Source organism: Cyanobium sp. T1G-Tous (assembly GCF_024345455.1).
Taxonomy (GTDB): Bacteria; Cyanobacteriota; Cyanobacteriia; order PCC-6307; family Cyanobiaceae; genus Cyanobium_A.
On sequence record NZ_JAGQBD010000024.1, the window covers coordinates 1 to 42,598 of the forward strand.

Sequence of the window (42,598 nt, forward strand, 5' to 3'; positions counted from 1 at the left end):
GCAGGGGATCATCAGCACACCGAACCAGCCCACATAGAGGCGGTTGTTGGTGGAGGTGACCCAGTCGCAAAACTGGTTCCACGCAGAAGCGCCTTGGCGCTGCTGAATAGTGGTTGTCATGAGAACGGTTTGGGGAAGGGCTTAGCTGACTCAGCCGAGAGGCTTTGCAGGAAAGCAGTAAGTAGATGCGGGGCGGGAAACCGCTCGCTCATCTGAACTTAACACCTGTTCACACTTGCCGGCCAACTCGGCGGTGCAATTGGACGACAGCAGGGCTGATGACACCGATAAGCCTGGCTAATCACGAACTGTCCGGTGGTCAATGCAAGGGTCCATCGCCCCAATCGACCATCGACATCCCCAAGCTGGTTCTGCTGCTGGCTGGTGATCCTGGGGCCTTCACCCCTCTGGGCACCCTGGCCCTGGCAGGCACGATGGCCACGGCGGCCTATCAGCACATCTTCACGGCTGGCCTGAACATCTCCTTGCTGGAACTGGTGGTGCTCCACCTGGGAGGAAGCCTTGCCCTGCTCTTCAACGGGCTGGGTCGCTTTTCCTTCGATGCAGGCACGGGGAATGAGCTCATCTCCGGACTGGATCAAGGCGGTGGCGCCCCTGAAACGGATCAACCCGGTGGCTTATGGGCCCTCACTCCGGCAGCCATCTCAGCGAAGGCCTTCCGCCAGGTTGATTGAGCGGCAAGAGAAGGGCTGCCGCCCATGGATTCGCAGCCCTCAGCCGCGACAGCGCCCAAACCAGTCACATTGCGTTACAGTTCTCTTAACAATCCGCAACAGTCATGACTGAGTCCACGCCCCGCTTCGGTTTCGTTGCCTTCGCTGAAACCTGGAATGGCCGTCTGGCCATGCTCGGCTTCGTGATCGGCCTTGGCACCGAGCTGCTCACCGGCCAGAGCATCCTCGGCCAACTGGGCTTGGGCTGATCTCATGAGCACCGATTACACCGCTGCCATTGCAACCGTCATCGCACTTGTCGTTGTGCTCGGTGGCATGACGACGTACGTCCTCAGCCGCCCTAGTGACCTGACCCCAAGGACTCGATGATCGCAGCCCTCACCGTGGCGCTTTTTGGTGCCTGGTTGATCAGCGCCCTATTGCTGCAGCCAAATATCGCCGATTGATGCAAGCGCGCTTCCGCTTCGTTTGACACCACCCAAGACATCTCCATGACCAACACTCCCGCCAGCGAACAGCTGCTCAACAACAGCCCCGAACAGCTGACCCTCGTGGCCCAGCTCAAGCGAGCTGAACTGTTTAACGGCCGTGCCGCCATGCTCGGCATAGTCATAGGCATCGTGGTGGAAGGCCTCACGGGCTTTGGTATCGCCCACCAAATTGGTCTCGGTGCTTTAGTTGATGGCTATGCCGCCTGCCGCACCCAGTTTTTACCGTTCTGTTTCTAATCCAACTTTACAGCTGCATAACTGAAGTTCCTTTAGCCTTGCACTATCGTTTCTAAGCAATATTTTACTTGCCCAACAGTTGATTGCAGATTAGCCATTTCTAGCCCCAAGTTAATGCGGTTACCATGCCCAAGCCAACCAAGGGCGACTTAGAAAGATTAAGCCGTGGTAAATCGACTCGATCAAGGATAGGAAGTCGTCAAATACCTCATAGGCTAACGCAAAAGGAGCGCATTCTTTTTGAAGCAGCGCAACGTCAAGGATTTTTGAAAGTTCCTGTGGCGGGCATTCGTCCAAATGTTCTTAATGTTTATAAATTGTGGTGTGACGCCGAAGGCAAAGATTGTATTGTCATAAATAGCAGCAAATCACAGGGTTAAGATTATTCATTAGAATTGCATGCCAACTTCGCGGGCCATGCCTGATTTGCTGGTGCGCGATGTCGATGACGACCTAGTCCAGGCTCCCAAGAAGTGGGCTGATGCCAATGGCCGCAGCCCGATACAAGAACTCGCTTTTTCTAGCGGCGTTCACCATCGGTGCGCTGCGCCGAAGGGTTGAGTTGGTATGTAAGCGGGGGGATCAACCGCAAGCTCAACTGCTGGAGCAGCGAGCAATCAAAAGCCTGTCTCGATCGCATGGACCTCTGGGAAGAGGACTCTTTGCAAGTAAGCCCCCAGCAAGGGCTAAACCCCCCTTGAGCCAGAAGTTGCAAGCATCAGCCCTGGGCTACGGCCTGAGGCTTTTTGATGCAGGCCATCCACCCAGGTGCGCTGATGCCCTGACCCGTGGCTAAGACAAAGGCAACTGCCTACGAACCCATGGGCCTGTTGTACGTCCTGCTTGTCGACACAGAAGACGGCACCACCACCGTCCAAATGGAAGCCAACAGCAAAGAAGAGGCGCTGGAGAGCGGCCAGGAGCTCTATCCCGGTTGCCGACTGGCGCTCGTGAATCCAGTCCCGGGTGAGCAAAAGGGCTAACCGCAAGCCTCAGACAACCATCACCCCCGAGCAGCGCCCGAGGGTGATAGATCAGTGAACATTCCAATAGCAGTGAAAAAGAAGCTGCTGACGTTGGCACCTGGGGCCATGCATTCCAGGTGTGGGGCGGATGGTCCTCCTGAGGGCACCTGCGGCGGTGCGGCTGGAGTGTCGATCAGTCAGGCGCACAAGGTGAGCTGCACTGGGGAATGCTGCTCTCTTGCCCGGCTGAACGACCCGCCCACATTTAGATAAAGACTGTTGGAGCAGGGGCGTGGCGTCAGCGTGCTTCTTGAACCTGGCGGGGTGGCGTGTCGTCCATGTTGGGCGCCTCCTGGGTTGATGAGCACAGCATCGCTGCGCTCGCGGCTCAGCACAATCAGCTTTTAAACGCATTGCTTCTGGCTGCAGATCGGAGCAAGGTGAGAATGCTTTGTGGCCTGCAGCAGTTCAGGCCCTGCGCAGTGGTGGCGGCGTCCACTGCGGCTCGCAGACCTGCCAGCCGGCTCTGCGCTTCTGGGCCCAGAGCTTGATCGCCTCATTTCGCATCAGCTCCCTGCGGTGTTTCAGCAGCGGTGGCTCCCCGCTGGGCATCACCTCTCCAAAAGTCACCTCCAGGCTCTGGCTCCAGCGGTCGTAGCGGCATGGCTGGAAATGGAGCACCTGACGGCCATCGCTTAGCCAGCCCTCCTGGGGGGAGAGCGGTGGCCGCTACCGGTGACAGAGCTGGAGTGCATGGGCGGTTCAGGCCACCTCCGGCGCCCAGCCCTGCTTACTCACCATTTCTTCGGTCCAGCCCTGGCAGCGGCTGCTGAGGTGCTCGCCGTGGGCGAGCAGCCCCTGGTGCAGCTGGCAGGTCATGCAGACCTTGCGGCAGCGGGTCTCGAGCAGCACCACCTCATCGAGGTAGGGCCACGCCTCGATAGGGGTTTTTAAGTCTTGCGGCTAGAGCCGCGGGGCGGGGCTTCGGGGAACCCATGAACAGCTCCAGATGCGCACACCCGTACTAGCGCGGTTCCGGCGGGTGGCCGATGCCCAGGCCTGGGCAGAAGAGCGTCTGGGCCCTGCGCCCAAGAAGCCCACCTGGGCTGAGTTGGAGCTGTCTCCGCAGGAGGGCTGGATCAGCGATGGCCGTCAGGTGCTCCATTTCAACCCGGTTCGCTACAGCCGCTACTCCCAGGCCCTGGAGCTCACCACCGGCGAACTGATCCCCGGCCAGGCGCCGCTGCTCAAGTACCGCAAGGAGATCAGACGAGATGAGGCGATCAAGCTCTGGGCCAAGAAGCTCAGATCCGGCTGGCAGGTCTGCACGCCGCAGTGGACGCCGCCGCAGCCCCTGGGCTCAGGGAATTGACCATGAGGAAGCGATCGGCTACCTCACTTTTAAAAATCGCTTGATCAGGGCGACCCACGCTCAAAGCAGGGCCTGCACGCTGGCCACCTTGTCCTCCAGGGTCTGCTCCTTATCGGTGCGGGTATTGATCTTGACGGTGGTGTAGATGCGAGGGCAGCCCATGGCGTGTACCGCCTCGTGGCAGGCCTCGATGGCGGCGAACACCGGCTCCCACTCCCCCTCGATCGCCGTGCCGTTGGGATGCAGCTGGATCTTGAGGCCCGCCTCACTGAGCACCTTCTCGCAGGCGGCGATGTAGGGGGCCAGGTGCACGCCCACCCCGATCGGCACCACACATAGATCCACGATCACCTTCATGGTCAGTCCCGGCACATTGCACCCATCGTGGAGGCACCTGCAAAGGAGCTGCCGTGTCTGTTTTGCCGCTGCTGGTGATTGTTCATGCCCTGGCTGCCACGGTATGGACCGGTGGGCATTTGGTGCTGGATCTGGGGTGCTACCCAGGGCCTTGCAGGCACAGAGCGCGGCCCAGGTCCGCGCCTTCGAGGAGGTCTTCGAGCCACTGGGGCTCACGGCCCTGGTCATTCAGGTGCTCACCGGCCTGGGGATGGGCTGGATCTATCTCCCCGGCTTCCAGGGGCTGTTCAGCCCGGCCAACCCGATCGGCATGTTGTGGCAATCGACACCGGTCTTCACCGAGGCAATGGGAGTTCATGAAGGGCGCTTCATGGCAGTTGCTTCATTCCAGATCCACCAGCTCGAACTCCACTGCCAGGCGCACCACTTCCTGAATGCGCTCGGTGACTTCAAACGCGCGCTCCTGCGCAGTGGCGCCGTCCAGGCTTTCGCACAGGTGCTGAACCGGCTGGTGGCCAGCCCCCTAAGAGTTCAGACAAGGGGCTAAGGGTGAGCGGACCGTTAGGCGCAGGTAGCACCCGGCTGAATAGGCGGGATCAGGCTGTTTGAACAAGGCTCGATCTGATTGAAGTTGGCAAACTCAAGCTGTGGAGGCATGTCGTCTTGGGCGATCATCATGTCGACGAAACGATGGTCGAAGTGAACTTGGGCGAGCGGATAGTGATGATGCGCATGGATCGGCCTCTCCAGGATTTCGTCGATACCGGAAAATGAAATCACGATCTCGGCATTAGCTGCCTGGAGCGAGTTGGCTGTTGCCCCAAGCAAAGGACTTTGCGGATCGATCGGATGCATCGCCGTCCAAGTCAACAGGAACAGCGGCGAGTGGTCGCGCAGCAGGTTGAGCGGCAGTAGTCGACGCATCCGCTGGCCTTCTGCGGAGCGCTCATCGATCGCTAGATAGGCCCGCAACTGGGCCTCGATGATGGCCTTACGGCGCTCATTGGCCAACCGGAACATCAACGTGGGCAGGCCGTTGTAAGTGTGGACCGTGGCCTCTTGAGAGAACAGGATCCGCGCCGTGGAGCGGGAAAACCGGCTGAAGACCAGACCCGTGACCAACGCGGTAACGAACAACCCCAGCAAGGACTCGGCGGTGACGAGCAGATTGCTGTACAGGCTTGTTGGAAACAGTGCCCCATAGCCGATCGAGCCCAGGGTATGGACGCTGAAGAAAAAGGCCTCCGCAAAGCTGGTGGTGGGTCCATCCACCCTGGCGATTCCCTGGGGATCGAGAACATAAAGACCGGCGAACAGCAAGTTGAGGAGCAGGTAGCCGGTGGCAACCAAGCCGAAGAACACGGGCCAAGGAACGGCCAGCAAAAGGTGATTGGGGTACCGCCAGTGCCGGATCCAGTTCGCCGGATTCACGGCCGAAAAGATGCCGCCGTGCTTCTGGAGCCGCTCCTGCCCGGGCCTTGAAGGCTCTCCCTGAAGCGGTCCCCGCGGTGGCTGGACCATGACAGGCATCCATATCTATACGCAGAACAATTTAACCCCTTTATGCATTTAGCCGCATTATGGTTGTGGTGAACAGGTCCCCTGCCCATGACTCCCCTCAAAGGCGGCGGCCAACGCCACCACAAGGTTCTGATCGTGGGCGGTGGCTCCGGCGGCCTCACCGTCGCCAGCCAGTTGCTGCGGGCCCGGCCGGAGCTGGATGTGGCGATCCTGGAGCCCTCCTCCGTTCACGAGTACCAGTCGGGCTGGATCCTGGCCGGCGCCGGCCTGCTCCCCTACGGGGAAACCCACCGCCCTGAGTCCGCCGTGATCCCGGCGGGTGCCGTCTGGATCCAGGACCGAGCGACTGCTTTCGAGCCCGAAGCCCACCGGGTGATCACCGCAGCCGGTGAATCCATCAGCTACGACGTGCTGGTGGTGGCCATGGGCCTCCAGCTCAATTGGAGCGCCATCAAGGGCCTGCCGGAGGGCCTCGGCTACCACGGCATCGTCAGCAATTATTCCCACGCCCACATCGCCACCAACTGGGAGACGATCCGCGGCTTCCAGGGGGGAACCGCCCTGTTCACCCATCCGGCCACGCCGATCAAGTGCGGCGGTGCCCCCCAGAAGGTGATGTACCTGGCGGACGACATTTTTCAGGCCACCAGCGGCGTGGGGGTGAACACGCACGTGATCTTCTGCAGCGCCCTGGCGCAGCTCTATCCGGTCAAGGCTTACAACGCCACCGTCGAGCGCGTCGCGGCGCGGCGGGGGATCGAAACCCGGCTGCTCCGCAACCTGATCGAGGTGCGCCCCGAGGAGCAGGTGGCGGTGTTCGACGTGCGGCAGGAAGGCCGGGATCCCTTCCAGGAGGAGATCCGCTTCGACCTGCTGCATGTGGTGCCAGCGATGGCGGCGCCGGACGTGGTAGCCCAGAGCCCCCTGGCGATCGAAGGGCCGGGCGGCTGGGTGGAGGTGAACAAGGACACCTGCCAGCACAAGCGCTTTGCCGATGTGTTCGCCCTCGGCGATGTGAGCTCCCTGCCCACTTCGAAAAGCCTGGCCGCCATCCGGGGTCAGGCGCCGGTGCTGGTGGCCAACCTGCTGGCGCAGATCGATGGACGCCCGCTTGCGGCCAACTACGACGGCTACACCGCCTGCCCGCTGATCACCAGCTTCCACAGCGTGGTGATGGCCGAGTTCGACTACGACCTGCAGCCAGTGAGCTCTTTCCTGGTGGATCCCACCCAGGAGCGTTGGAGCATGTTTCTGGTGGAAACACGGGTGTTCCCGTGGGTCTACTGGCACCGGGTGCTGAAGGGCCGCCTGCATGAAAGCCGCTTCCTCAAGCCGTTCAAGCCGCTGGTGCGTGCGTTGGGGCTGGCTTTCAAGCAGCCGTGATCACACCGCCTGCAGTTGGCTGAGCTGCTGCTCCAACCGCTGTTTGAGCCGACGTTGCACCAGGTTGCAGAGGTCCTCCACCAGGGGGTCGGCCACCGCATAGATCAGCCGTGTGCCATCCCGCTCACAGCTCACCAGACCCTCCCGCTGCAGCTGGCCCAGCTGGCGGCTGATGTGGGACTGACTGAACCCGGTGGCCTCGATCAAGGAGGCCACATCCATGGCGCCTCCATGCTTGAGCTGACAGAGCAACTGCAGGCGGGCGGGCTCGCTCAGCAACCGGAAGAAGCCACTGAGTTCATCGAGGAGCTGGGGACTGGGCAGGGACTGGGTCTGTGGCCGGGTCCGGCGCATGGACGTGCTTATGTCGATACACGCATTATGCACGAAGTGCGCAAGGCGTGGGCCTGGGGCGCGCAGCGACCCGGGCAACCGAGATCGCTTTAATGCCCATAATGCGGCTATGCTCATACATGTTCGTGATCGATCACCCGTGGCCGTCGCTCCCGCACCCTCCCTTTTCCTCGCCGCCGCGGCCGGCGGTGGCTCCCTGCTCTTCCGCCAGCTGTTCGACGCCGACACCGGCACCTTCACGTATCTGCTGGCTGATGTGCCCAGCCGCAAGGGGGTGATCATCGACTCGGTCTACGAGCAGCACGGCCGCGATCTCTCCTTGATTCGCGAGCTGGGAATCGAACTGGTGGCGTCGATCGACACCCACGCCCACGCCGACCACGTGACCGGGAGCTGGCTGATGCACGAGGCCACCGGCTGTGAGATCGGGCTGGCCGCCGTCGTCCGCGCCGAAAACGTCAGCCTGCCCCTCTCCCACGGGGATCGAGTCGCCTTCGGCGGTCGCTCCTTAGAAGTGCGCAGTACCCCAGGCCACACCGACGGTTGCATCAGCTTCGTGCTCGATGACCAGTCAATGGCGTTCACCGGAGATGCCCTGTTGGTGCGGGGCTGCGGCCGCTGTGATTTCCAGCAGGGCAATGCCCACAGCCTCTGGACCTCGATCACGGAGCAATTGCTGACGCTGCCGGAGTCGTGCCTGCTCTACCCAGCCCACGACTACACCGGTCGCGCCGTCACCTCCGTGGCGGAAGAAAAGGCCTTCAACTCAAGGCTGGGCGGCAACGCCACCGAGCGGGATTTCGTGGGTCACATGGAGAACATGAAACTTCCCCACCCCCACAAGATCGCCGAGGCGCTTCCCGGCAACCTGCGCTCCGGCAAGCCCCGCGACACAGCCACCGCTCCCGCCTGGGCGCCCCTGGCGCGCAGCTATGCCGGCCTACCTGAACTCACCCCAGGCTGGGTGGCCGCTCACCTGGGGGACCTCACCGTGCTCGACGTGCGCTCCACAGAGGAATTCAACGGACCCGATGGACGAGTGGCCGGCAGCCTGCTGATCCCCCTGCCGGAGCTCGAGAGCCGCTCCAGTGAGATTCCCGTCGACCGGCCGCTGGTGGTGGTCTGCCATTCGGGCAGCCGCTCGGCCCTAGCCACCCAGCAGCTGCTCAAGGCCGGCCGCCAGCAGGTCGCCAACCTCCACGGCGGCCTGAGCCGCTGGGCTGCTGAGGGCTACCCACTCGAAGGTGCCAGCCAGGCCTGAGGTTTCCAGTTCCGATCGTCTAGCCCCTGCCGCCCTTCCTCAGATCTTCACTCACCTAACCATGACAACCACAGCCTCGAAGTCTGCCCCTACCCGTATCAGCGCCGACGATTTGGCCGACCAGCTGGCTGCCCGCGAAGTCACCGTGATCGATGTACGCGAGCCGATGGAATACGCCTCCGGCCACATCACCGGCAGCCTCAACGTGCCGCTGGCGGGCATCACCCAGGCCGATCTGCCCCGCGGACCCTTGGTGCTGGTCTGTCAGAGCGGTAACCGCAGTGCCAGGGCCTTGAGCCAACTTCTCCAGCAGGGCCACCCCCACCCGGTGGCCGACCTGATGGGTGGTCTGCCCGCCTGGCAGCAGGCCGGTTTTTACGTGCGCAAGCTCAAGGGGGCACCCCTTCCCCTGATGCGTCAGGTGCAGATCGCGGCCGGCAGCCTGGTGCTGCTGGGGGTGATTCTGAGTCAGACGGTGGCCCCAGGCTGGATCTGGCTGAGTGGCTTCGTGGGGGCTGGCCTCACCTTCGCGGGCATCAGTGGCTTTTGCGGCATGGCCCGGCTGCTGGCCGCCATGCCCTGGAACCAGGTGTCGATCGGATCACAGGGGGAATGATCACCTCACTCACAGTGCTGCTGCTCTCGGGTGGTGCCTTGATCGGCTTCCTGCTGGCGGTGCTGGGGGCTGGAGGCTCAATCCTGCTGCTTCCACTGCTGGTCAGTGGCGCAGCCCTGCCCACCAAGGTCGCCGTACCGCTCTCACTGCTGGTCGTCACCCTGCTGGCCCTCGGCAATGTCGGTCCCTACATCCGCCGGCGGCAGGTGGCGGTCCGACCCGCCCTGGTGCTGGGGTTGCCGGCACTCGCCGGCAGCTGGATAGGCGGCTCGGTGGTGAAGGCCGGTCTCATCCCGGAGCCGGCGCAGCTTGGGATACTCGCGGCAGCGGCACTGCTGGCCTCCTGGCTGCTGCTCCGCCCGAGTGCTCAGGCCCAACCCTCCGGCGACAGAAGATCAGCAGGTTCGCCCGTGGCTCTGGCTGGCCAAGGCGTGCTGGTGGGTCTGCTCACAGGCATCGCCGGGGTCGGCGGTGGCTTCGCGATCGTGCCGGCCCTCGTGCTGCTGGCTGGCCTGCCTATGCAGCTTGCCAGCGGCACCAGCCTGGTGCTGATCAGCCTCAACTCTCTGGTGGCTTTTGCCGCCCTGGGCCACTGGCCAGCAGCCCATCTGCCGCTGATGTTGCCGTTGATCGGCGGTGGCGCCATTGGCGCGATCATCGGACAGCGACTTGCGCCTCACCTGCCAGAACTGAGGCTGCGCCAGGGGTTCTCAGCACTGCTGATCGGTTCGGCCCTACTCACCGGCTTCGAGGCCTGGGAGCGCCATCACCGTCCGCTGGCCGCTCTGCGGGCTGCCGCCAGTCGCCAGGTCGCTCCCTTTCCATCGGGGTCAGTTCGACCTTTCTCTTCCCCAATGCCGGCCCACCATGAGTGAACGCAACTTTCAGTTTCGGCTGCGCAGCAGCCACCCTGCACCAGATCGGGCCACTCAGGATCTGGTAGTGGAATTCCTAGGCGACTCCGGCGAGTGGGAAACCCAGCAGCTCAGCCTCACGATGCCGGGCTTCCGCCTCTACTTAATCTCGCTACTCCTCTGCCAGCACTTTTACCTGGTGGCGAATGCCAGAGAGAAAGCCATTCCGCTCCAACAAGTGGAGGCCGACTTCATCGTCAACACCAGCAGCGACTGGATCGTGGCAAGCGTGAATGGAGACTTCCGCATCCGCCTAGATGGGGCTGCCTCTGCACAGGAACGGGGAGTCGCCGATGCTGACGCGATCGCTTAATTACAGGAGCGCATGAAGCTCTGCCCCATCTCCCGCACCCTGCCCGATGGGGTGCGCAAGCGCATCGAACTCACCTCCCTGGGCTGAGTCATGAGCGAATCCTTCGATCTGATCGTTCTCGGTGCTGGCTCCAGCGGCATCAGCCCCACCAAAGCCGATATTCCATTCACAAAAGCCGACTGCCATGTACAGCCACGTCCTGATTCCGGTCGATGGCAGTGAGTTGTCGGAAGGGGCGCTGCAGGCCGCCATCGCTCTAGCCAAGAGGCTGGACGCACGGCTGACCGTGTTCTATGCGCTGCCCACGGCCGGCGCCTATGCCTACGCCACCGTGCCAACGTTCGTGGATAAGGCTGAGATCAATGCGAAGACCCTCCTGGAGGTTCACCAGCTGATCGCAGATAGCGCCGCCACCTATCTGAAGGGCCTCGTGGCTCGTCTCCAACAGGCCGGCGATCCCCCTGGCTCGATCCAGGTGGCGGTGGAGTGCGTCGAGTGCGACGAGCCGCACCGCGCGATCCTCGACGCAGCACAGCGTCTGGGCTGTGATCTGATCGTGATGGCATCCCACGGTCGTCGCGGGCTCGGGGCGTTGCTGCTGGGCAGTGAAACGCAGAAGGTGCTCACGCACAGCACACTGCCGGTGCTGGTGTGGCGGCCCCCTGCAGTGAGCCCTGCCTCGTGACTCCTACCGGGCCAGCAGCATTCTGAGGCCGATCAGCACCGTCGCCCCACCGAAGATCCGCCCCAGCAGCAGGTACGGCAACTGGGTGGCGACCCGTGCCCCAAGCAGGCTGCCGAGCAGGAACCCGAGGCAGATGAAGGCGGCGATGCGGATGTCCACATCGCCCTGCTTCCAGTAGGTCCAGGCGCCGAGGATGCCGATCGGCGGCACCAGCAGGGCCAGCGTGGTGCCCTGGGCGGCATGCTGCGACAACCCGAATACAAACACCAGCGCCGGCACGATGATCACGCCGCCGCCGATGCCGATCAGGCCGCTCAGGGTGCCGGCTGTGATCCCCAGCAGGACATAGAGGATGACGGTGTTTATGGCGTTGTCCGCAGGGAGAAAACGGCAGCTTCCTAACCGGATCAGGAGCCAGGCGCCACGACGAGGTTTCGGCGCTTTATGGAAGTCGCAGGGAACTGAGCCGGTGGGGGCGGTGCAGTTCGGCAGGAACGCGCCCACACCCTTTGAAAACGCTCTCAGCACGCTGCTTGCCACCAGCAGGACAATCACCACCAGCACTGAGAGGCCGGCGATCAACGGAATCAGGATGACTGTCCACCTGGCGCGGTCAGCACTCGGCCGGGGCGAGCGCAGAGCCCCTGGTCCAGGGGGTTGGCCCTTCCGATGTGTGCTCCGCAAGCCCGGTGGAGTCCTGGTCAGGCCAGATCGTGCAGGGTCAGGGTTTGCTCGGGGTTGAGATCGATGCGCAGCTGTCCTGCGCGGCTGGTCAGCGTGAGCTGTAAGGGAAGGGCGTCGCTGGGCCGTGGGGTGAGGGCGTCAAGGTCGAACTGGGCGGAACCCGCGGGTATGGGCGTGCCATCGGGAGGCACGATTTCCTCGCTCCTGTTACCCAGGGTCCAGCGCTGTCCCATGGCGTCGCTGACCTGCAGAGCGTCGGTGTGGTCGAGGACGAGGTCGGCCTCGAGGGCATTGAGGCGCAGCCGCCAGCCGGAGGGGTGCTCGGGAAAGGGTTGCTCGAAAACCGAGGCCTGGAAGCGGTGGCCGGCCTCATCGCTCAGCGGCCAGCTCTCGACTGCCGCTGCCGGGGCGACCAGCACCAGGGAGGCCAGCAGCACAGCCAGAAGGCCAGCCAGCCCCTGGCGCCAGCGACGTCCCAACAACTCGAGACAGATCGTCATATTCATGTTTTCTTAGCTTTTATGTCGATAAGATCATAACAAGATTCGGGTTCCTTCCCCCCGTCCACTCCGCCCATGGCCGTCGTCCATTGCCCTGCCCGGTCAGGTCGCGGCTCTCCCTCACGCGCTGCCTGCTGATGCTTGCCACTCTTGATGTCGTGACCCTGTCACGGCTGCAGTTCGCTCTGACGGCGATCTTTCACATGCTCTGGCCGGTGCTCTCCACCGGCCTGGCGATCTATCTGGTGGTGCTGGAAGCCATCTGGCTGCGCACACGCAACCCCCTTTATTACCGCCAGGCCAACTTCTGGGCGAAACTCTATGTGCTCAATTTCGGCATCGGAGTGGCCTCCGGGCTGCCGATGGAGTTCCAGTTCGGCACCAACTGGGCTCCACTTTCTGAGTTCGCCGGTGATTTCTTCGGGTCGGTGCTGGGCTTTGAAGGAGCGATGGCTTTCATGTTGGAGGCCGGCTTCCTCGGGATCATGTTATTCGGCTGGAACAAGGTGCCGCCGGTGATCCACTTCCTCTCCACCGTGATGGTGGCCTTCGGCGCCAACCTCTCAGTGTTCTGGATCCTCAGCGCCAACTCCTGGCTGCAGACTCCGTCGGGCGGCACTTTTTCCGATGGTCATTTCCACGTGCAGAACTACTTCGCCGCCATCAACAACCCCTTCATGGTGAGGAGCGTGATTCATATGGCCCTGGCCACGGTGGAAACCTCCATGCTGGTGGTGGCGGCGATCAGTGCCTGGTCGCTGATGCGCCAGAAGGCACCGGAGTTCTTCCTGTTCTCCTTCAAGCTGGCGCTGGTAATCCTGCTGGCGGTGGCGCCGCTACAGATCCTGGCCGGACACGAAAGCGCCGTGCAGGTGGCCGAGCATCAGCCCACCAAGCTGGCCGCGATCGAGGCCCTCTGGGACGACCAGGCCGCTGGCAGCTCCCCTGCCTGGACCGTGCTGGCTTCCCCCGATGAAGCCAGCGGCAGCAATCGCTGGAGCCTGTCGGTTCCTGGCGCCTTCAGCTGGATCCTGGAGACGCGGCCGCAGCTCAGCCAACCGCTGCGCGGGCTCAACAGCTGGCCCGCCGACCAGCGTCCCCACATGGTGGGTCTGCTCTTCTATGCCTTCCGGGTGATGGTGGCGATCGGCCTGGCTGCTGCGGCCCTGATGGCCCTCACCCTGCTGCTCTGGTGGCGAGGGGGCCTCAGCGCCGCCAGCTTCGCCCAGTGGCACTGGTTCAGCTGGGCCTGGATCCTTTCGGCCCCGGCCGGCTACCTGGCGATTGAGTCCGGCTGGGTGGTGCGTTGCGTGGGCCGCCAGCCCTGGACGGTCTACGGCCAGCTGCGGACCGCCGATGCCGCTTCGGTTCTGCCGGTGGGCGAGGTTCTCGCCAGCTTGAGTGTATTCGCTGTGCTTTACACGGTGTTGCTGGTCTTCGCGCTGTATTTCGGCTCCCGGATCATCGCCAAGGGACCGAATCTCACCCTTGAGCCGCCTGGCCTTGCCGCCCCCGTGATTCTTCCCGACCGATCGGGGAATGTTTGAACATGGAGTTCCTCGAATGGTTCATGCCCACGGTCTGGTTTGTGATCCTGGCCCTATTCCTGCTGCTCTATGTGATCCTCGATGGTTTTGATCTGGGGGTGGGCATCCTCTCTCTCACCTCCCCCAGCGAATCCCAGCGCACGATCCTGATGACGAGCCTCGGCAATGTGTGGGATGCCAACGAAACCTGGCTCGTCCTGATGGGCGGCGCCCTGTTCGGAGCTTTCCCCCTGGCCTACGGCACCATCCTCAAGGCTCTCTACGGCCCCATCTACCTGATGATCCTGGGGCTGATCCTGCGGGCCGTCGCCTTCGAGTTTCGTGAGAACGCCACCAACAAGCGGCCCTGGAACCTGATGTTCGGCATCGGCAGCTTGCTGGCCGCTGGCTCCCAGGGCATCTGTCTGGGCACGGTGCTTTCTGGCATCCCCACCGATGCCGCAGGCCACTTCACAGGCTCCGCCTGGATCTGGGTCAACCCCAGCAGCCTGGTGGTGGCGCTCACGCTCATCCAGGGCTACGTGCTGATCGGCTCCACCTACTTGATCCTCAAAACCAGTGGTGAGCTGCAGCGGTTGCACGTGCGCACGGCCCGCCTAGCGGCTGCCACCACCCTGGGCGGGGCCCTGCTGATCACCTTCACAGCACCGTTCGCGTCGGAAACGCTGCGGCAGCGGCTGTTTGATCCCGCGTTCCTGCCCTTCTTCGTGGTGTTGCCGCTGCTGGGCGTCGCCCTGATCGTTCAGCTGTTCCGCAGCCTGGCGGTGCAGCAGGAAGTATGGCCCTTTGTTTATACCGTGATGCTGTTCATCCTCAGCTTTGCCGGCCTGGGTCTGATGGTGTTTCCGGCGGTGATTCCGCCATCGGTCACAATCTTTCAGGCGTCGTCGTCGGTGAGCTCGTTGGTGTTCATGCTCACGTTCATCGGCGTGCTCATTCCTATCATGCTCTTTTACAACATCTATAATTATATTGCCTTTCGAGGAAAGGTAAGTGCTGAATGAAGTAAGCCAGTTGCCTTCCAGCACGATCAACGAACCTAGAGTATCGATTAACCATCTATGTATAACTTACGATCGCTCTTGCTGACAGTTGCACTCAGTCTCTGCCTGCTGTTCTTTGCGCCCCAGGGCGCCTCTGCGGCTACCGCGATCGTCCCTCCGGTTGTCAAGGCTGCTGCAGGCGAGGCGACTGCCATTGACTCCGCAGTGGAGCAGTACCTCTCCAAGCTGCCGAGCGATTTTCGCGCGATCCGATCGGTGCCAGCCCTCAAGAGCTTGCTCGCCAGCGGCAACGTGTTGCTGATTGACGTGAGGACCCCTGCTGAGTACCGGGCGGGACACATTGCCGGAGCCATCAACAGACCGTTGAACGATCTCGGTCGCCACGTGGCTGAGATTTCCCCAGAGCAGGAGGTGGTGTTGTATTGCTCCAGCGGCTTTCGCTCTGCCATGGGAGTGATGGCGCTGCAGCTGGAGGGCCGCCACCAGGTGAAGGGCTTTGCACCCAGCATCGAAAGCTGGAAGGCGGCCGGTGAACCAGTGGTGACTACAGAAGGCGCTTAGGCCTGGCGAACATAGGCGGGGTGCTGATTGTGGGCAGCGAATTCGGTAGCGCTCACGCCGCGCGATCCTGGCTGCAACGCATCGATCCATCCGCAAAGAACCACCAAGATCCAAGGCCTTTGCTTCCTTTCTTCCCACACTGAAGGAACAAGCCTCCAGGCCGATGAATGCGTCGATCAACCATGCCCTGCGGCTGATCACCCTCTGGATCGCCTGGCTACTGGCGATGCTCTTCCATGTGGACTTGGGCCTGATGCCCCTGTTCCACGGCCAGTCGCCGGAGATCCACAGCCAGGTGCAAGAGGGGGCGCTGCCCCTGCTGTTCGGGGCGATGCTCGGCTACTTCCTGCTGCCACTGATCGCGATCGTGCTGATCGCCTATGCCGCCACCGCGGTCGGTCCGGCCACACGCTGGCGGCCCTGGCGGCGGATCCACTTCTGGTTCAGCGTCGTCTATTCGCTCACCAACTTTCCCCATCTCATCGCCGACATCCTGGTGCCCGATGCCCGCCTCGATCAGATCGTGCTGATGGTGGCCCTCACGGTTTTCGGGTTGCTGATCAACGTGGAGGCCTGGCGCTGGTGGCGGCAGACCCCATGACTAGGTCAGCTTGACGAGGAAACGATGCGCAGGCCTCGTAAAGGCTGGCGGCTGCCGCCGGTGCTCGCCATGCTGCTGGGGCTGCTGCTGGCGCTGGCTCCGCTCCTGGCCACTGCCCAGCCCGGCGTGGGGGGAGCAGAACTTCAGGTGTTCATGCGTGAGGGCTGTCCCCATTGCGCCGCCGCCAAGGCCTTCCTCCCCGAACTGCAAAAACTGCGACCAGGGATCCAGGTGCGGCTGCGGCCGCTCGAATCCGATCCCGCCGCGATCGACGACCTGCTGCGCTACTCCCGGCAGGCCGGCATTCAGGCTCCGGGGGTGCCCACGTTCGTCCTTGATGGCCAGGTGCTGGTGGGGTTCGATGGCGCCGAGGGCCGAGGGAAGGAACTCCTCGCTCTGATCGATCGACGTGAGCGTGCCTCCACCAACGTGAACCTCGGCCGCTTCGGCAGCATCAGCGCCTCTGCGCTCGGCCTGCCGATCTTCACCCTGGCCATGGGGCTGCTGGATGGCTTCAACCCCTGCGCGATGTGGGTGCTGCTGTTTCTGCTCTCACTGCTGGTGCACTGGCAGGACCGGCGGCGCATGGCCTTGGTGGCCGGCACCTTTGTGTTCGTCAGCGGGGTCGTCTATTACGCCTTCATGGCGGCCTGGCTGAACGTCTTCCTGCTGCTGGGATTCACTGCCTGGCTGCGGCTCCTGCTTGGATCCCTGGCCCTGGTGCTGGGGGTGGTGAATCTGAGCGAGTTCTGGCGCAAGGGTCCGGACTTCACCCTCTCGATCCCCGCCAGTGCCAAGCCGGGTCTCTATGCGCGTATGCGCGGGGTCATGCAGAGCCGGTCCCTGCCGGCGGCGCTGGCCGCAGTGGCAGCCCTGGCGGTAGTGGTGAACGCGGTGGAACTGCTCTGCACCGCGGGGCTGCCGGCGGTCTACACAGCCGTGCTCAGCAACAGAACCTTGGCCTGGCCGCCCATTACGGCTACCTGGGGCTCTACATCGTGGGCTACATCGCCGACGACGCCCTGATGGTGGGGATCGCCGTGCTGGCGCTGAGCAGCAACCGACTCACCGAAGGCACGGGCCGGTGGCTGAAGCTGATCAGTGGAGTGGTGATGGTGGCCCTGGCCCTGCTGTTGCTGCTGCGGCCCGGCTGGCTGTTCTGAGCAGGATCACTCAGCGGCGCGTCCAGGTACCAATGTCGACGACGGAATCGAAATCAGAGGTGTGACGATAAACAACCTGAATCTGGTTGGGACTGATTATCTTGCCATCCGCAAAACCATCCTCATCAACAATGGACACGCTGGAATTGTCATGCCCAAGCGTGCCAACGAACTTCTCCGTTGCGTACTTGGATTTGAAGACTCCGTGGAAAACCCGACCCTGTTGCTTGGTGATTTGAGCGACGGCATTGAGATCACTGAAATCACCATGATGGTGGGTCTTGCATCTCGATGCTTCGACTTTGCAGAGTACGGCCCCCTTCCCTTCAACTGTCCAGGTGCCGATCATGTTTGGAATGACAGGCGCGGCCAGAGCAACAGAGAAGGCTCCTGCGCTGACAAGAGTCGCCACGCTGGCCATGGCCAGCCGTGCCGCGAGCGATTTGGCGATGGAATTCGCGATCGTAGTATAATTCATTAGTCTTTAAGAGAACGCCTCGTCTATATCCTAGTCACAGAAGACAACCGTGAGTCAAACGCGCAAATTATTGTCATGTCGGCATGCGAGGCTCTTCCTTGCGAGTCTGCGAATCGGAACGATAGATCTGTGCGTGACGTTGTCAGGCAACGGCAGAGTATGTACTGCCGAGTTTGTCCAAACGGCAAGAGAGAAAGCCCAATCCAACTGAATGATGGCCGCACGATGGGGAGATTGTCTGCGCAACGCTCAACAAGGAGAGCCAGGGCTACCGCCAGTCGAGACCGGGCAGAAAGGGAACGATCGCCGGGGTGGAGGTCATGTAATCGGCATAGCCGCTGTGCATGGAACACAGGCGCTGCTCCTCCCGTCGTGCCTTGAGGCTGAGCACGGTCGCCAGCACCAGCAGCAGGCCCAGGTGCAGCAGGCTGCCGAGGGCCAGAGTCACCCCCAGGGAGCAGAGCAGCAGCGACTGGTAGAGGGGATGGCGGCAACGGCCGTAGGCCCCCACGGTGACCAGCGGCGCTCCGGGCATCGGTTCCGGCAGCGGACTGAGACTGTCCCCGAGGTTCAAGGCCCCCTGGGCGCCGAGGAGCAGGCCGATCAGGACAGTGAGCCCGCCGATCAGGCGCAGCGCCAGGGGCCAGTGAATCCCCAGATCCGAGGGCGGAGGCGTTGGCGGCAGCCAGTGGGCGGCGATCAGGATCATCTGCGCCAGCACCCACCACTCGCCGTGGCGGTTGTCCCTCAGCCCCTCCCAGGAGAAGCCCCACTTCTGCAGACGTTCGCTCAGTTGGCTCAGCATGATTCGATCTCGTCAGGTGAAGGGGGTGGGCCTGGCTGGCGCAGCTGGGCTTCCACCAGCTCCGGATCACTGCCCCAGGGCGGGCCGCCTGGCTGGCGGTGGCACCAGAACAGCCCCAGCAGCCAGCCGCCCGGCGTGAGCAGTCGGCACGCGGTGGCGATGTAGTCCTCCCGCAGGCCGGGATCGATGGCGCAGAAGCAGGTGTGCTCCACGATCCCGCTGAGGCCGCCGGGAGTCAGGCCCGCCGCCTCCAGGGCCTGCCGGTCGAACAGGTCGGCCTGCAGCCACTGCAGGGTGTCCCGCGCCTCGCCATGGAGCCTGCGGGCCTCGCGCAAAGCCGCGCCACTGAAATCCAGACCGATGGTCGAGAAGCCGAGCTCTTCCAGCAGGGCAACCTCATGGCCGCGTCCGCAGCCAGGCACCAGCACCCTGCCCGGTGCCTGGGGCGCCAGCGGATGGCTGCGCAGGAGCTGGGCCAGCGGTGGGGCGGGCTGCTCCAGCTCCCAGCCGTCTGCGCCTTCCTGGTAGCGCTTGTCCCAGTGGCTCGCATCGGCGCTGAGGGCCTGTCTGGAAGGGCTCATGCCTCCAGCTTGTCCTGTTCAATCACGACATGTGTTGAGCCGCATGGAGGCATTGCCGTACCACGGCTGTGCAAAGCGGTTGAGCACAATCGGGGGCATGGACCTGCATGCCGACCTAACCCAGCGGGCGTTACTCGATACCAACGCCCTGGCCTGGAGTGCGTCCCCGATGGCGGGGGTGGAGCGGCGGATGCTGGATCGCCGCGGCGGCGAGGTGGCCCGAGCCACCTCGATTGTGCGCTATGCCCCGGGGAGTCGCTTTGAACGCCACGTCCATGGTGGCGGCGAGGAACTCCTGGTGCTGGAGGGCACCTTTTCCGATGAGCACGGCTATTACACCGCCGGCACCTACCTGCGCAATCCCGTGGGCTCAAGCCATACCCCGTTCAGCGACGGGGGCTGCACGATCCTGGTGAAGCTGCAGCAGATGCACCCGGCCGATCAGCAGCGGCTGGTGGTCGACACGACCAACGCCGCCTGGGTGCCGGGCTTGGTGCCAGGACTGCAGGTGCTGCCGCTGCATGCCTGGGGCTCGGAGCACGTAGCCCTGGTGCGCTGGGCTCCTGGCACGGTGTTTCAGCCCCATGGCCATCCGGGTGGCGAGGAGATCCTGGTGCTCGCTGGCGTGTTCCAGGACGGCCAGGGCAGCTATCCGGCCGGCAGCTGGCTGCGCAATCCGCCCGGCAGCGTGCACCGGCCCTGGAGTGAGGCGGGCTGCAGCATCTGGGTCAAGACCGGCCACCTACCGGCAACGCTGGGGCCCGATGGCTCAGAAGCGTGAATCCGGAGTCTCCAGGAAGGCTGGTTCTTCAGGGCTCGTTTCCAGGGAAAGCAAGGCCTTTGCGGTGTCGGAAGCGGTCATAACGAGCGATTAAGTAGACGCATCAAAGGCTTGGCACTGTGCCCCGGATGGCATGAGCCCGCCCTGTCAGGCTGATCGAGCCGCTGCCGGATGGCTGCAGGCGGGCTTGCAGCAGCTCACGGAAGCGGGTGCGTTCCTCTTCGCTCATAGCCTCGAGAGCCTGACCGGCGCTCGGCCCCCCGAGGACGGTGTTCCAGAGGTCGTCGAAGTCGGTGTAAGTGCGTTCTACCGTGATCACTCTGGTGTAGATGTCGCCTAGGCCGGCGGTGACCCAGAGATCGCTCAGCGCTTCAATGCGGGAGGAGCTAACACTGGGCGGCATGGGAATGGCCCTGCCGACAGCGCCCATGGTTTCATTCACGCTCTGATACGGGAAGCCCCCACCCTCCATATCCCAGGCATAGGCGGCCACGGTTCCACCGGGGGCCACGACCCGTGCCATTTCGGCGACACCCTGCACCGGTTCCGGTACGAAGAAGATCACCAACGGCATGACCGCAAGATCGAACGCCTCGTCTGGGAACGGCAGGGCCATGGCGTCGGCGTTTACAAAGTCCACGCACTGCAGCAGTGGATGCTGCCGGGCATAGGCGAGTTGCGCCTCCGACGGGTCGATGCCAACGAGCGCGAGCGGTTTGTTCTGCTCGGCGACCAGTTGCGTGAAGGCACCATTGCCACAGCCCACATCCAGCCAGCGCTGGCCCTCGTTCGGGGCGATCCAGTCGAGAAACTCCTTGCCGGCGAGGCGACTCCAGACCCCCATGAAGCGGTCATAGCCGGCCCCATCGGTGAAGCGGATCGGTTCACTGGTCATGGCCATCGGGTGCCAAGGGGTTCAAGGCTGCGGTTCGCTCACGCTGGCACTTCGAGGTCGCGGCCGGTGCCTCACCTTCCCAAGGCCAGGTTGACAGCGATCGGTTGGGTGGGTGCGTCTGGTCCAGCTGGGTGTCCTGGCCTGAGAGCAGCGAATTACAGCAAGGCTCGGAGCCTTGGCCCCGAGCATTTGCCTGCTCAGCCGTGGTGTCTTCCCGAGGGTGTGCGGTGTTCAACGCAAGGCTTCGTCCTGGCTGTCATTTCAGCCAAGGCCGCGCATTCGGGTGGTTTGCCCCAGTTCGCTGGCGACCAACGTGCCAGCGCCGGCATCACGAATGGATTGAGGCGTTTCTGATGTCGCACCGATAGGTGCGCTCTGCAAATCAGCACCAGCAGCTGGTGGCCTGAACCTCAGCGCTGCTCTAGTCAGCGCAGCAGCAAAACTGGAGTGACGCCAATGGGCGAGGTGATGACCCACAACGCACCTTGAAGTGCAGCTCTGATTGCTAAAAGAAGGCAGTCGGGGGGGGGGGGGGCACACTGAAGCAGGTGCCCAGGCTTCCCTTGCCCGGGCTCCGGACCGAGATGGGTCATCAAGATCGACGATCGGTACCGCATCAGCAGCGCCAGGACGCCCTGATACCGCTGGAGCGGCGCGCCGACACCGACACTCGCTCCTGTTCAGCACAAATACTCATTGTCAGCCGAGCTAACTCGGAATGAGTATGAGTTAGGCAATCACCAGTTAGCCATGACGGTCATCACCCATGTGCCCCAGGTCACCTTCAAGACCCGCGTTCGCGACGAGTCGGTTCCCGGTTCAAACCCGTACCGCTGGCAGGACCTGACCAGCGACGACATTTTTAAGGGACGCAAAGTGGTCTTGTTTGCCCTGCCCGGTGCCTTCACGCCCACCTGTTCCTCCAACCACCTGCCTCGTTACGAGGAGCTCAATGATGAGTTTCGAGCCCACGGCGTGGACGAGATCATCTGCCTATCAGTCAATGACGCCTTCGTGATGTTCCAGTGGGGCAAGCAGGTGGGGGCCAGAAATGTGTTCCTGCTACCCGATGGCAACGGCGAGTTCAGCCGCAAGATGGGAATGCTGGTTGACAAGTCCAACTTGGGCTTCGGGTTGCGTTCCTGGCGCTACTCGATGCTGGTGAACGACGGCCAGATCGAGAAGGTGTTCCTCGAGCCTGACTACGGCGACAACTGCCCGCTCGATCCCTTCGAGGTGTCGGACGCCGACACGATGCTGGCCTTCCTCAAGGGCAACGAGCCTGAGGGCGTGACCAAGCCCCGCCGCGATTTTGAAGGCTGATTTGACGCCATGTCGAGCATGGCTCCCGGGTGATAGCGCCATCCAGGGCCACAACTGTTGATCGCCGGTGGGTCCGTGTACTCAGCTCCAAGCGGATGACTTCCATTCTCAATGTGTGGTCTACCCCGGCAATCTCTTACTAAGGGTGCTCGGCGCAGGGCATCCCTGGTAGGGCCGTGCCTTGAGGAGTGGCTACGGATTCTGGTTGGCAACAGATTTGGCGATCGGCGGCAAGTTGACAGCCCCGGGCTGTTCAGATTGCTGATGCGCTAATCGGAAAGCCGGTTGGTTCAGTAGCGAGGGGGAAGGAGAATCACCATCCCCTGAATCCCTCTCCCCTGGCCACGTATGCCCCTGCAGATCCGCCCCTACGAGCCGGCCGACTGGCCAGCGGTGTGGGCGCTGCTGGAGCCGGTGTTCCGCGCCGGTGAAACCTTTCCCCATGACCCGGCCATCAGCGAGGCAGAAGCCCAGCTGGCATGGGTGGAACAGAGCCAGGCAGTGATGGTGGCTATGGATCCGGCCGGGGCCGTGGTGGCTACCTATTACCTCAGACCAAACTCCCTCGCGCTGGGAGCCCATGTGGCCAATGCCGGCTACGTAGTTGCCGAGCACTGCCGCCGCCAGGGAATCGGCAATCGGCTCTGCCAGCACTCGCTGCAAGCCGCCCGGCGGCTGGGGTTTCGGGTGATGCAGTTCAACCTGGTGGTGAGCACAAATACCGCCGGCATCCACTGCTGGCAGGGCAATGGCTTTCAAGTGGTCGGCACCCTGCCGGGGGCGTTCCGTCACAAGCAGTTGGGTTACGTCGATGCCTTGGTCATGGTCAAGGGGCTGGTGGAGGGGCCGACCCCATGAAGGTGGTGCCGTTGCGGCTGCAGCCTGGAGACGACCTCCGCCAAGCGCTGGAAACCTGGATGGGCGAGCAGGAGGAGCAGGCCGGCTGTGTTATCAGCGCTATCGGCAGCCTCTCGGTGGCCAAGCTGCGCTTCGCGGGAGCCGCGGCGGCCACAACCATCCACGGAGAGCTGGAGATCATCAGCCTCTCCGGCACCCTTTCAGCCGATGGTGCCCACCTCCACATCGCCTTTGCCGACAGCAGGGGAGCGGTGATCGGCGGGCACCTCTGTCCGGGCTCCCTGGTGCGCACTACCGCCGAGCTTGTGATTGGCCTGCTGCCGGAGTGGCGATTCAGTCGGGAGCTGGATCCGGCCACCGGCTATGCCGAGCTGCGGATCACTCCTCGGGCTCCTGGCTGAGGGGCGGCAGACGCCGCTCTACCTGCAGAAACACCAGCCAGGCCCAGCTGCTCCAGGCAGAAGGTCTCTGGTACGTGCTTCAGCGGCTCTTGACGCAGTACCCACCTGATGAATACCAGCCCAGCGGGCATACCTTGCCGCTCTTTTGAATCGCTTCCCGCTCGTTACTGGGGCTGCTGAGGCAGTAGTTGCCAGAGGAATAGAAACCCAGCGGGCAGCCAGCGCCGCTTTTCTCGATGGCGCCGCGGGTGTTGCCCCCGGAGCTGGGGACGCAGTAGCCGCCAGAGCTGTAGTAGCCAAGCGGGCAGCCTCCCACTTTGGTCAGCGGTTGCACCGGCTGCTGGGCTAGGGCATTTCCTGCCGCCAAAGCTGCAATCGCGCAGGCAAGGAGCAGCCGATTGCGGCCCAGCGTCTTTTGAGGCATAGATACAGATTGGCGCAGATCAGCCCGCTGCATCCAGCTCATGCAGGAACAGCATGAAAAGGCTGCCGGTGCAAACTCCGGCAATGGCTAGAAGGTTTCTGCTGGGTGTGGTTGCGTTGGCGGCCTTGGCCTGGCCAAGCGAGGTAGTCGCTCAGGGCGTCATGGCCACCGTGCTCTCCATCGGCGACGGCGACACCATCCGCGTGCGTCAGGCCGGTAAAGCCCTCACCGTGCGGCTGGCCTGCATCGATGCACCTGAGACTGCCCAGAGACCCCACGGCCAGCAGGCTCGCAGCTACCTGCAGCAGAGGCTCCCTGTCGGGCGCGAGGTCAGGCTCGAGGTCAAGACCACTGATCGCTACGGCCGTTCGGTTGCCGAGGTGATCTCTGACATCAACATCAATTTGGCGCTGGTGGAAGACGGTCAGGCATTCGCGTATCGGCAGTACCTGAGCGGCTGCGATGCCAAGGAGTATCTGGACGCGGAATACCCCGCCAGCCGGCGCCGCTACGGGGTGTGGCAGGTGGAGGGCGGCATCACCCGGCCCTGGGACTTCCGCAAGGGCCGTAGCTCCGCGGTGATCCCCGATGGCACCACCCCGGGCGGCCGGCGTTACCGATGCAGCGAGATCAGCTCCTATGACAAAGCCCAGGAGCTGCTACGTCAGGGACACAGCTATTTAGATGGCAATGGCGATGGGGAAGCTTGTGCATCTCTGCGGTAAGCAGCGATCCAAAGTGCCATCTCAATAGGAATAATCTGCATATAAAACGTTGTACCTATGCGGTGTTGGCATTGAATTAGCGGTTATCAGCAGTTTGCGGCATCTGAGGGTCTAGATGGGTGTCACCAGCGGGTGACCATGCACTCCTCCATCTATCGCCTTGCGGCGGGCGCCGCAGCAGCAGCAGCAGCAAGCGGAATCTCCGCAACGCCAGGCCTTGCTGCGGTGTATCAGGCACTCTGCACCGGTGGTTCGGAATGCACCGTCACCCTGGCTAATGGTCAGATCGGAACACCTGGCCTAATCATTCAGAAAGATCAGGTGCTCTCTTGGTCACAGGGTGGTTCAGGAAGCAAGACTGATGTCGGCATGGGCGTTGCCGGTGTCGTGCTCTTTGGCCTGCCAGGCCTGATTGGCTTTGCTGCCAAAAAACACGACTACACCTTCTCGATCAACTACGTCGATGAAGCCGGCAATATTCAGGCAACGGCAGTTGGCTTCAAGAACAACGTCCCAGCCAATCAGTTCATGATGGAAATCATGGGTATGACGGGATTGAGCGTCGGGGAGGTCAACAAGGATCTCCAGGGGCGTATTGACCAGATCAAGGCAGAGTCAGCCGAGAAAGCACGCATTGCGTCACTGGACTGCGCCCGTGCGCTCAAAACCTATAGCTGCAGCTGGAATGCCTATGTAGCAGCCAACCCAGCTGTCCAGATCTGGGCCAATAAATACCCCGCAATGGTTCCAGCAGAGAAGGCGCGGCTTAGAACTATTGATTGATTCCTTCGGGCTGCCAATAACTCAAAATATTTTGATCGCTCCGATAGCAGCCATGCAGCGCGCCTGAGAGGACTAAGCCTCCAGCCATTCTATTAACTCCGCAGTCGGTTAGAGAAACCATCGCGTTGCACAGGAGTGACGGAAGACGCCGTTACTTCAGGGCGATTGGCCCCAATCGCCTCCCGGCAACGGTCAACCAGCTCCTGCCTGAGCGCATCAGGGCTTTCGATCCGAATGCCACCGCCAAAAGCAAACAGCCAACTGCGTAGGTCGATGTCGGCTGCCACGGTCCAGAGAGGTAGCTCCAGTTCCACCGGATAGGGGTGGCTTTCGCTGGCGGTGCCAGGTTCGAGCACATGCGGCGCCTTGGGGTGGTGCCACCAGCTATCGCCAGGCAGGGGCTTGGAAAAGCGGGTGTGCTCGATCGGGTAGCGCTGCAGCCCCTCACGGATAAAGGCAAACGCCCAGGGGGCGCAGCAAAAGCGCAGGGTGGTGAGCATCTGGCTGCGCCGCTGGGCCGAGGGGCTGGCAATCGACAGCTGCTGCTCCAGATCAGCCCCGAAGTAGATGCCGCCGCTGTGGTGCAGCAAGCGCTCCAGCCTTGCCAGGGCGGCGGAATGTTCCTCGCTGCTGCGGCGCAGGCCGCCATCGCTGCTGCGCAGGGCTAGGCGATCTAGCCGCTCGCTGCGGATCAGACCCTGCTCATGGCCCACCTGGTCTTCCTCGTAGAGGAGATACCAGCCGACGTTGTGGAAGATCAGCTGCAGCGGCCACACCCTCAGCGCGCCAGCAGGGCTATCGGCAAAGCTGCCAACCCCCGGGTAGCGCTCAAGCAGCACCCGCCTGTGCTCAACGATTGCAGCCTCAATGGCATCAGCCCGCCTAGGTGCTGCCAGCGAATCGCGCCGCACCAGCTTGGTATCGACCACCGCATGGCGGGCGTAGCTGCGCACTGGCGCCACACCATTAGCGCTGATCCCTGCCCAGCCCAGCCGCTCATCAAGCTCGGCCAGCAGGTTTTGAGCAGAAGGATCGGCCAGGCGGCCGGCGCTCTGGCGCAGCACGTTGTGCAGCTCCTGCAACCGCGCCGCAGGCAGCACAGCGGTGCCCAGGCAGTAGCCATGACGCACGTTGTCATTGCGGTTGCGGAAGCCATAGGGGGTAAGGATCTTCTCGAGGTCCTTACGCAGGGTGGCTGTTTCACCGCTCAGGTAAGAACCGGGGATGACCTCGGTGGCGGCAATCAGGTGCTGGTGCAGGTTGGCGCCGCGCTCGGCCGGCCGATCAAAGGGCTGCTGCAGCAGGTGACGCAGCAGGGTCATCACCCGCAGAAACACCGGCCCATCGCCCATGGGCGGCACCCCGCCATGGCTTGCACCACTTCCAGCATCACCCCGCTTGCGCTGGGGAACCTCTGCCAGCTGGATTGACGCCGACACCGGCACCGCGCTGGAGAAGCCATTGGCCTCCAGCCAGGCCAGATCAGCTCGGATCGCAGTGGCATCAGCAAAACACTGGCCATGCAACTGGCCTAGAAACGCCGCAGCACGAGCGGCCAGATCACCCTGGGGCAGGGGCGAGAGGATCGCCTCCAGCTCCTCGGCGCTGGCCGGATCAGTGGCGGCCAGATCGGGCCAAGTGCTCAGCAGCTTGATCAGATACAGCAGTCGCTCGAGATCAAGCAGCCGCGAGTAGCCGTGGCGCTGCAGCTTGCGCTCACGGTTGGTGGCAGAGCGGATGCGCTTATCAAGCCCGGCAAGTTCTGCCTGCAGCACCGGCGTCAGCTCGCCGTGATGGGTAGGCACCACAGCGCAGATCGCGGCAAACCCCTCCGCTCGGCATGGCCCGAAATGGGGATCAGCAAGGGCAGCGGCCATCTCCTGGATCACCGGCACCGGCACGGCCCGCTCGCGCCGGCTGTTCCACTCCATAGAGGTGGGCAGGTCGGTGTAGAGCCACCAGCCGATCCACTCCACCGGAGCAGGCAGCGGCAATGCCTGGGTGATTGCAAGGCGCCAGGCGCGGCGGGCATGGGTGGCATCGACGATCACCGGGATGCCAGCGGCCACGGCCTCTTGAATGCGCTGGTGCAGCCGCTGCTGGATATCGCCCCAGGGACCCTGCACTGCTGCATCACCAAAGACTTCGGCGCGGATCACGTCGGTGGAGAGCACCAGCGCAGGCGGTTCACCGGGGCCAGTGAGCAGGGGCGCCAATGCTTTTGCCAGCGTGGTTTTACCGCTGGCGGGCTGGCCGATCAGCAGGTGGCATCGCAAGAGCGCCATCGCGGCAGAAGCATCAAGGGCTTCCACTATTTCGCACGAAAAAGAGCATCGCCAGCCTCCGGAGCATTGACGCTGCATTCAGCAACACCTTCTGCCTCCCTTGGCCCACTCCTGCAGCAGCAGCGCCCGCTCCACGCCCCGGCGGGCTGAGAACTCCTACGCGCCGCCAACGCCCTTAGAAGACCTGCACATCCTCGATTTCCTCGAGCTGGCTGGCTCGCAGGCCAAGGCAGGTGCGGCACTAGCGCTGCACCAATCAACCGTATGCCGCAGCCTGCAGTTGATGCAGCAGCAGTTCCAGTTGCTGCCGCGCCAGGGGGCGCCCGTTTGCCGCCACGGCCAGAACGCCTGCCTGCACCATTTGCGGCTGGCATACCGGGAGCACCGGCTGATGGCTGGGCTTATCCGGCTCGGCACGGACCTGCTGCACCAAAGCCTTTTGCATGGCATGTCGGGCGTGCAGCTTGTGCCGGCACGCTTTCGCAGCGCTGAGCATTGGGCTGAGCTGGTGAGCCACGGCCTGCTCGATGGCGCAATCGTCAGCTCCTTCTGCCTGGAGCAGCAGCTGCAGTCAGGTCAATCGCCCAAATGGAACGGGCTAACCGCCATGCCCCTGGGGCAGCTGGCCTTGCAGCTGGTAGCCACAACCACAGAAGCAAAAAAGGTGTTGCTGCCGCGAAGGGGTGCGCTGCCGCTGCTGCATCAAGCCCTGGAGTGGCAGGGCCTTGGGGTGGCGCAGCAACCAGAGGCCTGCCAGGAACCTGCCGCCTGGCTCAAGCGGGCTAGGGACCGCAAGCTGGCGATGCCCGTCTGCGCTGACTTGCTCGGTCCTGGCTGGCTCAAGGCCAATGCTCTGGTGCCTCTAGCAGCGCAGCCACCACTGATCGAGCAGCTATGGCTGCTGCTGCCCCGAAGTGCGGCGCACAGCAAGGCAGCACGGCTTTGCCTGCGGCTGCTGAAGGTGCAGATCAATCGGGCTCAAGTTGTGCAGGATCTGCATTAAATCCTGTGCTGATCACTCGTTGACAAATCTCGGCACGAGGAGTGAATGACGTTTCCGGAGGACCTGCGAAAGGGAAATCTGTGGACGCCGGATCAGGGCCTAAAGCTCGGAATCGAAACGGAGTAAGAGTTGTGGTGCGGTTAGATGGTGTCGAAGGAAGGAAGTCATGACTCTCTGGCTGATCCGCGCCGGATCCCGGGGCGAGCACGAACAGAAGTTCCTCGATGAGTGCCGGGTGTATGTGGCCTGGGATGGCCTGGACGTGGACCTTGGGGCGCTTGCTGATCGGCAGGCGTTGGTCCGGGAACTGGAAGTGCGCTTCCCAGATGAAAAAGCGAGAGCACTGGTGAACTGGTCTTCCCAGGTTTGGCCCTTCGTGAAGGAGATGGCCAAGGGCGATTGGGTAGTGATGCCCTCCAAGATCCAGTCCGGCTTGTATTTCGGAGAGCTCACCAGCGACTACCACTTTGAGGCGGAAGGGCCAAATCCCTACTACCACTGGCGGTCCATCAACTGGTTCAGTGGCCTGATACCCCGCAGCGTCTTCCCCCCAGACCTGCTGTATTCCTTCGGGGCGTTCATGACGATCTGCCGGGTACAGCGCAATGACGCTGAGGCCCGGGTCAAGGCGATGGCCACTCGCAACTGGAAGGCCGAGGGCGTGAAGGATTCCGCGCCGCGTACGCCGGCAGGTCTTCAAGAGAGTGAGGGGAGTGAGGAGGCAGCAGATGCAGCCAACGTCAACCTGGAAGAGCTAGCCGCCGATCGGATTGAGCGTTTGATCGAGGCCCGTTTCAAGGGGCATGGCCTTACCGCACTGGTGGAGGCGATCCTTCGGGCGGAGGGCTACACCACCTACCGCAGCCCGGAAGGAGCGGATGGCGGAGCCGACATCTTGGCGGGCGGCGGTGAGCTGGGCTTTGGGAAGCCACAGATCTGCGTGGAGGTGAAGTCAGGCTCGGATCCGGTGGACCGGCCCACAGTCGACAAGCTGATCGGCGCGGGGCAGAAATTTGGTGCCGAAACCTGCCTGTTCGTGAGCTGGGGTGGTTTCAAACCCAATGTCCAGAGGGAGCTGGCAAGAGATTTTTTCCGGGTGCGCCTCTGGAGCCGCAAAGATCTGCTGGAGAAGCTCTTCGCCCACTACGAACAGCTGCCTGAGGAAACCCGCCTTGCCCTTCCTCTCAAGAAGGTCTGGATGGTGGCCCAGGAGGCCGACTAATTATCAGGACTCAGTCCTGATGTAACTCACCTCGCATCCCTTCACCATCCGTGCTTCTTGGACGGCAGCTTCTGCCTTGAAGGCTGAGAACTCGAACCACTGGAAGATGTCAAGTCCACGGTCGAGGCTGATTTTCCAGCCATTGTCTGCGGTGATGCTGCGGGCATGGAAGTTGGGGCTTGCATCGATCTCCCAACTAAAGGGTGTGCAGGTACCGGCAAAGGAATCTTGCACCTGGCCGAGGTTCTCTACCTGCTTTTCCATTGTCTCTTGATCAGAGCCTGTGATCAGGTGAACGGTCACCTCATCACCAACCGGGGTGATCTCGTTGACCATGCGCAAGAACTCCACCAGGTTGCGGATCTGATGGAAGGCGCGGATGTAGGGATCGCGGATGATGATGGCACTGCAACCTCTGAGGTGGTCTGCAAATAGGCGCCGGTAACTCCAGCCTTTGGTGTTCTCAGGCACCACCAGATGCTGTTCTTTTGCAGGTGCACTAGCTGCGGCTGTGTTGGCCGTCGCTGTTGGTATGACGGCTTCTGAGCTGGTGACCTCAGGGGCACCCTCTGGGTTCAAAGGCCGCAAGCCTGCAAAGGCCGGATATTGCTGCTCCTCCGGCGTCAGCACCGTGACAGCTGGCCCGCCACCAACGGGCTGATAGGCAAAGTCGTTGGCCTTGAAGGTGTCGTCGATGCGCAGGATCTGCTCGCGCACCCGGCGGCGGCATTCCATGGCGAACTCGAGCAGCTCGGCGATCTCCTCTGGTTTGGCCTTGCCGTTGGGGTGAATGATCTTCATTAGGCCCGAGAAGGTCTTCTCAAAGCCCGTCTGGTCTCGGGTTGATACCTCCGAGCTGATCTCGAAGTGAGCTTTGTAGAGGCCGGTGTAGTCCTCAGTGCGTAGATGCTTGAGCACCTCCGCGATGTAATCCACCACAAAGCCATAGCCGGTGCAGAACAGCTCATGGCGCACCGGCTGCACCTCCCAGCCGGGATTGAAGGCGTGAATGCGATCAAGGAAGGCCGAGTCGATGTATTTATCGGGTAGGGGCTCGTAGAAGTGGGAGTGCTTGAGCATGTAGGCCACCGACTTCTGGGTGTTACCCATAAACACCATCGAGGCTTCCGCTGTGAGCTGCTCGATGCCCCGCGAGAAGGTGCGGTTGGCCATGTAGTTCTTCATGATGTCGACCAGCGTCTTGTCGACCTTCTTGTCCTTGCCGGCAAACTCGTCGAAGCAGATGCAGTCCCAATAGCCCACCAGGCCGATCTTACCGTTGGCGTTACTCACGAACAGCTTGGGGGCGGTGACCTCGGAGCCTGAGATCAACATGCCGTGGGGCGAGAACTCTGCGTAGACGTGGGACTTACCCGTGCCCTTGGGCCCCAGCTCCAGCAGGTTGTAGTTGCGCTCGCAGAAAGGGATCAGCCGGATCAAGGTGAGCAGCTTGCCCCGCCTCGTGAACGGCTCGGGGTTGAAGCCCACGCTCTGCATCAGCACGTCGATCCATTCGTCGGTGCTGAATTGGGCCCGGGCTGCCAGGAACTCGTCGTGGTCGACGCCGGGCACCTGGATCGGCTTGACGCCGGCGATCTGCCAGGGGCTGGCCTTGGGGTCGGTGGGGAGTTCGTACTCCACATCGGTGATGGCCCAGATGCCACCCACCAGCAGCTTGGGATAGCGCTTGACGTAGGAATCTTCGATCGGCACCTTCTTGATGCCAAGGTTGGTGAACTCCACCTCGTGGAAGCCACCCTTGTCGTTGAAGGTCACGGTGATCTTGTCGATCACCTTGTGGCTGCCCTTGTCCTTGATGGTGGATTTGATCAGCTCCGCCTGGTTGCGGTGCACGTAATGCTTGGAGAGGATCCGCCGCACCGACTCCAGTCCATCGCTGATCTGGGCCGGGTCGTCCGTGGAGCAGTGCTGACCGAGTAGGTACTCGAGCACGTAGGTGGGCACCACGGCGTTCTGCTTGAGCTCGGTGGTGAGGTCCTTGCGGACGACGTTGCCGGCGAAGTGCTCAAGGATCTTTTGGTCCAGGGGGCTGGGTGCTTCAGGCGCCATCGGATCTCACCAGAGGGTTTGGCAGGGGAAGGTGGAAAGCTGGGGATCGGCGCTGAGCAGCACCAGTCGATCTAGTTCGGCCTGGGCCGCCAGCATGCGATCAAAGGGATCGCGGTGGGGCTGGCTGTAACCGCCTGCCCGCAGCCCATGGGCCAGGGAGATCGGCAGCGCTTCAAAGCCATCGGCTTGCAGTAAGCCAGGCAGATCAGCGATCACGCCGTTGAGTTCGGGCAGCTTGCCCTGGTGGTGTTTGAGGCTGAGCTCCCAGACAGAAGCCGCACTCACCAGCACGGGAGTAGCTGGGTCGCTGAGCAGCTCGCGCACAGCGCCGGAAAGGCGATCGGGATCAAACCACCACCACAGCAAAGCGTGGCTGTCCAGCAGGTAGGCCTCCCCACTGCTCATCGCTGCGGCGCCTCAGGCAGTAGGGCGCCGGACTCCCAGCTCTCCAGTTCACTGGGGTCCATGGGTTCGAGCAGCAGGTCGGGCTGGCTGAGGGGGCCCCGACTGCGCAACCGGCCTGGGATGCGCTGGGGAACGGGCGGCGCCAGGGGCATCAGCCGCGCCCAGGGTTTGCCGGCTTTGGCCAACACGATGGTTTCGCCGGCATGGGCCTCATCGATCAGACGCGACAGGTGGGTTTTGGCCTGGTGGACGTTCACCATTCGCATGGGATCAGCTCCGCACGACGATTCCCGCATGGCGGCCTCAGCCATTGACTTGATTAGTTTAGCCATGGACTAAGGCCATCAAAAGTCGTCGAAGTCGCTGCCAAAGGGCCGCTGCAGCTTGAGCTCCACGCTCTTGTAGGGAACTGGCGTAGCGACACCATCGAGCTGCTGCTCCAGGCGCAGCTCCAGGAGCTGGTTGTTGTAGGCCTCGGCGGCGTTCGAGAGCTCAAGGATCACCTGCTGCTCCCGCTCGCGGGCCTCGCCTGCTGCGGAATCCAGCAGCACGCTGCGGTGGGGACAGAGCAGGGTGCCATCGGCCTTGGCGTAGAGGCCGATGCGCAGCTGCAAGGGCAGGCGCTTTTTGGGCTCCACCGCCTCCAGCTGGAACAGGCCAAAGGAGAGCTTGCCGGTGGTGACCTTGGCGGGCACCCGCAGCAGCTCGGCCTCCACCACCCGGCTCTCGTCCTTGCGTTCGCGTTTGAGCTTGATCACCGGCACCACCACCTCCTGCAAGGAGGTGCCGCCATGCACGAAGCGTGAACCCGAGCCTGAGCGGGGGAAGCGATCAAGCCCAAGAGGGAAGACTGCCTCCCAGCTGCCACTCAAGCCCAGCTCACCAGCGGTAAACACCTTCTGGCCAGCACTGGCCTTGATGCCCCTGCCCAGGGCAAAGCGCCTGTTCTTGAAACTGAGCTCGCTGGCAGGCGGGAACTCGGCGCGGTCGTTGGCATCGACAGGTTCCTGTTGAAACAGGAAGCCGTGGTCAGCGGTGATCACCGCCTGGCTGCCCTTGAGACTGGCGATCTTGCGCAAGATCAGCTCCAGCTCATCAAAGGTCTGCTCCACTGCCTGGCAGGTGTTGGCCTCGCTTTCGCGCTTGTCGCCGATGCGGTCGATGCAGTTGTGATAGATCACGATCAAGTCGTAGTCGCGGGTGAGTTCGGCACCCTCCTTGCTGGTGGCGAGGCTCAGGAAGTCCTCCGCTTTAATCGCCTTGGCACGGCCCTTGGCGTAGGCCTTGAGAAACTTGTCGCGGTTCTCAGTGCCGGCAGCGCTCTGGCCATCCACCAGTGCATTGGAGTCGCTGGGGTTGAGGCCCAGCTGCGCACCAGGCAGCAGCGCAGCCATCCCCAGCTGCGTGTAGCTGGGGAGCACCCCCAGCAAGGCCTCCACCTCGGCCTGCCAGCCCTTGCCGGCCTGGCTGTTGAGGCGATCGGCAAAGTCCCGGGCGGCCTCGTAGCGCAGGGCATCGGAGATCACCACAAACAGGCGCTTAAGACCTTTGGAGGAGAGCGGCGCATGCACGTAGCGCATGTGGAACTCCTTCTGCCTCGGCAGGGTGCTCGATCCCCAGTTACTGAGGCCAGCCACCTGATCGCTCCAGCGGTTGGTGAGCGGCAGCAGCACGTTGTTGACGTACTGGGCTTCGAGCCAATCGCGCAGCGGCTTGAGCAGCCCGGGCTGCTGGTAGGTGCGGGCGTGGAAGATGCAGCGGCGGTAGGCCTGATCCAGGCGCCACCAGCCGTTGCAGTAGCGCTGCAGCCCCTCCTCGAAGCTCGGCACGAGCAGGTCAGCCTTAGCCAGCAGGCCGCGGAAGGTGATGGCCTGCTCCAAGGCGCGGTAGCCGTGCTGGTGCTTGCCAAACCAGCAGGAGCTGCTGCGGTTGCGGAACACCTCCAGTAATTCCGCGTCTGAGGCGTCACCCTGAAAACGCTGCAGCAGGCGGCTGAGCACAAAGCGCTCGATCAACTCATAGCTGTCGTCGTCATCTGGCTCGTAGCTCTCTGGTGCGTCGTTGAGCTGCTCCTCTACGCGCAACACACCGGCCAGATGATCACTCCACTGCTCAAAGGCAGGCCTAGAGCTGAGGCTGTCTTTCCAGATACTCAGGAACACCCGGGCGTGGGGCAGCAGCTCGCCAGAGGGGCCAATGCTGCTGACGCTGTTGAACAGGCCAACAGCAAAGTCGCGCAGGTTGGGCTCCGGGCTGGCGTAGCCAAACTTCTCGCCCACTGCTTTCCAGAAGTGGCCGCTCAGTTGCTGGCTGCCGTAGAGGGCTTCCACCGGGTCTTCGCCATCGGGGTTGGCCGGCTCCAGCTGACTGAAGGCATGCAACAGCAGCTTGTCGATGTCGGGCGGCTGCTTGGCCAGCACCGCCAGCATCTTGAGCCGCACTGCCGCTTCGTTGTCGTTGGGACGCAGCAACTCCTTGAGCTTGGTGGTGCGCACCGGCGAGCGGAAGAAGGCCTTGTGCTGCTGGGCCAGCTCCTTGAACTCCAGTGTCAGGCCGGCCTCCTGGATGTCGAGTGAGGCCCGATCGGCGGTGAACTCATGGCCCGCCAAGAGCAAGTCCAGCAGCCAGTTGTCCGGTTCTGGTGGCTTGGGGGTGGGTAGGTAGAGCAGGAAGCGCTTATCCAGCGGGGCGCGGCTGATCGCCACCTTCACGGAGAACTCGTTGCGCTCCACCCGCAGCTTCTCGGCCGCAGCGGACTGGTAGTCAGCGAACTCAGAGGCCCACTCGCTATTGGGGTCGTACCAGAGCACCACCCGCTTGCGAGCCAGAGCGCTGTCAAGGCTCTCGTGGATGCGGCTGGTGGCGGCGGGGGATGCAGGCATCACGGGAGTTGGCGCTGAAGCAGTTGGAGCTGAAGCTGGCTGGCGGAAGCTTGCAGTCCGGTTAATACAGGTTCGGCGACGGTCTGCGGAAATCCAGCAGGCAGCTGGGTCTGCATTGAACTAATTACAGCTGGAGTCTGGGCGATTAGATCATCGAGGATGAGTTGAGCCTCGCCGAGGCCAAGCCGTTTTGCGGTGAGCAGCATGCGGCGGCTGGTGATCTCCAGGGGCTTGGTATAGCGCCCTTTTTCACCATGCCAGGCCATCGCCATCCTGAGCTTTTGCTGGGGCCACTGGCCGCTGGCCCGTCCGATCACCGGCCAGGCCGAGAGCACGTCATAGAGCGGGGTGAGCTGAAAGCGGCCGCCAGGATTGAGAAAGAGGCTGAAGTTTTTGGCGTGGCCATCAATGGCGCGCAGCATCCAAAAGAGCACCTGCGCCTTGAAAAAGGTGGTTAGGTCGCTGCGCTCTGAGGATTGGGCCAGCAGTGCGGCAATGGCCCCCATGCCGGGGCCGCCATTGTTTTCGTATTTGCTTGCTGCTGGTGTGGAGGTGGCCTGGCAAAAGTCTTCTGTGGGCAGGCGCAGCCAGTAGGCACCACTTGCATGCAGGCGGCGATCAAAACGCTGCACGATTAGGCAGCGCTCGCCGTCGAAACTTGCCATCTCCGTGGAGGCCACAGGCAGGCCAAAGGCCTGGAGCACCTGGCTGCAGAGCCACTCGTTTTCCACCGAGGAGCTGAAATCAATCTGCCCCTCGCCGATTACCCCCATCGGCAGCTTGAAGAGGTGGGTGGTGGGGGTACTGCCCAGCGGCAGGCACCATTGGTTGTTGTGCCAGAGGAAGGCGGTTTTCTCCTGGGCACCGGCCACCGAGAGCCGCAGCGCATCGGCTGCCGGGTCCAAGGAGCCTGGAGCTGGGGCCGCCGTGACGGCGCGCAGGCGCTGGCCGATGTCCTGGGCTGTGAGGGGGCTGGCTTCAATGCGATCAATGCCGCTGGGCAGCTGATCTGGCGGCAGCAGCTGCACGGCACCGGCGCAATCGCGGCCGATGGCAGCCAGCAGATCGAAGGCACTGGTGCTGGCGGCCTGAAAACGGGCCTGGGCTCTGCGGCGGATGGCGTCGCTGTCGGGGAGGAGGTTGTCAAACCAGCTCTCCACGGCGTTGCCGCTGAGCGTTGTGGCCCCGAAGCCCGCCGGCAGTGATAGCGACAACGGGCGGAACTGGCTGGAGTGCAGCCAGGTTTCGTCGTAAGTGAAGGTCTGTGGCCCCCGAGCCGGCAAGCTCCAGGTGCCGACCTGTTCGCCGTTCATCCACACCGCCAAGGAGCGCGCCCGCGTTGGCCTGCCCATCACCACTCGGCCGGCTCGTTGCCGCTCTGGCGGGGCCGCACCACTAATTCGAGATCGAGCGCGGCGGTGATCAACAGCAAGCGCTCCAGAGTGAGGCGCCCCGGTTGCAATTCGAGCTGGGAGAGCCGGGCCTGGCTGGTGCCACCGGCCTTGAGGGCTAGCTCTTGCTGGCTCAGGCCCTGCTGCCGCCGAACGCCTTTGAGGAGCAGCCCCAACTGGGCAGGGGCGCGGATCACCTGCTCGCCTGCGGCCATGAACTACTTGGAATCTCAATAAACGCACTTTACCAGAATTCTTAATGAATGGCTTTTATTGAGAATCCGACTGGAAGGGGCTGAGCCGCGAAGGGCAGGTATTGGCAGATCAACCAATACACCGCAGGTATTGGCTCACTGAAGCGATCGGCCAATACTTCGATTCGCTCAGCGACTCTGCCCCTGACTCTGCCCTTGACTCTGCCCAGGGAGCCCGACTCTGCCCCTGAGCTGAAGCGTCTTGCCCAGCCATAAGCTCAGTCCTCCTTCGCTGCCAGGCCTGGGATAACAGCCAGCACGTCCTGCAGCTTGAGGTAGTTCACCTTCACGCCATCATCGAGATCGAGCTCGATGCGTTGCTGGGCCAAGGGCAGCAGGGCGTCCTCCTCCCAGGCCTGGCATTCCTTGAGCACCTTGGTGATCTTGTCGGCTTCCTTGCGGGCTGCGGTGCGATCTCGGGTAGGTAGGTCGTCGTTGAGTTGATCGAGCCCGAGCTGGGCCAGGCGGGCTTCCAGCTTCTGCAGGTAAGGGCGGAAGTAGTTATTGAGAACGAGATTAAGGGTGTCCTTGGTGTAGCGGTGCAGGTAGATCAGGCAGGCGAAGCCACCTTTAGCGGGTCCAGCAGGGCTCTGCACCATCCAATAGATCGGCCGCTTCTTGTAAGTCTGCAGGTGGTCTTTGTAGAAATCGCTGCAGAAGTACTTGCGGACATCCTTGCCCAGGGACTCCTCGATGAAGCGCAGGTTTTCGGCGACGCTGCTCTCGGGGAAAGTGACGGTAAGAAACTCGCGGGTGCGGGCGACGATGTCGTCTTCGAACCATTCGCCATCAAGTACGGGGATGATGCCGTCAGGGTCGGGCTTGAACTGGACTTCGCTCAGTAGCTTACCGACTTTTTGTTCGTAGGCAGTGAGTTGTTCAGATTGACTGTCTCGGGAGTCGGCAAGGATTAAACCGGGTTGATCGAGGCTGTAGCGACCCATCATGCAGCCGCTGGCGTAGGAAAGGAAGGCAGCGATGTCTTTTCGTTCACAGCCACGCGAAATGACAACGTCATCTAGATGCACTTCCGGATCAAGCTGTTCACCAAGTCCAAAATGACGAAGAAGAATTCGGTTGTTTTGGGTTTCTAGAACGCTAACTCGTTCTATCATGTGTTCTTGCCGAATCCTGTGTAGAGACCAGCTTGACGACAGATTGCCGGGCCGAAGCGCAATACTCGTAGACTCCTCGACTGCCGCCTCGAAGCCATTGGAGCCAATCAGAGGTGAGCAAGCGAAATCCCAGCTCACCTCATTCATGTCCCAGTCAGCCTTAGATAACTCAATTAACTCGCGAGCATTAGATCTTAATTCTTGGCCTTCTGTGGGCATTGCTAACGGAATTCGCCCGACAGGTCCCTCCATGTAATCCAAGGTGGGACATAGCGCCCGAAGAAAGCTCTTGGCCACGCAAGAGTTTAGAATAGACATTATTTCATGCAAGCTGCTCTGGTCGGTAGGGAAGCATGCTGATCCTTTCGATGAGAAAACTGATCCTTCCAGAAGTCGAAATGATGCAGGACTAGAGGTGAAGGTTGACCAGGTTATGCCTTGCTTAAAGTAGTAAGCAGAGTTCTGCACTCTTGACTTTGGGCGACCCGATTCGTTGCCATATTCCCTGATGAGCTTGCCATCATTTTGCCAATTGACGACTAGCTCATAATTTCCATACCATTTGCGAAAGACGCCTCCCTTTGAAATCGGATACCACTTGCAGATGCTCTCGCGAGCCTGCGCGACGGAAGTCGCGTTAGTCTCTATCCGCGAACGTTCAACCTCATGCCAATATCTAAGAAACAACTCGTTATTGCCAGTAATGAGCCCTTGACAGACATCTGCATGATCCGCAAGAACCTGTCCATTCAGCAGATCTCTTGCTCTGTCTGGCAGCCAATACGCTAGAGGAGTATTTCGGATATCCAGAAACTTGCGCTGATCAACTACGAACTTGGAGTCGTCAGAGATTCGAGCCAGCAATACCTTTTCTTTATCTGCAGACTGATCTGAGGTATTCAGGTCAATAAAGATGCTCATTCCGCCGCTCTTGGATGTTTTAATTACATAAGCGGCCGCCAAGACCTGCTTGGAATTCATCTCTGGAAAACAGTTGTATCCTATGTCGACAAGGCTTACGACGCTGTATTCGAGGAGTAGCTGGCGCCTATATGAATCGTCGCCGGTGAACATCCATCCTTGTTTTGTGACAAAAGCCGTCAGTCCGCCAGCCCGCAAAAAGATAAGCGATCTTAAGACGAATGCTTGATATAAGTCATTCGTAGAGCCTATGGGGCTTGTCGGGCAAGCCCCTTTTAGAGTTGAGTTGTATTTTCTTACTTCCATGTAGGGCGGATTGGCCACGGCAACGTGATACCGCTGAGTGAGCACCTCGGATTGTTCGAGTGCGCGCAGGACTTTGAGGTGCGTATCGCGCAGGAAGAACTGACCGCCGAGATCCTTTGCCTCGATGGTGTGGCGGACAAGGGCGATGGCCCGTTCGTCGAGACAGGGTTGGATGAGCGAGCCGAAGTTCTTCGCTTCCTCAAATTGATGGAGCAGCTTGAATAGGTTTGGATCGAACAGCTCACCGAGATCGAGTGCTTCGATGTAGTCGTTGAGTTCGCCCTCAGCAAACTGCACATCCTGCAGCTCGATGATTTGGGGCCTTACCAGCTGCTCGGGCTGGAAGAAGCGCCGTGATTGTTCCCGCGCCTTAAATACAAGAGCCAACTCGGCGAGCTGGGCGGCGCGGGGACAGATCTCCAGCCCATGTAGGTTGTGCTTAAGGATCAAGCCAGGGATCTCGTTGGGCGAGTAGCCCTCCTCCTCATAGATCAGAACCAGTAGGTCAAAGGCATAAGTGAGCATGTGCCCGCTACCGCAGGCTGGATCCAGCAGCTTGATCTCTTCTGGCTTGGTGATCTCGAGGAAGTCTGTTTCGGATTCGCCCTCGATGTAATAGGGCATTTGTTCGCGCAGCTTTGAACCAGGCCGGTTCAGCAGCCAGATCCTCCCTAAGGAGTTCTCCACCAGGTAGCGAACGATCCAGTGCGGGGTGAATAGCTGTGTGACGGCTGGGATGTCTTCTGTTGGCACCGCCTTCTTGCGTGCCATTACTTCATCTTTCTTTTCAGCGATATAGAACTGATAAAGCCAGCCCAGGTTTTCTACGTCTTGGCAGTCGTCGTCGGTGATTTCCTTGCGGAACGCCCCCACAATTGAGCCATCGCTCAATAAGTCATCGGGCAGCAACAGCTCGCTTTCATCATCGAGGCCTTCAAAAAGGTTGGGAAGCAGCTCGTGGTAACAGCGGCAGACCGCCAGTACCAGCTGGCGATAGACCTCACCCTGGGGATCTGCTCCAGCAATTGCCGTTTGAACTTGCCCATCCAGCAAGCCATGCAACCTGCCTTGATCGGTATGGCTTTGCAAATCCGCCGGTAAGTTCCCCGCCCGCATCAACTTCAGCAGCTCCGGCTGGGTTTCACCTTCTGCTGCCGGCATCAACACCTTGCAGCCAAATGGGTGACAGGCCCTGGCATCCAGATAGCGCAGGGCGCATAGGCGGTTGAACCAGGTGTACGCCACCCGCTCCAGTAGCTGTTCGCGGTTTTCCTCTTCCTGCTCCCGTAGCTCAGCAATCTGCTTCGCGAAGGTGCTGAGCGTGTCCGGGGTCTGGCTGGTGAGAAGCAGATCCAGCTTGCGGCCCACCGCCTCCAGCAGCTGCCGGCGCATCGCCGGAGCGAAGGTCTTCAGGGCAGCGGTGTTGACGGGCATGGATCAGTTGCTGGTCTGAGAAACGAGTGAGCAGGAAGAGAAGGCAGAGTTCAGAGACTGATCCGGTGCCCCTGATCGAGTTCGGCCTGCGCAGAAGCGCGCAGCGCCTCTAGCCACTGCTGCAGCTCCTGGTTGTTGGTGATCTGGCTCAGGGGGCAGTTCACCTTCAGAGCTGAGGCCGCCACCACCTTGATGGGTGCAGCCGTTGATGTGTCCGCCGGGGCTGCCAGCGCCGCCATCCGCTGGAGCTGTTTGGGCACCTCATCGTTCCGGTAGCGGCTCACCCGCAGCAAGGCCCGTCCTGGCTGGCTCGCGGCCTCCACATCGGCCTTGGCTGCGGCCGTGGCTGCCAGCACCTGCTCCTGTTTGCTCGTCTCCAGCTTTTGGAAGTCGGCGGTTGCCTTCAGGCGGGCTTCCTGCTCGCTGATCTCCTGCAGTGCCTTGGCCTTGGCCGCCGCCAGTCGCTCGCCCAGCTGCTTCTGCAGTTCCGCCATCGCGCTGTTGGCCTGGGGGATCAGGCCGCCGGCATAGGGCTTGTCGCTCTCCAGCAGCATTCGCAGCGGCCTCACCTGTTCGGCCGGCAAGTCGGCGAACTCATCGCCGTAGCGCAGTTCAAAGGCCCGCACTTCGTCGTAGACCGTTTTTTGATTGCCGTTGAGGAACTGCTTCAGTGGAGTGATCAAGTCTTCCTCGGCATCCAGCCAGCTGTCCTTGAAGGTATTGAGCTGGTTGAGCAGGTAGCCGTCGTCCTTCTTGGCCATCGCCTCGGCCTGCTCCGCCCAGGGCTTCACGGCGGCCAGGAAGGGGTAATTGGCGGACTGCGCTGCTATCTCCCGCAGGTCCTGGGCTTCTTCTGCCATCGCCATGCGGAAGGCTTCGCAGGTGCTGCGGGCATCGGTGCCGATGCTCTGCGTGTTGAACAGCTCCTGGTGGAAGCGCTTGAGCGCATTCACCGTGCTGGTGTCGTACACCTCCTGCTTGCGCACGCTCACGCCGCCCAGCTTGCGGCTGTTGGTGAGCGCCTCGATCACCTCCACGCTGCTGAGCAGCTCCTTCTCCCGCAGCTCCAGCTTCCCGAGCCGGTAAAGCCGCGCAATAAAGGTGAGGGTGGCCCAGTTACTCCAGCCATAGGGGCGCCCCTCAAACTTGCGCACCAGCGCTTCTGCGCTCAGTCGCTCGGCTTGATTTTTGCTCCTTTCCACCTCCACCAGCACTTCCTGCTCTGCCTCAGACAGCTGCACCGCCAGGCCATCGAGCAGGTCGTCCTGGTCGCGCACCACCGCCGCAACGGTGGTCTCGTTGAAGGCCCCGTGCACCATCTTCAGCTTGGGGAAGGCCGAGCGGATCAGCTCCTGGTAGGCCTTGCTGAAACGGGTCTTGGGGTCACCTTCTCCCACCGAGAGGGTATGGCCATTCACCACCAGCACGGCCAGGCGCAGTTGCTCTTCCGCTAGCCGGGTGATCTCCTGGCGGCGGCTGCCGTTCTGCTTAGCCCGGATCGCCAAGATGGCGTTGAGGGTTTCGTCTTCGCTGCCGCTGTTCTGGCGTATGTAAAGGTCGGTTTTGAGCTGGCTGCGGATCTGATCGAGCAGCCGCTCCTTGCCCGGCAGCACCGCCATCAGTTCGGTGCCACCCATGTTGCGGCTATGCAGGATCGCCTCGCTGCCGTAGTTGGGGTGCTCTGGTGTCACCAGGTTCACCACCACATCGCCCTCCTTGCCCTTGATCAAGCCGTCGTCGATCTTCTGGGCGAAGGAGTAGTCGTTGCCGTTGTCGGCAAAACGGATCTTGTTGCTTTGCAGCACGTCGTCAAACACGATCCGCTGCAGCGCCTTGATCACTTCTGAATCCGACACCTCGGTGCGCTTGATCTCCTGCTCAACATCCTTTTCCTTATCGGTGAGGAACTCGTATGTCCCGCGTCAAGCCCCTTGGCCGATTGGCGTCAATCAAGTTGGCCGGTGAGGGGAACTGATCGCCCCCCGGTTGTCGCCGGCGACAACCGGGGGGCGATGACGCTGGAGGCGACACG

General features: G+C 62.0%; 47 protein-coding genes and 2 pseudogenes. 27 read left to right on the forward strand and 22 right to left on the reverse strand.

The genetic code is table 11. The features are described 5' to 3' along the window. A pseudogene (locus KBY75_RS12405) lies at nt 1-120 on the reverse strand (photosystem II q(b) protein); the annotation flags it as partial. Nucleotides 121-278: 158 nt separating this feature from the next. On the opposite strand from KBY75_RS12405, the gene KBY75_RS12410 reads away from it, so the two are divergent. From KBY75_RS12410 to KBY75_RS12430, 5 genes are all read left to right on the forward strand, one after another. Beyond that, nucleotides 279-695 (forward strand): DoxX family protein, encoded by a 417-nt coding sequence (locus tag KBY75_RS12410; protein ID WP_254929688.1) that lies wholly within the window; start codon nt 279-281, stop codon nt 693-695. A gap of 104 nt (nt 696-799) precedes the next feature. Next, the gene (locus tag KBY75_RS12415; RefSeq protein WP_254929687.1) at nt 800-943 is read left to right on the forward strand and encodes a chlorophyll a/b-binding protein; all 144 of its coding nucleotides are present in this window, start codon (nt 800-802) and stop codon (nt 941-943) included. A 243-nt stretch (nt 944-1,186) separates the two neighbouring features. Next, nucleotides 1,187-1,423 carry a chlorophyll a/b-binding protein gene (locus tag KBY75_RS12420; protein WP_254929686.1) on the forward strand — a complete coding sequence of 79 codons (237 nt, stop codon included), beginning with the start codon at nt 1,187-1,189 and terminating at the stop codon, nt 1,421-1,423. A gap of 125 nt (nt 1,424-1,548) precedes the next feature. Beyond that, nucleotides 1,549-1,803, forward strand: coding sequence for a hypothetical protein (locus tag KBY75_RS12425; protein WP_255024113.1), 255 nt, complete (start codon nt 1,549-1,551; stop codon nt 1,801-1,803). A gap of 408 nt (nt 1,804-2,211) precedes the next feature. Continuing rightward, nucleotides 2,212-2,406, forward strand: a complete 195-nt coding sequence (locus KBY75_RS12430) for a hypothetical protein (RefSeq protein ID WP_254929685.1) — start codon at nt 2,212-2,214, stop codon at nt 2,404-2,406. A 450-nt stretch (nt 2,407-2,856) separates the two neighbouring features. Here KBY75_RS12430 and KBY75_RS12435 read toward each other — a convergent pair. Continuing rightward, nucleotides 2,857-3,084 (reverse strand): annotated as a pseudogene (locus KBY75_RS12435) (DUF1651 domain-containing protein); the annotation flags it as partial. A 66-nt stretch (nt 3,085-3,150) separates the two neighbouring features. Then, nucleotides 3,151-3,300 carry a hypothetical protein gene (locus KBY75_RS12440; protein WP_255024114.1) on the reverse strand — a complete coding sequence of 50 codons (150 nt, stop codon included), beginning with the start codon at nt 3,298-3,300 and terminating at the stop codon, nt 3,151-3,153. A gap of 97 nt (nt 3,301-3,397) precedes the next feature. On the opposite strand from KBY75_RS12440, the gene KBY75_RS12445 reads away from it, so the two are divergent. Beyond that, complete coding sequence (locus KBY75_RS12445; RefSeq protein WP_255024115.1) at nt 3,398-3,760, forward strand: DUF1651 domain-containing protein; 363 nt, start codon at nt 3,398-3,400, stop codon at nt 3,758-3,760. Nucleotides 3,761-3,820: 60 nt separating this feature from the next. Here the strand turns inward: KBY75_RS12445 and KBY75_RS12450 are convergent, their stop codons facing one another. Next, the gene (locus KBY75_RS12450) at nt 3,821-4,117 is read right to left on the reverse strand and encodes an MTH1187 family thiamine-binding protein (protein ID WP_255024116.1); all 297 of its coding nucleotides are present in this window, start codon (nt 4,115-4,117) and stop codon (nt 3,821-3,823) included. 151 nt (nt 4,118-4,268) lie between these two features. Here KBY75_RS12450 and KBY75_RS12455 point away from each other — a divergent pair, with 151 nt between their 5' ends. Further along, nucleotides 4,269-4,664: a hypothetical protein gene (locus tag KBY75_RS12455; protein WP_255024117.1), complete on the forward strand. Its 396-nt coding sequence runs from the start codon at nt 4,269-4,271 to the stop codon at nt 4,662-4,664. Nucleotides 4,665-4,678: 14 nt separating this feature from the next. Here KBY75_RS12455 and KBY75_RS12460 read toward each other — a convergent pair whose 3' ends face one another. Beyond that, on the reverse strand, nt 4,679-5,548 hold the full coding sequence (locus tag KBY75_RS12460) for an ion channel (protein WP_255024118.1): 870 nt from the start codon (nt 5,546-5,548) through the stop codon (nt 4,679-4,681). A 177-nt stretch (nt 5,549-5,725) separates the two neighbouring features. On the opposite strand from KBY75_RS12460, the gene KBY75_RS12465 reads away from it, so the two are divergent. Further along, nucleotides 5,726-7,021, forward strand: a complete 1,296-nt coding sequence (locus KBY75_RS12465; protein WP_255024119.1) for an FAD/NAD(P)-binding oxidoreductase — start codon at nt 5,726-5,728, stop codon at nt 7,019-7,021. Here KBY75_RS12465 and KBY75_RS12470 read toward each other — a convergent pair whose 3' ends face one another. Continuing rightward, on the reverse strand, nt 7,022-7,375 hold the full coding sequence (locus KBY75_RS12470; protein ID WP_255024120.1) for a helix-turn-helix transcriptional regulator: 354 nt from the start codon (nt 7,373-7,375) through the stop codon (nt 7,022-7,024). A gap of 109 nt (nt 7,376-7,484) precedes the next feature. On the opposite strand from KBY75_RS12470, the gene KBY75_RS12475 reads away from it, so the two are divergent. From KBY75_RS12475 to KBY75_RS12495, 5 genes are all read left to right on the forward strand, one after another. Beyond that, nucleotides 7,485-8,636 (forward strand): MBL fold metallo-hydrolase, encoded by a 1,152-nt coding sequence (locus KBY75_RS12475; protein ID WP_255024121.1) that lies wholly within the window; start codon nt 7,485-7,487, stop codon nt 8,634-8,636. A 61-nt stretch (nt 8,637-8,697) separates the two neighbouring features. Continuing rightward, entirely contained in the window at nt 8,698-9,252 is a 555-nt protein-coding gene (locus tag KBY75_RS12480; RefSeq protein ID WP_255024122.1) for a rhodanese-like domain-containing protein, read from the forward strand. Beyond that, entirely contained in the window at nt 9,249-10,127 is an 879-nt protein-coding gene (locus tag KBY75_RS12485) for a sulfite exporter TauE/SafE family protein (RefSeq protein WP_255024123.1), read from the forward strand. The genes KBY75_RS12480 and KBY75_RS12485 overlap by 4 nt, the downstream gene beginning before the upstream one ends. Beyond that, nucleotides 10,120-10,479: a hypothetical protein gene (locus KBY75_RS12490; RefSeq protein WP_255024124.1), complete on the forward strand. Its 360-nt coding sequence runs from the start codon at nt 10,120-10,122 to the stop codon at nt 10,477-10,479. Before KBY75_RS12485 ends, KBY75_RS12490 begins: the two co-directional genes overlap by 8 nt. 184 nt (nt 10,480-10,663) lie before the next feature. After that, a complete protein-coding gene (locus KBY75_RS12495; protein WP_255024125.1) occupies nt 10,664-11,164 on the forward strand; it encodes a universal stress protein in 501 nt (166 codons plus the stop codon). A 3-nt stretch (nt 11,165-11,167) separates the two neighbouring features. Here KBY75_RS12495 and KBY75_RS12500 read toward each other — a convergent pair whose 3' ends face one another. Both KBY75_RS12500 and KBY75_RS12505 read right to left on the reverse strand, forming a co-directional pair. Continuing rightward, nucleotides 11,168-11,746 carry a sulfite exporter TauE/SafE family protein gene (locus tag KBY75_RS12500; protein ID WP_255024126.1) on the reverse strand — a complete coding sequence of 193 codons (579 nt, stop codon included), beginning with the start codon at nt 11,744-11,746 and terminating at the stop codon, nt 11,168-11,170. Between the two features lie 119 nt (nt 11,747-11,865). Then, nucleotides 11,866-12,348 carry a DUF3122 domain-containing protein gene (locus KBY75_RS12505; RefSeq protein WP_255024127.1) on the reverse strand — a complete coding sequence of 161 codons (483 nt, stop codon included), beginning with the start codon at nt 12,346-12,348 and terminating at the stop codon, nt 11,866-11,868. Nucleotides 12,349-12,485: 137 nt separating this feature from the next. Here KBY75_RS12505 and KBY75_RS12510 point away from each other — a divergent pair, with 137 nt between their 5' ends. From KBY75_RS12510 to KBY75_RS12535, 6 genes are all read left to right on the forward strand, one after another. Beyond that, a complete protein-coding gene (locus KBY75_RS12510; protein ID WP_255024128.1) occupies nt 12,486-13,895 on the forward strand; it encodes a cytochrome ubiquinol oxidase subunit I in 1,410 nt (469 codons plus the stop codon). A 2-nt stretch (nt 13,896-13,897) separates the two neighbouring features. Beyond that, on the forward strand, nt 13,898-14,899 hold the full coding sequence (cydB, locus tag KBY75_RS12515) for a cytochrome d ubiquinol oxidase subunit II (protein WP_255024129.1): 1,002 nt from the start codon (nt 13,898-13,900) through the stop codon (nt 14,897-14,899). Nucleotides 14,900-14,977: 78 nt separating this feature from the next. After that, on the forward strand, nt 14,978-15,460 hold the full coding sequence (locus tag KBY75_RS12520; RefSeq protein ID WP_255024130.1) for a rhodanese-like domain-containing protein: 483 nt from the start codon (nt 14,978-14,980) through the stop codon (nt 15,458-15,460). 163 nt (nt 15,461-15,623) lie between these two features. After that, nucleotides 15,624-16,061 carry a hypothetical protein gene (locus KBY75_RS12525; protein WP_255024131.1) on the forward strand — a complete coding sequence of 146 codons (438 nt, stop codon included), beginning with the start codon at nt 15,624-15,626 and terminating at the stop codon, nt 16,059-16,061. Between the two features lie 24 nt (nt 16,062-16,085). Then, complete coding sequence (locus KBY75_RS12530) at nt 16,086-17,087, forward strand: glutaredoxin family protein (RefSeq protein WP_255024132.1); 1,002 nt, start codon at nt 16,086-16,088, stop codon at nt 17,085-17,087. After that, a complete protein-coding gene (locus KBY75_RS12535; protein ID WP_255024133.1) occupies nt 17,060-17,224 on the forward strand; it encodes a hypothetical protein in 165 nt (54 codons plus the stop codon). Before KBY75_RS12530 ends, KBY75_RS12535 begins: the two co-directional genes overlap by 28 nt. Before the next feature lie 10 nt (nt 17,225-17,234). Here KBY75_RS12535 and KBY75_RS12540 read toward each other — a convergent pair whose 3' ends face one another. The 3 genes from KBY75_RS12540 to KBY75_RS12550 form a co-directional block, all read right to left on the reverse strand. After that, a complete protein-coding gene (locus KBY75_RS12540; RefSeq protein WP_255024134.1) occupies nt 17,235-17,645 on the reverse strand; it encodes a hypothetical protein in 411 nt (136 codons plus the stop codon). A gap of 325 nt (nt 17,646-17,970) precedes the next feature. Beyond that, complete coding sequence (locus KBY75_RS12545; protein WP_255024135.1) at nt 17,971-18,507, reverse strand: isoprenylcysteine carboxylmethyltransferase family protein; 537 nt, start codon at nt 18,505-18,507, stop codon at nt 17,971-17,973. Beyond that, nucleotides 18,501-19,088, reverse strand: coding sequence for a methyltransferase domain-containing protein (locus KBY75_RS12550; protein ID WP_255024136.1), 588 nt, complete (start codon nt 19,086-19,088; stop codon nt 18,501-18,503). Before KBY75_RS12550 ends, KBY75_RS12545 begins: the two co-directional genes overlap by 7 nt. 97 nt (nt 19,089-19,185) lie before the next feature. Between KBY75_RS12550 and KBY75_RS12555 the strand changes: the two genes are divergently transcribed. Then, on the forward strand, nt 19,186-19,869 hold the full coding sequence (locus KBY75_RS12555) for a cupin domain-containing protein (protein WP_255024154.1): 684 nt from the start codon (nt 19,186-19,188) through the stop codon (nt 19,867-19,869). 103 nt (nt 19,870-19,972) lie between these two features. On the opposite strand, the gene KBY75_RS12560 is transcribed toward KBY75_RS12555, so the two are convergent. After that, the gene (locus KBY75_RS12560; protein ID WP_255024137.1) at nt 19,973-20,764 is read right to left on the reverse strand and encodes a class I SAM-dependent methyltransferase; all 792 of its coding nucleotides are present in this window, start codon (nt 20,762-20,764) and stop codon (nt 19,973-19,975) included. A gap of 750 nt (nt 20,765-21,514) precedes the next feature. On the opposite strand from KBY75_RS12560, the gene KBY75_RS12565 reads away from it, so the two are divergent. From KBY75_RS12565 to KBY75_RS12575, 3 genes are all read left to right on the forward strand, one after another. Further along, nucleotides 21,515-22,087, forward strand: a complete 573-nt coding sequence (locus KBY75_RS12565) for a peroxiredoxin (RefSeq protein ID WP_255024138.1) — start codon at nt 21,515-21,517, stop codon at nt 22,085-22,087. A 348-nt stretch (nt 22,088-22,435) separates the two neighbouring features. After that, nucleotides 22,436-22,945: a GNAT family N-acetyltransferase gene (locus KBY75_RS12570; RefSeq protein WP_255024139.1), complete on the forward strand. Its 510-nt coding sequence runs from the start codon at nt 22,436-22,438 to the stop codon at nt 22,943-22,945. Then, nucleotides 22,942-23,346, forward strand: coding sequence for a PPC domain-containing DNA-binding protein (locus KBY75_RS12575; RefSeq protein WP_255024140.1), 405 nt, complete (start codon nt 22,942-22,944; stop codon nt 23,344-23,346). Before KBY75_RS12570 ends, KBY75_RS12575 begins: the two co-directional genes overlap by 4 nt. Before the next feature lie 79 nt (nt 23,347-23,425). On the opposite strand, the gene KBY75_RS12580 is transcribed toward KBY75_RS12575, so the two are convergent. Beyond that, nucleotides 23,426-23,812 carry a hypothetical protein gene (locus KBY75_RS12580; RefSeq protein WP_255024141.1) on the reverse strand — a complete coding sequence of 129 codons (387 nt, stop codon included), beginning with the start codon at nt 23,810-23,812 and terminating at the stop codon, nt 23,426-23,428. Nucleotides 23,813-23,895: 83 nt separating this feature from the next. On the opposite strand from KBY75_RS12580, the gene KBY75_RS12585 reads away from it, so the two are divergent. Next, the gene (locus tag KBY75_RS12585) at nt 23,896-24,495 is read left to right on the forward strand and encodes a thermonuclease family protein (RefSeq protein ID WP_255024142.1); all 600 of its coding nucleotides are present in this window, start codon (nt 23,896-23,898) and stop codon (nt 24,493-24,495) included. 138 nt (nt 24,496-24,633) lie between these two features. Continuing rightward, the gene (locus KBY75_RS12590; protein ID WP_255024143.1) at nt 24,634-25,278 is read left to right on the forward strand and encodes a hypothetical protein; all 645 of its coding nucleotides are present in this window, start codon (nt 24,634-24,636) and stop codon (nt 25,276-25,278) included. A gap of 92 nt (nt 25,279-25,370) precedes the next feature. On the opposite strand, the gene KBY75_RS12595 is transcribed toward KBY75_RS12590, so the two are convergent. Continuing rightward, nucleotides 25,371-27,563, reverse strand: a complete 2,193-nt coding sequence (locus KBY75_RS12595) for an AAA family ATPase (RefSeq protein WP_255024144.1) — start codon at nt 27,561-27,563, stop codon at nt 25,371-25,373. A gap of 100 nt (nt 27,564-27,663) precedes the next feature. Here KBY75_RS12595 and KBY75_RS12600 point away from each other — a divergent pair, with 100 nt between their 5' ends. Beyond that, nucleotides 27,664-28,566 carry a hypothetical protein gene (locus tag KBY75_RS12600; protein WP_255024145.1) on the forward strand — a complete coding sequence of 301 codons (903 nt, stop codon included), beginning with the start codon at nt 27,664-27,666 and terminating at the stop codon, nt 28,564-28,566. Nucleotides 28,567-28,732: 166 nt separating this feature from the next. After that, nucleotides 28,733-29,788 carry a restriction endonuclease gene (locus KBY75_RS12605; protein WP_255024146.1) on the forward strand — a complete coding sequence of 352 codons (1,056 nt, stop codon included), beginning with the start codon at nt 28,733-28,735 and terminating at the stop codon, nt 29,786-29,788. A 3-nt stretch (nt 29,789-29,791) separates the two neighbouring features. On the opposite strand, the gene brxL is transcribed toward KBY75_RS12605, so the two are convergent. From brxL to KBY75_RS12645, 8 genes are all read right to left on the reverse strand, one after another. Further along, nucleotides 29,792-31,858 (reverse strand): BREX system Lon protease-like protein BrxL, encoded by a 2,067-nt coding sequence (gene brxL, locus KBY75_RS12610; protein ID WP_255024147.1) that lies wholly within the window; start codon nt 31,856-31,858, stop codon nt 29,792-29,794. Nucleotides 31,859-31,864: 6 nt separating this feature from the next. Beyond that, nucleotides 31,865-32,263, reverse strand: a complete 399-nt coding sequence (locus KBY75_RS12615; protein ID WP_094560568.1) for a type II toxin-antitoxin system VapC family toxin — start codon at nt 32,261-32,263, stop codon at nt 31,865-31,867. Next, nucleotides 32,260-32,595: a type II toxin-antitoxin system Phd/YefM family antitoxin gene (locus KBY75_RS12620; protein WP_255024148.1), complete on the reverse strand. Its 336-nt coding sequence runs from the start codon at nt 32,593-32,595 to the stop codon at nt 32,260-32,262. Before KBY75_RS12620 ends, KBY75_RS12615 begins: the two co-directional genes overlap by 4 nt. A gap of 12 nt (nt 32,596-32,607) precedes the next feature. Continuing rightward, nucleotides 32,608-35,145, reverse strand: coding sequence for a BREX-1 system phosphatase PglZ type A (gene pglZ, locus KBY75_RS12625; RefSeq protein ID WP_255024149.1), 2,538 nt, complete (start codon nt 35,143-35,145; stop codon nt 32,608-32,610). Beyond that, a complete protein-coding gene (locus KBY75_RS12630; RefSeq protein WP_255024150.1) occupies nt 35,145-36,497 on the reverse strand; it encodes a type II toxin-antitoxin system HipA family toxin in 1,353 nt (450 codons plus the stop codon). Before KBY75_RS12630 ends, pglZ begins: the two co-directional genes overlap by 1 nt. Beyond that, entirely contained in the window at nt 36,497-36,751 is a 255-nt protein-coding gene (locus KBY75_RS12635; RefSeq protein WP_255024151.1) for a helix-turn-helix domain-containing protein, read from the reverse strand. The genes KBY75_RS12630 and KBY75_RS12635 overlap by 1 nt, the downstream gene beginning before the upstream one ends. Before the next feature lie 257 nt (nt 36,752-37,008). Beyond that, nucleotides 37,009-40,566: a BREX-1 system adenine-specific DNA-methyltransferase PglX gene (gene pglX / locus KBY75_RS12640; RefSeq protein WP_255024152.1), complete on the reverse strand. Its 3,558-nt coding sequence runs from the start codon at nt 40,564-40,566 to the stop codon at nt 37,009-37,011. A 50-nt stretch (nt 40,567-40,616) separates the two neighbouring features. After that, the gene (locus KBY75_RS12645) at nt 40,617-42,422 is read right to left on the reverse strand and encodes a hypothetical protein (RefSeq protein WP_255024153.1); all 1,806 of its coding nucleotides are present in this window, start codon (nt 42,420-42,422) and stop codon (nt 40,617-40,619) included. Nucleotides 42,423-42,598: the final 176 nt, after the last annotated feature.

Excerpts from the sequence above, each read along its gene's own strand:
- KBY75_RS12475 (WP_255024121.1), top strand. The coding sequence starts at position 7,485 with ATGCTCATACATGTTCGTGATCGATCACCCGTGGCCGTCGCTCCCGCA.
- KBY75_RS12465 (WP_255024119.1), top strand. The coding sequence starts at position 5,726 with ATGACTCCCCTCAAAGGCGGCGGCCAACGCCACCACAAGGTTCTGATC.
- KBY75_RS12450 (WP_255024116.1), bottom strand. The coding sequence starts at position 4,117 with ATGAAGGTGATCGTGGATCTATGTGTGGTGCCGATCGGGGTGGGCGTG.
- KBY75_RS12560 (WP_255024137.1), bottom strand. The coding sequence starts at position 20,764 with ATGACCAGTGAACCGATCCGCTTCACCGATGGGGCCGGCTATGACCGC.
- KBY75_RS12540 (WP_255024134.1), bottom strand. The coding sequence starts at position 17,645 with ATGGCCAGCGTGGCGACTCTTGTCAGCGCAGGAGCCTTCTCTGTTGCT.
- pglZ (WP_255024149.1), bottom strand. The coding sequence starts at position 35,145 with ATGCCTGCATCCCCCGCCGCCACCAGCCGCATCCACGAGAGCCTTGAC.
- KBY75_RS12575 (WP_255024140.1), top strand. The coding sequence starts at position 22,942 with ATGAAGGTGGTGCCGTTGCGGCTGCAGCCTGGAGACGACCTCCGCCAA.
- pglX (WP_255024152.1), bottom strand. The coding sequence starts at position 40,566 with ATGCCCGTCAACACCGCTGCCCTGAAGACCTTCGCTCCGGCGATGCGC.
- KBY75_RS12550 (WP_255024136.1), bottom strand. The coding sequence starts at position 19,088 with ATGAGCCCTTCCAGACAGGCCCTCAGCGCCGATGCGAGCCACTGGGAC.
- KBY75_RS12595 (WP_255024144.1), bottom strand. The coding sequence starts at position 27,563 with ATGGCGCTCTTGCGATGCCACCTGCTGATCGGCCAGCCCGCCAGCGGT.
- KBY75_RS12630 (WP_255024150.1), bottom strand. The coding sequence starts at position 36,497 with ATGGGCAGGCCAACGCGGGCGCGCTCCTTGGCGGTGTGGATGAACGGC.
- KBY75_RS12505 (WP_255024127.1), bottom strand. The coding sequence starts at position 12,348 with ATGACGATCTGTCTCGAGTTGTTGGGACGTCGCTGGCGCCAGGGGCTG.
- KBY75_RS12565 (WP_255024138.1), top strand. The coding sequence starts at position 21,515 with ATGACGGTCATCACCCATGTGCCCCAGGTCACCTTCAAGACCCGCGTT.
- KBY75_RS12590 (WP_255024143.1), top strand. The coding sequence starts at position 24,634 with ATGCACTCCTCCATCTATCGCCTTGCGGCGGGCGCCGCAGCAGCAGCA.
- KBY75_RS12510 (WP_255024128.1), top strand. The coding sequence starts at position 12,486 with ATGCTTGCCACTCTTGATGTCGTGACCCTGTCACGGCTGCAGTTCGCT.
- KBY75_RS12415 (WP_254929687.1), top strand. The coding sequence starts at position 800 with ATGACTGAGTCCACGCCCCGCTTCGGTTTCGTTGCCTTCGCTGAAACC.
- KBY75_RS12635 (WP_255024151.1), bottom strand. The coding sequence starts at position 36,751 with ATGGCCGCAGGCGAGCAGGTGATCCGCGCCCCTGCCCAGTTGGGGCTG.
- KBY75_RS12555 (WP_255024154.1), top strand. The coding sequence starts at position 19,186 with ATGGACCTGCATGCCGACCTAACCCAGCGGGCGTTACTCGATACCAAC.
- KBY75_RS12420 (WP_254929686.1), top strand. The coding sequence starts at position 1,187 with ATGACCAACACTCCCGCCAGCGAACAGCTGCTCAACAACAGCCCCGAA.
- KBY75_RS12470 (WP_255024120.1), bottom strand. The coding sequence starts at position 7,375 with ATGCGCCGGACCCGGCCACAGACCCAGTCCCTGCCCAGTCCCCAGCTC.
- KBY75_RS12490 (WP_255024124.1), top strand. The coding sequence starts at position 10,120 with ATGAGTGAACGCAACTTTCAGTTTCGGCTGCGCAGCAGCCACCCTGCA.
- KBY75_RS12445 (WP_255024115.1), top strand. The coding sequence starts at position 3,398 with ATGCGCACACCCGTACTAGCGCGGTTCCGGCGGGTGGCCGATGCCCAG.
- cydB (WP_255024129.1), top strand. The coding sequence starts at position 13,898 with ATGGAGTTCCTCGAATGGTTCATGCCCACGGTCTGGTTTGTGATCCTG.
- KBY75_RS12485 (WP_255024123.1), top strand. The coding sequence starts at position 9,249 with ATGATCACCTCACTCACAGTGCTGCTGCTCTCGGGTGGTGCCTTGATC.
- KBY75_RS12580 (WP_255024141.1), bottom strand. The coding sequence starts at position 23,812 with ATGAGCTGGATGCAGCGGGCTGATCTGCGCCAATCTGTATCTATGCCT.
- KBY75_RS12425 (WP_255024113.1), top strand. The coding sequence starts at position 1,549 with ATGCCCAAGCCAACCAAGGGCGACTTAGAAAGATTAAGCCGTGGTAAA.
- KBY75_RS12620 (WP_255024148.1), bottom strand. The coding sequence starts at position 32,595 with ATGGCTAAACTAATCAAGTCAATGGCTGAGGCCGCCATGCGGGAATCG.
- KBY75_RS12480 (WP_255024122.1), top strand. The coding sequence starts at position 8,698 with ATGACAACCACAGCCTCGAAGTCTGCCCCTACCCGTATCAGCGCCGAC.
- KBY75_RS12545 (WP_255024135.1), bottom strand. The coding sequence starts at position 18,507 with ATGCTGAGCCAACTGAGCGAACGTCTGCAGAAGTGGGGCTTCTCCTGG.
- KBY75_RS12570 (WP_255024139.1), top strand. The coding sequence starts at position 22,436 with ATGCCCCTGCAGATCCGCCCCTACGAGCCGGCCGACTGGCCAGCGGTG.
- brxL (WP_255024147.1), bottom strand. The coding sequence starts at position 31,858 with ATGGCGCCTGAAGCACCCAGCCCCCTGGACCAAAAGATCCTTGAGCAC.
- KBY75_RS12525 (WP_255024131.1), top strand. The coding sequence starts at position 15,624 with ATGAATGCGTCGATCAACCATGCCCTGCGGCTGATCACCCTCTGGATC.
- KBY75_RS12410 (WP_254929688.1), top strand. The coding sequence starts at position 279 with ATGACACCGATAAGCCTGGCTAATCACGAACTGTCCGGTGGTCAATGC.
- KBY75_RS12495 (WP_255024125.1), top strand. The coding sequence starts at position 10,664 with ATGTACAGCCACGTCCTGATTCCGGTCGATGGCAGTGAGTTGTCGGAA.
- KBY75_RS12530 (WP_255024132.1), top strand. The coding sequence starts at position 16,086 with ATGCGCAGGCCTCGTAAAGGCTGGCGGCTGCCGCCGGTGCTCGCCATG.
- KBY75_RS12615 (WP_094560568.1), bottom strand. The coding sequence starts at position 32,263 with ATGAGCAGTGGGGAGGCCTACCTGCTGGACAGCCACGCTTTGCTGTGG.
- KBY75_RS12605 (WP_255024146.1), top strand. The coding sequence starts at position 28,733 with ATGACTCTCTGGCTGATCCGCGCCGGATCCCGGGGCGAGCACGAACAG.